The organism is Actinophytocola sp., from assembly GCF_036402745.1.
Lineage (GTDB): Bacteria > Actinomycetota > Actinomycetes > Mycobacteriales > Pseudonocardiaceae > Actinophytocola.
The window spans coordinates 1-54,722 of the sequence record NZ_DASWSJ010000378.1; the positions used below are offsets into that span (position 1 = coordinate 1).

Annotated in this window: 57 protein-coding genes (1 of these 57 running past the window's edge); 37 read left to right on the top strand and 20 right to left on the bottom strand. The window is 71.5% G+C overall.

The genetic code is table 11. The annotated features are described in order from the left end of the window. Positions 1–16 precede the first annotated feature (16 nt). Entirely contained in the window at positions 17–625 is a 609-nt protein-coding gene (locus tag VGD70_RS33190) for a PadR family transcriptional regulator (protein WP_331088440.1), read from the bottom strand. A 54-nt stretch (positions 626–679) separates the two neighbouring features. Between VGD70_RS33190 and VGD70_RS33195 the strand changes: the two genes are divergently transcribed. Beyond that, a complete protein-coding gene (locus VGD70_RS33195) occupies positions 680–1,867 on the top strand; it encodes an FAD-dependent oxidoreductase (RefSeq protein WP_331088442.1) in 1,188 nt (395 codons plus the stop codon). Between the two features lie 80 nt (positions 1,868–1,947). On the opposite strand, the gene VGD70_RS33200 is transcribed toward VGD70_RS33195, so the two are convergent. Both VGD70_RS33200 and VGD70_RS33205 read right to left on the bottom strand, forming a co-directional pair. After that, positions 1,948–2,142, bottom strand: coding sequence for a hypothetical protein (locus VGD70_RS33200; protein ID WP_331088444.1), 195 nt, complete (start codon positions 2,140–2,142; stop codon positions 1,948–1,950). Continuing rightward, on the bottom strand, positions 2,142–2,279 hold the full coding sequence (locus VGD70_RS33205; RefSeq protein WP_331088446.1) for a hypothetical protein: 138 nt from the start codon (positions 2,277–2,279) through the stop codon (positions 2,142–2,144). The genes VGD70_RS33200 and VGD70_RS33205 overlap by 1 nt, the downstream gene beginning before the upstream one ends. Before the next feature lie 155 nt (positions 2,280–2,434). On the opposite strand from VGD70_RS33205, the gene VGD70_RS33210 reads away from it, so the two are divergent. From VGD70_RS33210 to VGD70_RS33230, 5 genes are all read left to right on the top strand, one after another. Next, the gene (locus tag VGD70_RS33210) at positions 2,435–3,442 is read left to right on the top strand and encodes a methyltransferase (RefSeq protein ID WP_331088448.1); all 1,008 of its coding nucleotides are present in this window, start codon (positions 2,435–2,437) and stop codon (positions 3,440–3,442) included. 134 nt (positions 3,443–3,576) lie between these two features. Further along, positions 3,577–5,565: an AfsR/SARP family transcriptional regulator gene (locus VGD70_RS33215; RefSeq protein ID WP_331088450.1), complete on the top strand. Its 1,989-nt coding sequence runs from the start codon at positions 3,577–3,579 to the stop codon at positions 5,563–5,565. Positions 5,566–5,725: 160 nt separating this feature from the next. After that, positions 5,726–6,559, top strand: a complete 834-nt coding sequence (locus tag VGD70_RS33220) for a hypothetical protein (RefSeq protein ID WP_331088452.1) — start codon at positions 5,726–5,728, stop codon at positions 6,557–6,559. Positions 6,560–6,745: 186 nt separating this feature from the next. Beyond that, positions 6,746–7,372 carry a sensor histidine kinase gene (locus VGD70_RS33225; RefSeq protein ID WP_331088454.1) on the top strand — a complete coding sequence of 209 codons (627 nt, stop codon included), beginning with the start codon at positions 6,746–6,748 and terminating at the stop codon, positions 7,370–7,372. A gap of 22 nt (positions 7,373–7,394) precedes the next feature. After that, entirely contained in the window at positions 7,395–8,066 is a 672-nt protein-coding gene (locus tag VGD70_RS33230) for a response regulator transcription factor (protein WP_331088456.1), read from the top strand. 72 nt (positions 8,067–8,138) lie between these two features. Here the strand turns inward: VGD70_RS33230 and VGD70_RS33235 are convergent, their stop codons facing one another. From VGD70_RS33235 to VGD70_RS33250, 4 genes are all read right to left on the bottom strand, one after another. After that, complete coding sequence (locus VGD70_RS33235; protein ID WP_331088458.1) at positions 8,139–8,807, bottom strand: hypothetical protein; 669 nt, start codon at positions 8,805–8,807, stop codon at positions 8,139–8,141. 132 nt (positions 8,808–8,939) lie between these two features. Then, the gene (locus VGD70_RS33240) at positions 8,940–9,449 is read right to left on the bottom strand and encodes a hypothetical protein (RefSeq protein WP_331088460.1); all 510 of its coding nucleotides are present in this window, start codon (positions 9,447–9,449) and stop codon (positions 8,940–8,942) included. Then, positions 9,446–10,111, bottom strand: coding sequence for a response regulator transcription factor (locus tag VGD70_RS33245; RefSeq protein ID WP_331088461.1), 666 nt, complete (start codon positions 10,109–10,111; stop codon positions 9,446–9,448). The genes VGD70_RS33240 and VGD70_RS33245 overlap by 4 nt, the downstream gene beginning before the upstream one ends. Then, a complete protein-coding gene (locus tag VGD70_RS33250; RefSeq protein WP_331088463.1) occupies positions 10,108–11,301 on the bottom strand; it encodes a sensor histidine kinase in 1,194 nt (397 codons plus the stop codon). The genes VGD70_RS33245 and VGD70_RS33250 overlap by 4 nt, the downstream gene beginning before the upstream one ends. A gap of 161 nt (positions 11,302–11,462) precedes the next feature. Between VGD70_RS33250 and VGD70_RS33255 the strand changes: the two genes are divergently transcribed. The 4 genes from VGD70_RS33255 to VGD70_RS33270 are packed head-to-tail and all read left to right on the top strand — an operon-like array spanning position 11,463 to position 15,860. Next, on the top strand, positions 11,463–11,963 hold the full coding sequence (locus VGD70_RS33255; RefSeq protein WP_331088465.1) for a DUF1707 domain-containing protein: 501 nt from the start codon (positions 11,463–11,465) through the stop codon (positions 11,961–11,963). Then, entirely contained in the window at positions 11,960–12,496 is a 537-nt protein-coding gene (locus tag VGD70_RS33260) for a hypothetical protein (RefSeq protein ID WP_331088466.1), read from the top strand. The genes VGD70_RS33255 and VGD70_RS33260 overlap by 4 nt, the downstream gene beginning before the upstream one ends. After that, entirely contained in the window at positions 12,493–13,281 is a 789-nt protein-coding gene (locus VGD70_RS33265) for an ABC transporter ATP-binding protein (protein WP_331088468.1), read from the top strand. Before VGD70_RS33260 ends, VGD70_RS33265 begins: the two co-directional genes overlap by 4 nt. A gap of 2 nt (positions 13,282–13,283) precedes the next feature. Beyond that, positions 13,284–15,860 carry an ABC transporter permease gene (locus tag VGD70_RS33270; protein ID WP_331088470.1) on the top strand — a complete coding sequence of 859 codons (2,577 nt, stop codon included), beginning with the start codon at positions 13,284–13,286 and terminating at the stop codon, positions 15,858–15,860. A gap of 25 nt (positions 15,861–15,885) precedes the next feature. Here VGD70_RS33270 and VGD70_RS33275 read toward each other — a convergent pair whose 3' ends face one another. The 3 genes from VGD70_RS33275 to VGD70_RS33285 form a co-directional block, all read right to left on the bottom strand. Beyond that, complete coding sequence (locus VGD70_RS33275) at positions 15,886–17,469, bottom strand: hypothetical protein (protein ID WP_331088472.1); 1,584 nt, start codon at positions 17,467–17,469, stop codon at positions 15,886–15,888. 162 nt (positions 17,470–17,631) lie between these two features. After that, positions 17,632–18,543 (bottom strand): NAD(P)-dependent oxidoreductase, encoded by a 912-nt coding sequence (locus tag VGD70_RS33280; protein WP_331088474.1) that lies wholly within the window; start codon positions 18,541–18,543, stop codon positions 17,632–17,634. Beyond that, positions 18,543–19,019 carry an ester cyclase gene (locus VGD70_RS33285; RefSeq protein ID WP_331088476.1) on the bottom strand — a complete coding sequence of 159 codons (477 nt, stop codon included), beginning with the start codon at positions 19,017–19,019 and terminating at the stop codon, positions 18,543–18,545. The genes VGD70_RS33280 and VGD70_RS33285 overlap by 1 nt, the downstream gene beginning before the upstream one ends. Before the next feature lie 205 nt (positions 19,020–19,224). Here VGD70_RS33285 and VGD70_RS33290 point away from each other — a divergent pair, with 205 nt between their 5' ends. From VGD70_RS33290 to VGD70_RS33330, 9 genes are all read left to right on the top strand, one after another. Continuing rightward, positions 19,225–20,289: a medium chain dehydrogenase/reductase family protein gene (locus VGD70_RS33290; RefSeq protein ID WP_331088478.1), complete on the top strand. Its 1,065-nt coding sequence runs from the start codon at positions 19,225–19,227 to the stop codon at positions 20,287–20,289. Positions 20,290–20,480: 191 nt separating this feature from the next. Beyond that, the gene (locus tag VGD70_RS33295; protein ID WP_331088479.1) at positions 20,481–20,831 is read left to right on the top strand and encodes a TcmI family type II polyketide cyclase; all 351 of its coding nucleotides are present in this window, start codon (positions 20,481–20,483) and stop codon (positions 20,829–20,831) included. 13 nt (positions 20,832–20,844) lie between these two features. After that, a complete protein-coding gene (locus VGD70_RS33300) occupies positions 20,845–21,090 on the top strand; it encodes a phosphopantetheine-binding protein (RefSeq protein WP_331088481.1) in 246 nt (81 codons plus the stop codon). Positions 21,091–21,102: 12 nt separating this feature from the next. After that, the gene (locus VGD70_RS33305; RefSeq protein WP_331088483.1) at positions 21,103–21,993 is read left to right on the top strand and encodes a cupin domain-containing protein; all 891 of its coding nucleotides are present in this window, start codon (positions 21,103–21,105) and stop codon (positions 21,991–21,993) included. Continuing rightward, a complete protein-coding gene (locus tag VGD70_RS33310; protein WP_331088485.1) occupies positions 21,990–23,270 on the top strand; it encodes a beta-ketoacyl-[acyl-carrier-protein] synthase family protein in 1,281 nt (426 codons plus the stop codon). Before VGD70_RS33305 ends, VGD70_RS33310 begins: the two co-directional genes overlap by 4 nt. Further along, complete coding sequence (locus tag VGD70_RS33315) at positions 23,267–24,496, top strand: beta-ketoacyl synthase N-terminal-like domain-containing protein (protein WP_331088487.1); 1,230 nt, start codon at positions 23,267–23,269, stop codon at positions 24,494–24,496. Before VGD70_RS33310 ends, VGD70_RS33315 begins: the two co-directional genes overlap by 4 nt. Positions 24,497–24,504: 8 nt before the next feature. Further along, positions 24,505–24,855 (top strand): antibiotic biosynthesis monooxygenase family protein, encoded by a 351-nt coding sequence (locus VGD70_RS33320; protein ID WP_331088489.1) that lies wholly within the window; start codon positions 24,505–24,507, stop codon positions 24,853–24,855. 13 nt (positions 24,856–24,868) lie between these two features. Continuing rightward, a complete protein-coding gene (locus VGD70_RS33325; RefSeq protein WP_331088491.1) occupies positions 24,869–25,336 on the top strand; it encodes a hypothetical protein in 468 nt (155 codons plus the stop codon). A gap of 153 nt (positions 25,337–25,489) precedes the next feature. Next, a complete protein-coding gene (locus VGD70_RS33330; RefSeq protein ID WP_331088493.1) occupies positions 25,490–27,109 on the top strand; it encodes a PQQ-binding-like beta-propeller repeat protein in 1,620 nt (539 codons plus the stop codon). Between the two features lie 64 nt (positions 27,110–27,173). Here VGD70_RS33330 and VGD70_RS33335 read toward each other — a convergent pair whose 3' ends face one another. Beyond that, positions 27,174–27,395, bottom strand: coding sequence for a ferredoxin (locus tag VGD70_RS33335; protein ID WP_331088495.1), 222 nt, complete (start codon positions 27,393–27,395; stop codon positions 27,174–27,176). After that, positions 27,392–28,579: a cytochrome P450 gene (locus tag VGD70_RS33340; protein ID WP_331088497.1), complete on the bottom strand. Its 1,188-nt coding sequence runs from the start codon at positions 28,577–28,579 to the stop codon at positions 27,392–27,394. Before VGD70_RS33340 ends, VGD70_RS33335 begins: the two co-directional genes overlap by 4 nt. A gap of 212 nt (positions 28,580–28,791) precedes the next feature. Between VGD70_RS33340 and VGD70_RS33345 the strand changes: the two genes are divergently transcribed. The 6 genes from VGD70_RS33345 (at position 28,792) to VGD70_RS33370 (ending at position 34,398) form a co-directional block, all read left to right on the top strand. Further along, positions 28,792–29,961, top strand: coding sequence for a hypothetical protein (locus tag VGD70_RS33345; protein ID WP_331088499.1), 1,170 nt, complete (start codon positions 28,792–28,794; stop codon positions 29,959–29,961). A gap of 9 nt (positions 29,962–29,970) precedes the next feature. Continuing rightward, positions 29,971–30,996, top strand: a complete 1,026-nt coding sequence (locus tag VGD70_RS33350) for a methyltransferase (protein WP_331088501.1) — start codon at positions 29,971–29,973, stop codon at positions 30,994–30,996. 45 nt (positions 30,997–31,041) lie between these two features. Next, the gene (locus VGD70_RS33355; RefSeq protein WP_331088503.1) at positions 31,042–32,307 is read left to right on the top strand and encodes an erythromycin esterase family protein; all 1,266 of its coding nucleotides are present in this window, start codon (positions 31,042–31,044) and stop codon (positions 32,305–32,307) included. Positions 32,308–32,315: 8 nt separating this feature from the next. Further along, on the top strand, positions 32,316–33,161 hold the full coding sequence (locus tag VGD70_RS33360) for a hypothetical protein (RefSeq protein ID WP_331088504.1): 846 nt from the start codon (positions 32,316–32,318) through the stop codon (positions 33,159–33,161). Positions 33,162–33,172: 11 nt separating this feature from the next. Beyond that, on the top strand, positions 33,173–33,940 hold the full coding sequence (locus tag VGD70_RS33365; RefSeq protein WP_331088506.1) for an SDR family NAD(P)-dependent oxidoreductase: 768 nt from the start codon (positions 33,173–33,175) through the stop codon (positions 33,938–33,940). 98 nt (positions 33,941–34,038) lie between these two features. Further along, the gene (locus VGD70_RS33370; RefSeq protein ID WP_331088508.1) at positions 34,039–34,398 is read left to right on the top strand and encodes a hypothetical protein; all 360 of its coding nucleotides are present in this window, start codon (positions 34,039–34,041) and stop codon (positions 34,396–34,398) included. A 56-nt stretch (positions 34,399–34,454) separates the two neighbouring features. Here VGD70_RS33370 and VGD70_RS33375 read toward each other — a convergent pair whose 3' ends face one another. Both VGD70_RS33375 and VGD70_RS33380 read right to left on the bottom strand, forming a co-directional pair. Next, positions 34,455–35,474 (bottom strand): NAD-dependent epimerase/dehydratase family protein, encoded by a 1,020-nt coding sequence (locus tag VGD70_RS33375; protein WP_331088510.1) that lies wholly within the window; start codon positions 35,472–35,474, stop codon positions 34,455–34,457. After that, positions 35,471–36,817, bottom strand: coding sequence for a nucleotide sugar dehydrogenase (locus VGD70_RS33380; RefSeq protein WP_331088512.1), 1,347 nt, complete (start codon positions 36,815–36,817; stop codon positions 35,471–35,473). Before VGD70_RS33380 ends, VGD70_RS33375 begins: the two co-directional genes overlap by 4 nt. 277 nt (positions 36,818–37,094) lie before the next feature. Here VGD70_RS33380 and VGD70_RS33385 point away from each other — a divergent pair, with 277 nt between their 5' ends. Beyond that, entirely contained in the window at positions 37,095–37,658 is a 564-nt protein-coding gene (locus VGD70_RS33385) for a hypothetical protein (protein ID WP_331088514.1), read from the top strand. Between the two features lie 320 nt (positions 37,659–37,978). Here VGD70_RS33385 and VGD70_RS33390 read toward each other — a convergent pair whose 3' ends face one another. Both VGD70_RS33390 and VGD70_RS33395 read right to left on the bottom strand, forming a co-directional pair. Beyond that, a complete protein-coding gene (locus VGD70_RS33390; RefSeq protein WP_331088516.1) occupies positions 37,979–38,839 on the bottom strand; it encodes a hypothetical protein in 861 nt (286 codons plus the stop codon). 89 nt (positions 38,840–38,928) lie between these two features. After that, positions 38,929–40,107 (bottom strand): glycosyltransferase, encoded by a 1,179-nt coding sequence (locus VGD70_RS33395; protein WP_331088517.1) that lies wholly within the window; start codon positions 40,105–40,107, stop codon positions 38,929–38,931. A 168-nt stretch (positions 40,108–40,275) separates the two neighbouring features. Here VGD70_RS33395 and VGD70_RS33400 point away from each other — a divergent pair, with 168 nt between their 5' ends. Genes VGD70_RS33400 through VGD70_RS33410 form a run of 3 tightly spaced genes read left to right on the top strand, consistent with a single transcriptional unit; the run spans position 40,276 to position 43,170 of the window. Then, a complete protein-coding gene (locus tag VGD70_RS33400) occupies positions 40,276–40,716 on the top strand; it encodes an FdtA/QdtA family cupin domain-containing protein (RefSeq protein WP_331088519.1) in 441 nt (146 codons plus the stop codon). Beyond that, a complete protein-coding gene (locus VGD70_RS33405; protein WP_331088521.1) occupies positions 40,713–41,828 on the top strand; it encodes a DegT/DnrJ/EryC1/StrS family aminotransferase in 1,116 nt (371 codons plus the stop codon). The genes VGD70_RS33400 and VGD70_RS33405 overlap by 4 nt, the downstream gene beginning before the upstream one ends. A 34-nt stretch (positions 41,829–41,862) precedes the next feature. Next, entirely contained in the window at positions 41,863–43,170 is a 1,308-nt protein-coding gene (locus VGD70_RS33410) for a glycosyltransferase 87 family protein (protein WP_331088522.1), read from the top strand. Between the two features lie 67 nt (positions 43,171–43,237). Here VGD70_RS33410 and VGD70_RS33415 read toward each other — a convergent pair whose 3' ends face one another. Genes VGD70_RS33415 through VGD70_RS33425 form a run of 3 tightly spaced genes read right to left on the bottom strand, consistent with a single transcriptional unit; the run spans position 43,238 to position 46,820 of the window. Beyond that, entirely contained in the window at positions 43,238–43,807 is a 570-nt protein-coding gene (locus VGD70_RS33415) for an NUDIX hydrolase (protein ID WP_331088524.1), read from the bottom strand. Then, a complete protein-coding gene (locus VGD70_RS33420) occupies positions 43,807–45,258 on the bottom strand; it encodes a DHA2 family efflux MFS transporter permease subunit (RefSeq protein WP_331088526.1) in 1,452 nt (483 codons plus the stop codon). The genes VGD70_RS33415 and VGD70_RS33420 overlap by 1 nt, the downstream gene beginning before the upstream one ends. Further along, positions 45,255–46,820 carry an MDR family MFS transporter gene (locus tag VGD70_RS33425; protein ID WP_331088528.1) on the bottom strand — a complete coding sequence of 522 codons (1,566 nt, stop codon included), beginning with the start codon at positions 46,818–46,820 and terminating at the stop codon, positions 45,255–45,257. The genes VGD70_RS33420 and VGD70_RS33425 overlap by 4 nt, the downstream gene beginning before the upstream one ends. Before the next feature lie 223 nt (positions 46,821–47,043). On the opposite strand from VGD70_RS33425, the gene VGD70_RS33430 reads away from it, so the two are divergent. From VGD70_RS33430 to VGD70_RS33465, 8 genes are all read left to right on the top strand, one after another. Then, complete coding sequence (locus VGD70_RS33430) at positions 47,044–48,300, top strand: MFS transporter (RefSeq protein ID WP_331088530.1); 1,257 nt, start codon at positions 47,044–47,046, stop codon at positions 48,298–48,300. A 142-nt stretch (positions 48,301–48,442) separates the two neighbouring features. Then, the gene (locus VGD70_RS33435; RefSeq protein WP_331088532.1) at positions 48,443–49,621 is read left to right on the top strand and encodes an acyltransferase; all 1,179 of its coding nucleotides are present in this window, start codon (positions 48,443–48,445) and stop codon (positions 49,619–49,621) included. A gap of 88 nt (positions 49,622–49,709) precedes the next feature. Further along, positions 49,710–50,939 carry a cytochrome P450 gene (locus VGD70_RS33440; RefSeq protein ID WP_331088534.1) on the top strand — a complete coding sequence of 410 codons (1,230 nt, stop codon included), beginning with the start codon at positions 49,710–49,712 and terminating at the stop codon, positions 50,937–50,939. 96 nt (positions 50,940–51,035) lie between these two features. Continuing rightward, on the top strand, positions 51,036–51,521 hold the full coding sequence (locus VGD70_RS33445) for a cupin domain-containing protein (RefSeq protein ID WP_331088536.1): 486 nt from the start codon (positions 51,036–51,038) through the stop codon (positions 51,519–51,521). Between the two features lie 40 nt (positions 51,522–51,561). After that, positions 51,562–52,497 carry an amidohydrolase family protein gene (locus VGD70_RS33450; protein ID WP_331088538.1) on the top strand — a complete coding sequence of 312 codons (936 nt, stop codon included), beginning with the start codon at positions 51,562–51,564 and terminating at the stop codon, positions 52,495–52,497. Then, positions 52,494–53,279 (top strand): SDR family NAD(P)-dependent oxidoreductase, encoded by a 786-nt coding sequence (locus VGD70_RS33455; RefSeq protein WP_331088540.1) that lies wholly within the window; start codon positions 52,494–52,496, stop codon positions 53,277–53,279. Before VGD70_RS33450 ends, VGD70_RS33455 begins: the two co-directional genes overlap by 4 nt. Before the next feature lie 25 nt (positions 53,280–53,304). Continuing rightward, positions 53,305–53,685, top strand: coding sequence for a SchA/CurD-like domain-containing protein (locus VGD70_RS33460; RefSeq protein WP_331088542.1), 381 nt, complete (start codon positions 53,305–53,307; stop codon positions 53,683–53,685). Continuing rightward, positions 53,685–54,545 carry an LLM class flavin-dependent oxidoreductase gene (locus tag VGD70_RS33465; RefSeq protein ID WP_331088544.1) on the top strand — a complete coding sequence of 287 codons (861 nt, stop codon included), beginning with the start codon at positions 53,685–53,687 and terminating at the stop codon, positions 54,543–54,545. The genes VGD70_RS33460 and VGD70_RS33465 overlap by 1 nt, the downstream gene beginning before the upstream one ends. A 49-nt stretch (positions 54,546–54,594) precedes the next feature. On the opposite strand, the gene VGD70_RS33470 is transcribed toward VGD70_RS33465, so the two are convergent. Continuing rightward, positions 54,595–54,722, bottom strand: the end of a protein-coding gene (locus VGD70_RS33470; RefSeq protein WP_331088546.1) for a hypothetical protein. The gene runs 931 nt beyond the window's last position; 128 of the gene's 1,059 nt are visible here — the last part of the coding sequence; its start codon lies off the right edge, out of view — the gene reads right to left on this strand; the stop codon is at positions 54,595–54,597.

Here is a 54,722-nt window from a genome sequence, read left to right on the forward strand (position 1 = left end):
ATCCCGGGGAGGCGGACTAGCCGCCCTCCAGCTTCTCGGCGATCGCGCGGATCCACTCCTCGGACCACGTGAGCTCGCCGGAGCGGAGGGCGGCGACGACACCGTCGATCCACCGCAGCTCGGCGCGCCGCACGGCCAGCAGGTACTCGTCGTCCAGGGTGAACAGGCGCGGGAGGTCGGGCACGGACGCGACCTCGGCCTCCTGCGTCGCGATCTCCGCCTCCAGCGCGGCCGCGCGCTGCGTCAGCTCGGCCAGCACGTCCTCGGGGGCCAGCACCATCAGCGACGCCAGCGCGGCCGGGAACTCGGGGAACTCCCGCGCCGGCGCGCCGAGCATCCCGCGGGTCCAGGAGCGCAGCGCGTCCCAGCCCGCCTCCGTGATCTCGTAGACCGTCCGCTCCGGGCGCCGCTCGTCCCGCGAGGTCTCGCGCACCGCGATGAGCGACGTGCGCAGCAGCCGGTCGATCGTCTGGTAGACGCTGTTGCGCGCGGCCACGTTGGCGATCTTGTCCTTGCCGCGCTCCTTGATCATCTGCTGCATCCGGTACGGGTGCATCGGCTCCTCGGCGAGCAGTGAGAGCAGCACCAGCGCGAGCGGGGAACGTCGATCGGAACTCCTGGCCACGGCCGCCACCCTAACCACCCTTGCGCGAGCAGTCATTTTATGTATAGTCATACTATGACTATCAAGGCACTCATCATCGGCGGCGGCGTGGCCGGGCCGGTCACCGCGATGGCGCTGAAGCAGGCGGGCATCGACTCGACCGTCTACGAGGCGTACGACCGGAGCGCGGACGGCGTGGGCGCGTTCCTCACGCTCGCGGTCAACGGGCTGGCCGCCCTGCGCACGCTCGGCCTCAGCAACCTGGTGCGGGACAAGGGCTTCGACACCCCGTCGATGGCCGCCGAGATGGACGGCAGGCGGCTGGCCGAGTTCTCCTTCGGCCAGCCGTTACCGGACGGCACGCGGAACCAGACCATCACCCGCGCCGACCTCTACGGCGCGCTGCGCGACGAGGCGGTGCGCCGCGGCGTGCCGGTCGAGTACGGCAAGCGGCTCGTCGCCGCGGAGTCCACTTCGGACGGTGTGCTGGCGCGGTTCGCGGACGGCAGCACCGCTCGCGGCGACCTGCTGATCGGCGCGGACGGCCTGCGCTCGGTCACCCGGGGAATCATCGACCCGAACGCACCGGCGCCGCGCTACGTGCCGCTGCTCAACGCGGGCGGCTACGCGCGGGGCGTCGCGCTGGCCGGCGAGCCGGGCGTGATGCACATGTTCTTCGGCCGGCGCTGCTTCTTCAGCTACGTCACCCGCCCGGACGGCGAGGTGTGGTGGTTCGCGAACCCGCCGCAGCCCACCGAGCTGGCCCCGAAGGACCTGGCCGCGATCACCCCCGAGCAGTGGCGGACGAAGCTGCGCGACCTGTTCGCCGGCGACGACTTCCCCGCGCTCGAGGTCATCGACGCGACCGGGCACATCTTCTCCGGCTGGAACACCTACGACTTCCCGAAGGTGCCGGTCTGGCACCGCGACCGCATGATCATCATCGGCGACGCGGCACACGCCACCTCGCCCGCGTCCGGCCAGGGCGCGTCGATGGCCATGGAGGACGCGGTGACGCTCGCGAAGTGCCTGCGCGACCTGCCGGAGGTCCCCCGGGCGTTCGCCGCGTACGAGAGCCTGCGGCGCAGGCGGGTCGAACGCGTGGTGGCGCAGGGCAAGCGCAACGGCGACGGCAAGGCGGTGGGCCGGCTCGGCCGGATGATGCTGCCGCTGATCTTCCGGTTCGTCGCGAAGGCCGCGCCGAAGCAGGGCTGGCTCTACGACCACCGCATCGACTGGGACGAGCCCGTCGCGGTGGGCTGAGCCGGTGGCGCGGGCGGACGCCGTTGGCCGCCCGCGTCACCCGAGAACCGCGGACACCCGGGAAGGGGCCACGGAGCCGGTCAGCGAGAGCCGGTCAGCGACAACCGGTCGGTGGAACCCGTCAGCGGCGGGCGGTCACCCGCGGAGCCCGTCGTGCAGGACTCGCACCGGGTCAGCTGCGGCCAGCCCTCGGGGCGGCCGCCCCACATCTGCCAGGCGACGCCGGCCAGCGTGCCCAGCACGCAGTTGTGGCACAGTCGGATCCTGCGGGCCATCAGTTGTACCCCCGGATGAGGTGATCGTCCGACGCGAGGTCGGCGGTGGTCGACGTCTGCTGCTGACCGGCCTCCCGCGCCGGCGCCCCGCTGCCGGCGGGCCGAACCTCGCGGCCACCTTGCGGCTGGTTGCTCATGCCTGCTCCCGTCTCTCAATGCCGCAAAGGTGAGATCCACCACTCGAGGACGGCTCAAGGGTGGGTCGGAACGGCCGGCCCGGACGGATCCTCGAGCGGGTCTCGAGGCGGCCCCCGCACCCTCGTCACCCCAGGGGAGGCGAGAGGAGCCCGCGGTGGTCACCGATCCGGTGGGACCGGCAGACCTCTACGAGGTGGCGACCGCGTTCTGGCAGTCGCGCATGGTCGCGGTCGCCGTGGAGCTCGACCTGTTCTCCGTGCTCGCCCCCGAGCCCGCCACGCTCGCCGGGCTGTGCGACCGGCTCCGGCTGCACCCGCAGCCCACCGAGGCGCTGCTGAACGGCCTGTGCGCCATGGGCATCCTCACCCTCGACGGCGACCGGTACCGCAACGGCACCACCGCTGACAGCTGGCTCGACCGCGCCAAGCCCGGCTACGCGGGCGGGATGTTCGCCCTCGCCGGCTGGCAGTTTCCACTGTGGACCCGGCTGCGCGCGCTGCTGGAGACCGGCGAGCCGCAGGGCGCCGACGCCGGGCTCGACTTCTGCCCGGACACCGTGGCGCTGCGCCGGTTCGTCGAGGCGGCCGACGCCCGGTCGGCCCGCTGCGGCCCCGCGCTGGCCGGCGCGCTCGACTGGACGGACGTGACCCACGTCGTCGACCTCGGTGGCGCGCGGGGCAACGTCCTCGCGGGCGTTCTCACGGCCCACCCGCACCTGACCGGCACCGCGTTCGACCTGCACGCCATGCGCCCGCTGTTCGACGAGCACGCGGCCCGCCTCGGCCTCACCGGCCGGCTGCGCTTCCGCGGCGGCGACTTCTTCGCCGACGACCTACCGCCGGCCGACGTCTACCTGCTCGGCCACCTGCTGTCCGACTGGGACGACGACCGGTGCGCGCACCTCGTGACCCGCGCCGCCGAGGCACTGCGGCCCGGCGGCCGGCTGCTCGTCTACGACACGCTGATCGACCCGGATCGCCCGCACACCAACGGAAACTGGGTGCACAGCCTCAACATCCAGCTCATCGGCCCGGCCGGGACACTGAACTCCACCGGCGACTGCACGGGCTGGCTGAGCGCGGCCGGACTCACCGGCGTCCAGGTGCGCACCCTGGTCGACACGGAGTCGCTGGTGATCGGCACCAAGCCGGACCGCGCCTGACAGCCCGGGCCACAACTCCGGTCGAACCGTGGTCAAAGAACGCTGACGACCTCCGATCCGCGACGCACCCGGTGTCACCATGTGTTGTCGGGAGAAGGCCACCAAGAATGTCGGGATCCGGGTCTGGAGTTTCCATGCAGAATCGTCACACTGGAGCAGAGGCCCCATCACTGTTACCCCTCCAGCTCGCCGGCGGACCGTCGGCCGAGACGACCCGCATCGAGCAGTCCCGCACCGAGTCCGCCAGCGCGATCACGCTCGGCCTGCTCGGCCCGCTGCTGCTCGCGCGCGGTGGCAGGGTGGTCACCCCGTCGGCACCGAAGCTGCGCCAGGTGCTGTCGCTGCTCGCGGTGCAGGCCAACTCGGTGACCCGGGTCGACCAGCTCGTCGAGGAGCTGTGGGAGGAGAGCCCGCCGCAGAGCGCGCTCACCACCGTGCAGACCTACATCTACCAGCTGCGCAAGCTGCTCAAGCTCGACGACAAGCCTGCCGACGGTCGCGCGATACCGACGCTGCTCAGCCACCCCGGCGGGTACATCCTGCAGCTGCCCGACCTCGACGACATCGACGCGAACCGGTTCGAGGCAATGGCCCGGCGCGGCCGCGCGGAGCTGCTCGCGCAGCGGACCGAGGCGGCGTCGGAGACGTTCCGCGAGGGGCTTTCCCTGTGGCGCGGCGGTTTCCTCGAAGGCGTGTCGACCGGGCCGCTGCTCTACTCGCACGCCACCCGGCTCGACGAGCTGCGCCGCACGGTCCTCGCCCTGCGCATCGAGGCGGACCTGCAACTGGGCCGGCACCAGGAGATCATCGGCGAGCTGACGAGCCTGGTCAGCGCCGAGCCGACCCGGGAGGACTTCTCCGCCAAGCTGATGATCGCGCTGTACCGCAGCGGCCGGCGGGCCGACGCGCTCGGCGTGTACCAGCGGATCCGCACCGCGCTGGTCGACGAGCTCGGCCTCGACCCGGCCCAGGAGCTGCAGCGGCTGCACCAGCTGATGCTCGAGGCCGACCCGGAGCTGGACCTGCCGGGCCTGCCCGCCGCGCCACCGCAGCAGCCGCTCCCGACCGTCCACATCGCACTCCCGGCACCCGCGCAGCTGCCGGCGGAGATCCCGGACTTCGTCGGCCGCCACCACGAGCTGGACGGGTTCAACCGGCTGCTCACCGGCCCGGACGCGCAGGGCCTGCGGGTCATCAACGTCGTCGGCAGGCCCGGCATCGGCAAGAGCACCTTCGTCGCCCGCGCCGCGCGGGCGGTGCGCGGGCACTTCCCGGACGGCCAGCTCTACGTCGACCTCACCGGCGGCGACGGCCGGCCGATGCCCACCCGGCACGTGCTGATCGGCATGCTCAAGGCGATCGGCGCGGACGAGGCCGACGTGCCGCACAGCGTGGCCGAGGCGGCGCTGATGTTCCGCAGCTGGACCGCGGACCGGCGGCTGCTCGTGGTGCTGGACAAGGCCAGCTCCACCGACACGCTGCGCCACCTGTTCCCCAGCGGCTCCGGCTGCGGGCTCGTCGTGGTCAGCCGGGTGCCGATGGACGCGCTGTCCGGCGCGGTCCGGCTGCGGCTGCCGCCGCTGTCGGTGGCCGAGTCGGTGCAGCTGCTGGCCAACACGGCCGGGGAGAACCGGGTGAGCCAGGAGCTCGACGCGGCCGAGCGGCTCGCGGAGCTGTCCGACCGGCTGCCGCTGGCGCTGCGGGCGATCGGCGCGAAGCTCGCCGGCCGGCCGGGCTGGCACCTGTCCCGGATGGTCGCCCGGATGACCGACGAGCGGAACCGGATGAACGAGCTGAGCTACGCCGGGTTCGACGTGTTCGGCCGGCTCGCCGAGGCGTACCAGACGCTCTCCGCCCGGCAGCGCTGGGTGTTCCGCCGGCTGGCCGCGGCCGACGGCGAGCTGCTCAGCACCGAGGAGATCGCCGAGCGGGTGAGCATGAGCGTGCCCGCGGCGCAGACCGTGCTGGACGAGCTGGTCGACGCCGACCTCGTCGAGGAGCGCGAAGGGGACGAGCCGGAGCCGCGCCACCACGTGCCGGCGCTGATCCGGCTGGTGGGCCTGTCCGGGATGCTCGGCAGTTCCTGGTGGCGCAACACCACTGGCCAGCAGTCCCCCGGCTGACCGGTTGGTCGTCTTTGCCTCTAGCTCGCGTCGAGCGGGTTTCATGTTCGGCTGCCTACCTTGGCCTACAGCGGGCCACTGTGGGTCGGCTGGCACGAGAAGAGGAACCGCTGTGCAGTCCGAGATGCGCGCGCCTGACGAGTGGCCAACCGGTCCAGCGGTGGACGCTGGCACGGACATCTCCGTGCTGGCGAGCGCGTTACCCGACCGGGACGGCCCGGCGCTGCGGCTGGGCGCGCGGGTGTTCCCGCTGCGGCGCTGGATGGCGCGGCGGCACGCGGTCGTCGGCGCCGAGGTGGCGGTGACCGCGAGCCTGCTCGACCAGCTGCCGACGGGCCCGACCGTGGTGATCGTGGTCGCGCCCGAGGTCGCCGCGGACACCGTCGTCGACCAGCTCCTGCCGGCCGCGCACGGGATGCTCGACGGTGCGCCGGGTGGCGCGCTGACCCTCGGTGTCGCGAGTCCCGAGGCGGTGCGGACGGGAAAGACCGCGGGGAAGCTCGCGATGTACAACCAGCACCTCGACGCGCTGCCCGAGGCGCTCGTCGAGGCTGTCGTCGCGGGCCGGCGGTGCGGTCTCGTCACCGCGCACGGCAACTGCGTCCTGCTGCTGCAGCACTTCGTCCCCGCGACCGCGTCGGCGGTCGTGCACGTGAGCCCGACCCGGCAGCGGCCGGTGCGCATCGACGGGCGCTGGGGGCTCACCGAGGCAAGCTCGCCCGCCGACACCTTCGAGGTCCCCGCGGACGGCACGACGATCAGCGAGAAGCTGGCGTGGAAGCCGACCGCGCACGTGGTCGCGCACGGCGGCACGCACACGGTGAGCCTGCCGGTCAGCTGGCGCTACCGGTACTCGCTCGGCCGTGGCACGGTCCGCCAGCTCGCGACGCTGTCCCGCAACGCCGCCGCGATCGCCGGCCGGCCGCTGTCGCTGGACGTGGCGCTGGGGACGCAGGGGCCGGTCGTGCTGCGCTGCCGGCCGACGACCGGCTGACGGCGCACTCGAAAACGCCCTGCTCCCGCTTCGAGGTGACCTCCAGGGTCGCGGCCAATCATCGGAGGGTAAGCGAACACCCGTGTCCAGTCGTCGGAGGTCACCGTGCCCCGCGCGCTCACCGTGGCAGAACATCGGCATCTCACCGGTTGCGAGACCGGTGTGTGCGAGCACTACCAGGAAATGGTGCGGCTGCGCCGTAACCTGCACGACGGCCTCGGGCCGGGGCTCGCCGGGATCATGATGCGGGCGGACATCCTGGGCCAGCTGATGACCGCCAACCAGGGTGCCGCCGAGGAGATGCTGCTCGAGCTGCGCCGCGAGGCGGCCGCGTTCATGACCGAGTTCCGCAGGGTGCTGGCCGACCAGAGCCCGGCTGAGCTGGACGGCAAGGACCTCGACGACGCGTTGCGGACGCTGGGCCGGCGGATGAGCCGGGCCACCGGCGGCACGCTGACCATAACGACCGACGTCGACCCGGCCGCCGCGGCGGTGGACCGGACGACGCAGGTCGCCGCGTTCTGGATCGCCAAGGAGGCGCTGACCAACGTCGTCAAGCACGCGAAGGCCAGCACGTGCACGATCCGCGTCCGCGTGGACGCCGGCCTGTGTCTGTCCATTGTGGACGACGGGGTCGGCGGCGCCGGGCTCGGTCACCAGGGCGTCGGCCTGACGTCCATGGGCAGCCGGGCCGCGGAGCTGGGCGGCTGGTGCGAGGTCAGTGACGTCGGACCGGACAACGGTCCCGGCGTGTCGGTCACCGCGCACCTGCCGGCGGCCCCGTGCCCCGCGCCGCGGCGGCCTGCCCGATGAGGCCTGCTGAGGAGGCCCTGCTGTGACAGCGAACATGGAGCTCACCCAGACGCGCGAGACCATCCGCGTCGTCATCGCCGACGACCACCCGGTGTACCTGTCCGGGCTGCGCATGCTGCTGGATCTCATCGGCGAGGTCGAGGTGGTCGGCGAGGCGCGGACGGGGACCGAGGCGCTGTCGGAGATCTACCGGTTACGCCCGCACCTGGCGCTGATGGACGTGAACATGCCGGGCACCAGCGGGATCGAGGTGACGAAGACGATCGCCACCCGCTGCCCCGACACGTCGGTGATCATGCTGTCGATGCTGGAGGACCGGGACACGTTCCTCGCCGCGATGCGGGCCGGTGCCCGCGGGTACCTGGTGAAGGGCGCGAGCTCGGAGGACATCGGCCAGGCCATCGGGACGGTGCGGCGCGGTGGGGTGGTGTTCGGGTCCGAGGTCGCGAACTGGGCGCTGGACTACCTGAACAAGCCGCGTGAGTCGTCGAAGCCGTTCCCCGAGCTGACCGACCGGGAACGGGCGGTGCTCGAGCTGGTGGCCGACGGGCTGGGCAACGCGTCGATCGCCCGGCGGCTGGGGTTGTCCATCAAGACGGTGCGCAACTACCTGTCGCGGATCTTCGCGAAGCTGCAGATCGCGGACCGCACCGAGGCGGCCGTGCAGGCGCGCCGGGCGGGTCTCGGCAACTGATCGCACGAACTCGCACGAACTCGCAGCGAAGGAGCCCGGGCCTGCGCGGCCCGGGCTCCTTCGCTGTCTGTCTCAGACCCGCACGGGCTCCGCGGTGTCCACCTCGGCCGGGCGCCGGGCGGCGATCATGATGGTGGCCACCAGGATCCAGAAGAAGCCGAGGAACCGGCCGATCGGGGTGAACAGCGTCATCTGGGAGACCAGCGCGGAGAACGAGGCGAGCATGCCGAGCCCGCCGATCACGATGCCGGGAACGGTCACCCACTTCGGCAGCCCGCTAGCCAGCGCGCCGGCGGCGATCATCGTGCCGAGCGCGGCGACGTGGATCGGGCCGCCGGTCCAGAAGGACAGCTGGTAGAGAAGTTGCGCGGACACGGCGTTGGTGGCGAGGTCCGTGCCCATGGCGACGTTGCCGGCGGCGCTGAACAGCAGCGTCGCGGCCGCGGTGACGCCGCCGGCGAGCACGAGCTCGGCGTTGGCGCCCCGGCGGCGCAGGTACCCGGCGAACGTGGCGGCGAACCACAGGAGGGCGATCCCGGCGAGGATCTGGAGCCCGGCGCCCTTCTCCAAAGTGGACGCCGACGCCTCGATGGACCTGCGGACGGTCTCCATGTCGTCGGTCGGTCTGGGGAACGCCACGTCGGACGCGCCGGGCACGAACGTTCCCGCCAACCAGAGGAGGACGAACACCACTCCGGTCAGCACCCCCAGCTCCCTGCGGGCGGGTTGCGTGGCAGTCATCGGAACTCCCTTTCAGCGACATGACCGTGGCCGGTCTCAGCCTGGCACCACGGCCTGACGACCGCCTCAACCCGCGGGAGGCTTCGGGGATACCGCCTCCGGCGTACCGCGGGGGTCCATGGGAGTAGGGAGCTAACGCCGCACGACGACGCGGCGGTCGGCGAGTGGGGCGTGGAGGGCGATCACCGCGTGCGGACCGTCGCCTATGGACACACCCGCGCAGCTGTAGCCGCCGTCGGGCGCGATGGAGACGCCCGGCGGTGGCGGCTTGGCGACGGTCCGGATCTCCACGTCGACGTGGTCCGGGTACTCGCCGAGCAGCCGGGCCTCGTCGCGCGAGCACGCCATGTCCACCACCGGGACGAACAGCGTCCCGCCGGTGCGGTCGGTGCGGAACGTGCCGGGGCGGCCGTGCCCGCCCGCGTCGACGCGCTCGGCCGGCACCTTCGGATACGCCTCCGGCGCATCCGCCCCGCCGGCGGACTGGGGCGCCCAGCGCAGCGTGGTGGTCGGGGCGGGGCCGTCGGCGGCCGCCGGGCGGGCGGGGGCGGCCGGGTCCGTGCCGCGCAGCAGCCAGGCGCCGAGCAGGACCGCCGCGACCGCCACCACGGCGGCGCCGACCGCCAGCCGGCGGCGGGTCATTCCGCCCAGCCGGGGCGGACGAGGCCGGACTCGTAGGCAAGGACCACCAGCTGCGCGCGGTCGCGGACGGCGAGCTTGATCATGGCGCGGGAGACGTGCGTCTTCGCCGTCGCCGGGCTGACCACCAGGCGGGCGGCTATCTCGTCGTTCGTCAGGCCCTCGCCCACCAGGGAGACGACCTCGCGCTCGCGTTCGGTCAGTACGTCCAAAGTGGACGACTCGGGGGCCTTCTTCGCGCGGGTGGCGAACTCGCCGATCAGGCGGCGGGTCACGCCCGGCGAGAGGAGCGCGTCGCCGCCGGCCACCACGTGGACCGCGCGCACCAGCTCGACCGGCTCGGTGTCCTTCACCAGGAACCCCGACGCCCCGACGCGGATCGCCTCGAAGACGTACTCGTCCTCCTCGAACGTCGTCAGTATCAGGATGTGCACATCGGACAGCGACGGGTCCGACGAGATCGTCCGGGTCGCCTCCAGGCCGTCCAGGCCCGGCATCCGGATGTCCATCAGCATCACGTCCGGCCGGTGCTCGCGCGCCGCCGCGATCGCGTCGTTGCCGTCGGCCGCCTCGCCGACCACCTCGACGTCCGCCTGCGCGTTCAGCAGCGCGCGGAACCCCGCCCGCACCAACGCCTGGTCGTCGGCCAGCACGACTCGGATCACGCCATCTCCCCCTCGGTCTTGCGCCCGGAACCACGCGTCGGCAGCGCCGCCGCCACCCGGAAGCCACCGCCGGGCCGCGGCCCGGCCGTCAGTGTGCCGCCCAGCGCCTCGGTCCGCTGCCGCATCCCGGTCAGCCCGGCGCCCGACCCCATCGTGTTGGTCGACCCGCCGCCGCGGCCATTGTCGTCGACCTGGATCCGCAGCTCCTCGGGCAGGTAGCTCAGCACGACCGTGGCCTGCGTCGGGCCCGCGTGCCGGTAGGTGTTGGTGAGCGACTCCTGCACGATCCGCAGCGCCGCCGCGTCGACCCCGCTCGGCAGCGGCCGCTCCTCGCCCTCGACGTCGAGGTTCACCGGCAGCCCGGCCTCGCGCATCCGCTCCAGCAGCCGGTCGAGCTGGCCCAGGCTCGCGACCGGCTGGCGGGGCGCGTCGCCGTTGCCGTCGACGTCGCGGAGCACGCCGAGGATGTTGCGCAGCTCGACCAGCACCTCCTTCGACGACTGCTTGATCGCCGACAGCGCCTGGCGGGCCTGCTCGGGCTGCTCGTCGATGAGGTGCAGCGCCACCCCGGACTGGACGTTGATCAGCGACACGTGGTGGGCGAGCACGTCGTGCACCTCGCGCGCGATGCGCAGCCGCTCCTCGCTCGCCTGCCGCTTGGTGACCTCGGCCTGCGCCGCCTCGGCCTGCGCCGCCCGCTCGTTGCGGGCCTTCACGATCTCCGCGATCACCAGGACCAGCGTGAGCCACGCGGCGGCGAACAGCCCCTGCGCGATGCCGAGGGTGTACTTGGCGGAGACGATGTCCATCACGACGAGGATCACCGCGACGCCCCACACCGAGCTCAGCCACGCGAGCAGCCGGGGCCCGTGCAGCACCGCGTTGAACACCGCCACCACCACGCTCAGGTACACCGGCCCGAAGACGGGGAACCGCAGCAGCAGGTAGGCGACGGTCACGACGACGACCGCGGCCAGCGTCGACAGCGGGTGGCTGCGCCTGCGCAGCAGGCAGAGCGGGCCGAGCAGGGTGAGCAGCACGGTGAGCGCGTCGAGGTGGCCGGTCTGGTCCTGGAAGTACGCGGCCGGGAAGGTCGCGCCCACCTGGACGATCGCGAGCGGGATCACGACCGCGTACGGCGGAAGTGTCGCCAGGAGCATCGGGCCCCTGGGCACGCGTGGTGCTGCCATGAGACGAACGGTAGATGACCCCACCTCGGGCCGGCAGCCAACGGGGCTCGAAATACTCCCCGGGGCGCAGGCGCGGCCTCCCGGGTCCGCCGTGCACGGTAGGCCGGTTCACCTCGCCTGTGCGACGACGAAACCCCCTGCTGAGGCGCACATTGGTCACCATGAACGAGAACCGGGAGTCGAAGTCCGTGACCCCCGCCCTGCGCGCCTCCGACGCCGAGCGGGAGCACGTCGCGAAGCTGGTCAGCGAGGCCGCCGGGGAGGGTCGGCTGACCCTCGCCGAGGCGGAGGAGCGGCTGGAGCAGATCTACGTCGTCAAGTACCGCGGTGAGCTGGAGAGGTTCACCGCCGACCTGCCCGCCGGGCGCGCCGCCGCGGCTGCCGGGCCACGGGCCTCGCTCGCCACGCGGGCCGCCGCGATGCCGAGCAGGCTGCGGGTGCACGCGGTCGTCGCCGTCGTGCTGTCGCTGTTCCTGATCATGCGGTTCGTCGCGTCCGGCGCCGAGTTCTTCTGGCCCGCCGGCCCGATGTTCCTGCTGTGGGGCAGCCTCGCCGTGCACGCATCGGTCGTGGCCCGCTCGAGCCGGGCCGGAGATCGATGGGTTCGTCAGCGCAGGACGCCACCATGGACGGGCAACGACGGCAGCGAGGGGCGGACATGAGCACGTTGACGAGCATCCGGATCAAGCCACTGCACGGAACGGTCCGCAACGTCTGGCAGATCCTGCACATCATGAGCGCGGTCGGCTGGCTCGGCATCCTGCTGAGCACGCTCGCGCTGTGCATGACGGGTCTCTTCACCACCAGCCAGGCCAGGGCCCACACGGCCTACGACGCCGCGGTGCTGATCGCCGACACGTTCTTCGCGCCGGCCACGCTGCTCACGCTGCTCAGCGGGCTCGTGCTCGCACTGGGCACCAAGTGGGGGCTGTTCCGCTTCTACTGGGTGGTCGTGAAGCTGGTGATCGGCCTCGCGCTGGTGGTCGCCGGCACGATGACGCTCGGCTCGACCATCGCCGAGAGCGCGGCCGCCGCCGGGTCCTGGCCGATGGAGTACGGCGCCAAGATCGGCCCGGTCGGCATGATCGCGGTCCTCGCCGCGCTGACCCTCGTCGCGCTCGTGCTGTCGGTGGCGAAGCCGTGGGGCCGGATCAAGAGCCGCACGCAAACCGCTCGAGCCCGGGAGTCGGCATGACCAGCACGACAAAGGACGCCGCGCAGGACACCATCACCGGCCTGGCCGCCCGCGCCGTCGGCGTCACCAAGGCCTACGGCACCGGCGCCACCGCGGTCACCGCGCTGGACGACATCTCCGCCGACATCCGGCGCGGCCAGTTCACCGCGATCATGGGCCCCTCCGGATCCGGCAAGTCCACGCTCATGCACTGCCTCGCCGGTCTGGACACAGTGGACTCCGGCGAGGTGTGGATCGGTGAGGTGCAGCTGGGCGGGCTGAACGACCGCGGCCTCGCGGACCTGCGCCGCAACCGGGTCGGGTTCGTGTTCCAGCAGTTCAACCTGCTCCCCACGCTCACCGCCGAGGAGAACATCACGCTGCCGCTGGCGATCGCCGGGCGCAAGCCCGAGCAGGCGTGGTTCGACACGGTGGTCGAGGCGGTCGGCCTGGCCGACCGGCTCACCCACCGGCCGAGCGAGCTGTCCGGCGGCCAGCAGCAGCGGGTCGCGTGCGCGCGGGCGCTGCTGCCCAAGCCGGACGTGATCTTCGCCGACGAGCCCACCGGCAACCTGGACTCGCGCTCGGGCACCGAGATCCTGCGCTTCCTGCGCCGGTCGGTGCAGGAGTTCGGCCAGACGATCGTGATGGTCACCCACGACGCGAACGCGGCGGCCTACGCCGACCGGGTCGTGTTCCTGCTCGACGGCCGGCTGGTGCACGAGCTGAACGACCCGACCGCGGACGAGGTCCTCGACACGATGAAGGCACTGGACTCGTTGGGGTCCGAACCCGGGACGAGGTAGTCATGTTGAAGGCGACCCTGAAGGGTTTGCTGGCGAGGAAGCTGCGGCTGATGCTCGCCGGGCTCGCCGTGGTGCTCGGGGTCATGGCGGTCTCCGCCGCCGTGGTCACCACCACGACGATCGGCAACGGGTTCGACGCGATCTTCCAGACCACGACCTCGAACGTGGACGTGTCGGTCAGCGGTCGCTCCAATGTGGACTCCGAGGCCGGCGGGCGGGCGTTCACCCCGCCGGTGCCGGCCTCGCTCGTCGCCCGGCTGCGGGACGTGCCGGGGGCGGCGTCGGTGGTCGGCGAGGTGTCGACCGACGGCGCGCGGCCGGTCGGGCCGGACGGCAAGGTCATCAGCCTCACCGGGCCGCCGCGGCTGGGCCGGGCCTGGCCGGGCGAGACCGGGCTCGTCAAGCTCCGGGAGGGCCGCGGGCCGGCCGCGGCCGGCGAGGTGGCGATCAACGCGGGACTGGCCGAGCGGGGCGGGTTCACGGTCGGCGGCACGATCGACGTGCTCACCCTCCAACCGCGACAGTCCTTCAGGATCGTGGGCATCTACGGGTTCACGAACGGGCTGGGCACGCTGGGCGGCAGCACCGAGGTGGCGTTCACCGAGCCGGTGGCGCAGCGGCTGATGCTCGGCGAGACCGGGGTGTTCAGCTCGATCACGCTCACCGCCGACGCCGGGGTGTCCCCGGCCGACCTGAAGAAGGCGGTCGCCGACGTGGTCGGCGCGGACTACGTGGTCCGCACCGGCGACGAGCTCGCCCAGCAGACCGCCGCGGACGGCCTGGCGTTCCTGGACATCGTGCGGATCGTGCTGCTGGCGTTCTCCGGGCTGTCGCTGCTGGTCGGCATCTTCCTCATCCTCAACACGTTCTCGATCCTCATCGCACAGCGCACGGGTGAGCTGGCGCTGGTGGCCGCGCTCGGCGCGCGAAGGCGGCAGATCATCGGCTCGGTGCTGGTGGAGGCCCTGCTGGTGGGCATCGTCGCGTCCGCGGTCGGCGTCGGCCTCGGCATCGCGGTGTCGACCGGGCTGCAGGCGATCATGGAGGCGCAGAGCGGGGCGCAGTTCCCGGTCGGGCTCTCCGTCCCGGTGCCGCAGCTGCTGCTGGCGTTCGGGCTCGGCATCGTCGTCACGCTGATCGCGGCGCTCGTGCCGGCGTTCCGGGCGTCGCGGGTGCCGCCGGTGGCGGCGATGCGTGCCTCGGCCGCGGAGCAGCGCTCGCTGAAGCGGATCACGATCGTCGGCGCGGTGCCGGCGGTGCTCGGCGTCGGCGGGATCGTCACGGCCGTCGTCGGCGGCGGCCCGCTGCCCGTGCTGGCCGTGGGCATCGTGCTGGGCCTGGCCGGGGTGGCGCTGCTGACCCCGATCGCGAGCCGGACCCTGCTGCCGGCGGTCGGGCGGCTGCTGAGCTGGTCGATGCCGGGCAAGCTGGGCCGGCTGAACGCGGCCCGCAACCCGCGCCGGACCGCGATCACCGTGGCGACGCTGGTGGTCACGCTGGGCCTGGTCGGCGGCGTCGGCGTGGTGGCGGAGTCGCTGCGCGCGGACGTGTCGTCGGTGGTGTCCTCGGACCTCACCGCGGACCTGGTGATCTCCGGCGACGGGGTGAGCGCGCGGGCCGGCGGCCAGCAGGGCGGCCCGCCCACCGCCGCGGACGGGCGGATCATGCCGACGTTCTCCCCCGACGTGATCACCAAGGCGCGTGCCGTGCCCGGCGTCGCCGAGGCGACCGACCAGTTCACCGACACCGTGCAGGTCAACGGCACCCCCAGTCCGGCCAACGCCGGCGACCTCCCCGCGCTCACCGACGTGCTGGGGCTCAAGAAGGCAGCGGGCTCGCTGGGCACGCTCGCCGACGACGAGGTGGCGCTGGACACCGACACGCTGTCGACGCTGAAGCTGGCCGTCGGCGACTCCGTAAAGATCGCCACCCAGCGCGGCGGGACCAAGTCCTACCGGATCGTCGGCAGCTACGAGCCGAACTTCCTGCTGCGCGGCCCGGTCCTGTCCCCGGCCGCGGCGTCGCGGACGTTCGTGTCGGCCATGCCGGCGGTCGGCTACGTGCTGATGGCGCCGGGCGCGGACCGGGCGGCGGTCCGGCAGGCGGTGACCGACCTCGTGGCGGACAACCCCGAGGTCACGGTGGCCGACCAGACCCAGCTGGCGTCGGACGCGTCGAGCCGGGTCGACATCGCCGAGACGATGCTCTATGTCCTGCTGGGACTGTCCGTGGTGATCGGCATCCTGGGCATCATCAACACGATGGCACTGTCCATCTTGGAGCGGACGCGTGAGCTGGGCCTGCTGCGGGCCATCGGCATGCGGCGCTCGCACATGGTGCACATGGTCGTGGCGGAGTCCCTCGTGATGTCGGTGTTCGGCGGGCTGCTGGGCCTGGCCTTCGGCGGCCTGGCCGGCGCGGCGTTCGTGTCGGTGGCCGACCTCGCGGTGCTGGCCGTGCCGTGGACGTCGCTGGCGGTGTTCCTGGGGCTGGCCGTGGTGGCCGGGCTGGTCGCGGCCCTGGCGCCGTCCGCCAGGGCCGCGCGGGTGAACGTGCTGTCGGCCATTGCCTACGAGTGAGCCTCCGAGTGAGCCGTCACGGGTGTCACGGGTCGATCACCGGCTTGTAGGCCGCGACGATGTCGGACGTGGACGAGGTGACGTACACGTCCGACGGCGGGCCGAGGTCGGCGACGTAGTACTCGTAGTTCAGGACGTTGGGGCAGCTGGCGCCGCCGATCTGCACGCTGGTGTTGGCCACGAGCCGGCCGGTGCGCACCTCGTAGACGCGCACGGGGATCTTCCGCTTGTGGAACGTGACGCTGATGGGGAAGCCGAGCGAGGTGCCCGACTGCGGCTCGTAGGGGCAGGTCTGCACCCCGTCGCCCAGCACGCTCTCGCCGGCGCAGATCACCAGCACCGCGTCGGCGGCGTCCTTGGCGCGCCACGGCGCGGGCAGGCTGCGGCGCTGGAAGTCCTGGCCGTAGATCAGGGCGCGGTGCGGCCCGCGGCCCCGGTAGGGCTTGGCCGCGCTGTAGGGCCCCGTCTTGTCGCAGTAGTGCGGCAGCGTGTCGGGCGCCGTCGTGGCGAGCCGGGCACGCACGTCGGCCAGCTCGATCGCCTGGGTGGCCAGCACGACGCCCTTCTTGGCGCGGGCCAGGAGGGCGTGCCGGGGGTACTCGGTGACCAGCTGCTGGTAGCGCGGGCGGGCCTGCGCCGGGTTCTTCTTCGCCATGAAGGCGTCGGCGCATCCGACGATCGCGGCGGGCGCGACCCGCGGCAGGACCTCCGCGGCCCGGTCCAGCTCGGCGCCGCGGGGCTTGTGCCCGGCGATCCAGTCGGTGATCTCGGCGGTGACACAGGGGTCCTCGACCGGCAGGCCGGCGAGGAAGTCGTCCAGCACGCCGCCGGCGTCGGTCCCGCGGCCGGGGAGCTCGCGGCGGACCTTCGCCAGGAGGGTGAAGCCGTCGGTCAGCGCGCCGGTGTCGGCGGCGAGGCCCGTGTGCAGGTCGGCGGCGGCCTGGTCGAGCAGCAGGTCCCCGCGGTACCCGGTCGCGCCCGCCCACCGCGCCGCCCGGTGGTCCTGGTACCTCTCCAGGGTCCGCACGGCCAGCAGCCGGTCGTCCTTGGCCTGCCGGCGCGCACGCACCACGAGCGCGCACGCGTCGGCGCCGTCCTTCGCCCTGTCGACCAGCGGCGCGTCGGCCAGCCGGTGCCCCGGCCCCAGTCCGTCCACCATGGACAGAACCCGCTCGCACTCGCCCGCGCGGTGGGCCTCCTCGGCGGCATTCTCGACGCGTGCGGCGTCGACCCGCACCACCACGAACGTCGCCAGCACCGGAACCGCCACCGCGGCCGCGACGAGCCGCTGCCCGCGTACCCCGCTGGGCCGGGCCCGCGACCGGCTCGCGAGAGAGAACCCGTGCACGACGAGCGCCGCCCACCAGGCGAACACCACACCCTGGAACCAGCCGGCGCCGTCGGCCGAGGCGAGGACGACGAGCAGCGCCGCGGACACCAGCACGGAGACCACGGCGAGGCCACGCCGCCCCAGCAGCACATACCCGATGCCGAGCAAGGACGCGTTCCCGAGCGCGACGGCGAACGGGTCGCGCGGCCCGACCCGGGACGCCCCGTAGGCACCGGGCTCGCCGGGCTCCTGCGGAGCGAGGTCGGGGGGTTCGGGCATCAGATCCATCGTGGTCCTTCACTCGGGAACCTGGTCGAGACAAGCAGGTCCTCATTGTTGTGGACCGGCACCGGGAGGGGTCCCCGATCGACAACTTGTTGCCACGACGGGAACGGCCGCCCTCCCCCGCGAGGGGGAGAGCGGCCGTCCGGACCCGAGGGGTCAGGCTGCCTCGCCGGGCCAGAGGTACTGGTTGAGGCCCGACACGATCTCCATGTAGGCCAGCAGGCTCGCCACGTCGTGCTCGCCCAGGCCGCGGTTCATCGCGGCGGTCAGCCAGTCGTGGCTCGCGGCCGTGGTCGGCATCGGGACGCCCAGGCGCTGGGTCTCGGTGAGCACCAGGCCCAGGTCCTTGCGCATCAGCTTCAGGCGGAAGTCCGGCTTCTCGAACGCCCGCCGCGCCATCACGCCGGCCTTGAACTTCATCATCGGGCTGCTGTAGCCACCGGCCGCGATCAGCTTGATCAGCGCCTTGCGGTCCAGGCCCGCGCGCTCGCCGAACACGATCGCCTCGGCCAGCGCCTGCATCTGGACGCCCATCAGCAGGTTCAGCGCGAGCTTGGCCGTCGCGCCCATGCCGCCGGGTCCCAGGTGGACGATCTCCTTGGCCAGCGGCTCGAGGACCGGCGAGAGCGCCTCGACGTCCTCCGCGGCGCCGCCGATCATGAAGCGGAGCTCGCCGTCCTTGGCGTGCTGGGCGTTGCCGAGCACGCACGCGTCCAGGCCGCGGTGGCCGGACTCGGCGAGCCGGGCCTGCAGCGAGGTCGCGAACTCCGGTGCCACCGTGGACATGTCCGCCACGATCGCGCCCTTCGGCAGCCCCTCGACCGCGCCGTCGGGGCCGAACAGCAGCGCCTCGACGACCTCGCTGGTGGCCAGCGACAGGAACACGACGTCGGCCCCGGAGGCCGCGGCCGCCGGGGTGTCGGCGAGCACCGCGCCCTCCGCGGCCAGCGCCTCGCCCCGCGACCGGGTCCGGTTGTAGACCGTCACGTTCGCGCCCGACGCGAGCAGGCGCGACACCATGCCGCCACCCATCGCGCCCAGGCCGATGAAGGCGATCTTGTGCGCCATCAGCTCGCCTTGGCTTCGGGGATCGCGACACCCGCGGGCGGGGCGGCGCCGGCCGGCGGGGCGGGCTCCTCGACGATCCCGAGCTCGAACAGGATCCGCGGGAAGTCGTCGCTGATCCACGACTCGACGACCTTGCCGTCCCGCACCCGGTGCAGGTCGACGCCCTCGACGACGAACGAGCGGCCGGTGGGCGGCATCCACATCAGCGGCCCGGTGTGCGTGCCGGTGGTGCGGAACCGCAGGCCCACCAGCTCACCGGAGGCGAACATGTCCTGGATGCCACAGGTGAAGTCCGGGAACGCGCGCTTCCAGAACTCGACCGCCATCTTGAAGGCGGCCGGGCCCTTCGGCAGCGCGAGCCCGGCGGTGTGCACCTCGTAGTCGGCCGAGAAGACGTCGTCGATGAATCCGAGGTTCCCCTTGTTCAGCCCTTCTTCGGTCGCGAAACGGACCAGTTCGATGTTCTCTTCGGACATCTGCGACCTCCGCGCGCTTTATCTGACGAGTACACAGTCCAGCCCACGGTTTCACCCGGCGATCCCGGCGTCTTCCCACGAATGTCCCAGCGGTGCGATGAACTGTTCCCGGACCACCCGGGAACAAGACACGGATTCCTTGTAGCCGGTGACCGGGACAAATTACGCTCCGAAGTGACCTGAATTGTATGTGACGGAGGCGGAGATGCAGACGACCCAGGTTTACGCCGTCAACCGGGAACAGGCCAACTGCTTGGAAGTCCGCGCGACGGAGCTGCCGGCACCCCCGGCAGGGCACGCGCGGGTCCGGGTCGAGGCGGCCGGCGTCTCCTACGGCGACCTGCTGTTCCAGCGTGGCGTGATCCCCGGTGGCCCCAAGCCACCATTCGTTCCCGGCTGCGACATCGTCGGCGTGGTCGAGTCGGTCGGCGACGGCGTGACGACCCTGCGACCGGGCGACCGGGTGGCGGCGCTCGTCGTGTCGGGCGGCTACACGACCGGTATCACCCTGCCGGCCGAGCGGCTGGTGCCGGTGCCCGAGGGCGTCGACCCGGCCGCCGTGGCCGCGGTGGCGCTCAACTACTTCATCGCCTACCAGATGCTGCACCGGGTCGCGAAGGTCCGGTCCGGCCAGCGCATCCTCGTGCACGGCGCGTCCGGCGGCGTCGGCCTCGCGTTCCTGCAGCTGGCCGAGCACATCGGGGGCGTCACGGTGTTCGGCACCGCGTCCGCGGCCAACCTCGACGTCGTCCGCCGGCACGGCGCGATCGCCATCGACTACAACAACCAGGACTTCGCCAACGTCGTGCGTGCCACCGTCGACCCGGCCGGCGAGATCAACGCGGCCACCGCGTATGACGAGTACGGCACCGTCGACGCCGCGTTCGACCCGATCGGCGGCCCGCACTTCTGGCGCTCCTACAGCGTGCTGCGCAAGGGCGGCGGCCGGCTCGTCGCCTACGGCCAGAGCGAGGCGCTGCGCGGCGGCAAGCGGAACATGGCGATCGGCGCGCTGGGCTTCCTCGGCGGCATCATCCTGCCGAACCTGAAGCCGGACGGGCGCCGGACCGGCTTCTACAACGCGTGGGCGCTGGAGAAGAAGCAGCCGCAGGCCTACCGCGAGGACCTCGCCCAGGTGCTGGACCTGCTGTCCGCGGACAAGATCGCGCCCCGCTCGACCACGACGCTCCCGCTGACCGAGGCCACGGAGGCCTTCGCCCAGCTCGAGCGCGGGGTCACCGGAAAGCTCGTGCTGACCAGCACGGAATAACGACGGCCCGGAAAGCCGGCCCGGTCACCTGATCGGGCCGGCTTTTTCGTGCCCGGCTCGAATTTCGCTCGAACCGGGCCCCCTGCCCAGCGAGCCGGGACATCCGACTCATGACCCGGGGACGCGGCGCACCGCATCCTCGATGGGACGAAAACCATCCGAAATGTGCCGCTCGACCATATGGCGAGACCATGCCGCGAGCGCTGTCGAAGCTGGAGACAAGCGTGCACCGATCATTGATTGTCGCTCGAATGATGCCTGACTCACAGGAGAAGGTCGCCCAGATCTGGGCGGAGTCCGACGCGACGGAGCTGCCCCGCATCGCCGGGGTCGAGCACCGTTCCCTGTGGACACTCGGTGACGTCTACATCCAGCTCCTGGAGACGGCCGACCCCGGCCAGGAGACCATCAACCGGATCAAGGGCCACCCCGAGTTCGTGAACATCTCCGACCGGCTCAGCGCCTTCATCTCGCCCTACCTGTCGACCTGGCGTTCGCCGAAGGATGCCCAGGCTCAGTGCTTCTACACCTACGAGAAATAAGGAGCCCGCGAAAATGGCGAACGTGTCGTTCGACGACATCGAGTCGATCCTGGTGAAGAAGGTCGGCCTGGCCCCGCAGACGCTGGCCGACACCCCGGAGAACTCGCTGGAGGACCTGGGCCTCGACTCGCTGGCCGTGCTCGAGCTCCAGATCGTGATCACCAAGCAGTACGGGGTGGAGATCCCCGACGAGTCCGGCGCGCTCAACGTCGGCGAGATCGTCGAGCTCATCAACAAGGCCGCCGAGCAGGCAGCGTAAAGGGGAACCGACATGGCTGGGCACACCGACAACCAGATCCGCATCGAGGCGCCGTTCCAGCTCGTCTGGGACATCACGAACGACGTGCCGAACTGGCCGAACCTGTTCACCGAGTACGCCGCCACCGAGGTGGTGAGCGAGGAGGGCGACACGATCACCTTCCGGCTCACCATGTACCCGGACGACAACGGCGTCTCCTGGAGCTGGGTCAGCGAGCGCACCCGCTACCTCGACGAGAAGCGCACGCACTCGCACCGCATCGAGACCGGGCCGTTCGAGTACATGAACCTCGACTGGTACTACGAGGAGGTCGAGGGCGGCATCATCCTGCGCTGGGTGCAGGACTTCCACATGAAGGACACCGCACCGGTGGACGACGAGTGGATGGTCAACAACATCAACAAGAACTCCAAGGTCCAGCTGCAGATCATCAAGGACAAGATCGAGAAGGCGTACCACTCGCGCCGGGCCTCGGAGAACAAGACCGTCTCGATCCACGACTGCCCGCAGGACCACCGCCGCGGCGGCACGATCCAGACCCTGCTCTCCCCGCGCACGGTCGGCTCCACCTCGGGCTTCATGGGCGGCGCCACGTTGGCGCCCGGCGAGGCCATCGCCGAGCACTACCACCCCTACAGCGAGGAGTTCGTCTTCTGCATCCGCGGTGAGCTCGAGGCCGACGTCGACGACAAGGTCGTCCCCGTCCCCGCCGGCACCGCGATCCTCGTGCCCAAGGAGACCCGCCACCGGCTGCGCAACGTCGGCACCGAGGAGGTCTTCGCGGTCTTCCACCTCGGCCCGCTGGCGCCGCGCCCCGAGCTCGGCCACGTGGACACCGAGACCCGCGAGGAGGCCGCCGCGGTGACCGCGAAGATCCTGGCCGCCCGGGAGAAGCAGTCATGAGCCCAGACCATGGGTTACGGCGAGTGGTCGTCACCGGGGTCGGCGTTGTCGCCCCCGGTGGCGTCACCCGGGACCAGTTCTGGTCCACCCTGACCGCCGGCCGCACGGCGACCAGGAAGATCTCGTTCTTCGACGCCACCAAGTTCCGCTCCAAAGTGGCCGCCGAGGCCGACTTCGACCCGGTCGCCGCGGGCCTGTCCGCCCAGGAGATCCGGCGCGCGGACCGCTACGTCCAGTTCGGGCTCGCGTGCGCCGCCGAGGCGCTCGCCGACTCCGGCCTGGAGCTCGACGAGCAGACGCTGGACAACACCGGCGTCGTCATGGGCTCGGCGGTCGGCGGCACGATGGCGCTGGAGGACGACTACGTCGCGGTCAGCAACTCCGGCGAGCACTGGCTGGTGGACCACACCTACGGCGGCCCGTTCCTCTACCAGGCGCTGGTCCCCTCCAGCCTGGCCGCGGACATCGCGCACCGGTACGGCACGCACGGCCCGGCGCAGGTGATCTCCACCGGCTGCACGTCCGGCATCGACGCCATCGGCTATGCGTGGCACCTCGTGCAGGACGGCGAGGCCGACGTGATCATCACGGGGGCGTCGGACAGCCCGATCTCCCCGGTGACGGTCTCCTCGTTCGACGCGATCAAGGCGACCACGCCGGAGAACGACGACCCGGAGCACGCCTCCCGCCCGTTCGACGCGACCCGCAAGGGCTTCGTCATGGGTGAGGGCGGCGCGGTGCTGATCCTCGAGGAGCTCGGCCACGCGCTGCGCCGCGGCGCGAAGATCTACTGCGAGGTCACCGGGTACGCCAGCCGCTCCAACGGGTTCCACATGACCGGGCTGCGTCCGGACGGGCTGGAGATGTCCGAGGCGATCCGGGTGTCGCTGGACCAGGGCCGGACCGACCCGACGGACGTCGGCTACATCTGCGCGCACGGCTCGGGCACCAAGCAGAACGACCGGCACGAGACGGCGGCGTTCAAGCGGGCGCTCGGGCAGCACGCGTACAAGACGCCGGTCAGCTCGATCAAGTCGATGATCGGCCACTCGCTGGGCGCGATCGGCGCGATCGAGATGGCCGCGTGCGCGCTGACGATCGACACGAACACGATCGCGCCCACCGCCAACTGGTCCGCGCGGGACCCGGAGTGCGACCTGGACTACACGCCGAACACCGCCCGCGAGGCGAAGGTCGACGTGGCGCTCTCGGTCGGCAGCGGGTTCGGCGGGTTCCAGTCGGCGATGGTGTTCAGCCGGCTGAAGGAGGCCTCATGACACGGGCTCGCGCGGTGGTCACCGGTATGGGGGTGGTCGCGCCGTCCGGGATCGGTGCCGACGCGCACTGGAAGTCCATTCTGGACGGTACGACGCGGCTCGGCCGGATCTCCCGGTTCGACCCGTCGTCCTACCCGGTCACCCTCGCCGGCGAGGTGCCCGAGTTCAATGTGGACGACTACATCACCGCCCGGCTGAAGGTGGCCACCGACCGGTGGACCTGGCACGGCTTCGCGGCCACCCAGGAGGCACTGACCGACTCCGGCATCGACCTGTCCACGATGGACCCGTACGACACCGCGGTGGCGCTCGCGTCCTCCTCCGGTGGCAACGAGTTCGGCCAGGGCGAGCTGCAGGCGCTGTGGTGCGAGCCGGACGGCCAGGTGAGCGTCTACCAGTCGATCGCCTGGTTCTACGCGGCGAGCGTCGGGCAGATCTCGATCCTGCACCAGATGAAGGGCCAGTGCAGCGTGCTGGTCGCGGAGAGCGCGGGCGGGCTGGACAGCTTCGCGCAGGCCACCCGGACCATCCGGCGCGGCACCAAGGTCGTGCTCGCCGGCGGCACCGAGGGCCCGCTCTCGCCGTACGCGCTGACCTGCCAGCTGTCCACCAAGCGGCTCTCGACCGGCACCGACCCGGAGACCGCGTACCTGCCGTTCGAGCCGGGCGCGGCCGGGTACGTGGCCGCCGAGGGCGGGGCCGTGCTGCTCGTCGAGGACCTCGACCACGCCCGCGAGCGGGGCGCGGACATCTACGGCGAGGTGCTCGGCTGGGGTGCCACGCACGACGGCCGGGCGACCCGCCCGGGCGACGGCGGCGACACCGGGCAGGTCGCGCGGGCCATGCGGGTGGCGCTGGAGCGGGCCGGGCGCGACGCGGCCGAGGTCGACGTCGTGTTCCCGGACGCGGTCGGCGTGCCCGAGGCCGACCGGGCCGAGGCCGACGCGATCCGCGCGGTGTTCGGCGACGAGGTGCCGGTGACCACGCAGAAGGGCCGCATCGGCCGGATGTACCAGGGCGGGGCGGCGGTCGACGTGGCCACCGCGCTGCAGGCGATGCGCTACGACATGCTGCCGGCCACCCACGGCATGACCGAGCCGGCACCGGGCTGCGAGCTCAACTTCGTCCGGACGCCGACGGCCCAGCGGACCTCGCTGGCGTTGATCAACGCACGGGGCTACGACGGGTACAACACCGCGCTCGTCGTCGGCCGGTACGAGGGGTAGGAGGCGACATGGCGGCAACATCAGCACAGACACCGGCGCGGGCGCGGATCGTGTTCCTGGTCCGGGTGCCCGAGGAGGACGTCGAGCGCTTCCTCACCGCGTACGAGCGGATCCGCTACCAGGTGGCCGGCGGGGTGGCCGGGCACGTCCTGGACCAGGTGTGCCAGTCCACGACGGACCCGGAGCAGTGGCTCATCACGAGCGAGTGGGAGTCGCTGGACCACTTCGTCGCCTGGGAGCAGAGCCCCGGGCACCGCGAGCTGGCCGGGCCGATGCGGGCGTGCATGACCGAGGCCAGGTCGATCAAGTTCGAGATCCGCGAAGAGACCAGCAAGACCACCGACCGGCTGGCCGGCTGACACAGGAGAAGAAATGGACACGACTCTCACCATCTTGAGTGTCTGGGTGCTTGCCGCGTCCGGCATCCAGCTCGGCACCTTGTGGATCATGAAGCTGTCGATCCTGCCGCTGCTCAACGGCCTGCCCTACGACCGGTACGTGAGCACCTGCCAGCGCATCGACATGCACGTGTTCCACCCGATCGCCGTGTGGAACGGGGTCATCGCGGCCGGGATCGGCGTGATCGCCGCGATCGCCACGCCCGGGGCCGGCACGGCTGCGCTGTTCGTCATCGGCTCGGTGGGCATGCTGATCGTCGGCCTGACGTCCGAGGGCGTCAACCGGCCGATCTGGCGCCAGGTCGAGAAGTGGAGCATCGACAACGTCGACGACGACCGGTGGGCGCAGAAGCGGCACACCTGGCACCTCGCCCACCAGGTGCGCACCTACGGCGCGATCCTCGCGGTGGTCGCCTACATCGCCGCGATCCTGACTGTCTAAACCAGACTCGAGGATCGCTGACAACCCAGACCGCGGTGCGGTCGAGAGATCCCCGTCCGGGCCTCCCGGGCGGGGATCATGTCTTACTGGACCACTTTGGACATGTGCCGTGTCCACCTCTCCCGGACACGGCTCCAAGCACCGGGAGGTGCCGTGCAGTTCTCTCCGACCGTGCGGCGGAAGGCACTGGCGTTAGCCGCCGGCCTGGCCGCGCTCACCATAGCCTCGTGCGGGGTCGCCTCGTCCGAGCCCGAGGCGGCCGCCGACCGCGGTCACCGCTCGAGCGACTGGCCGACCTGGCAGCTCGACACCGTCGGCTCGCGCTACAACGCGAACGAGCGGGAGATCACCCCGCGCAACGCGGGCGAGCTCGAGCTGAAGTACGCCTACACCTTCGGCAAGGTGCCCTACGCCCGGGTCGGCAGCCAGCCTGCCGTGTCCGGCGGGGTGCTCTACGTCGGCGGCCCGGACGGCAGGTTCGTGGCCCTCGACGCCAAGTCCGGCGAGACGAAGTGGACCTACGACGCCAACGCCCTCACCGGCCCGCTGCCCGGCGGCGCGCCGAACGGCATCCGCGACGGCGCCGCGGTGGCCGGCGACACCGTGTACTTCGGCGACTCGACCGGCCGGATCTTCGCGCTGGACAAGCGCACCGGCAAGCTGAAGTGGGCCAAGGAGGTCAGCACCCAGGACCTGTCCGCGATGACCAGCTCGCCGCTGGTCGTCGGCGACCGCCTGTTCGTCGGCGTGTCCACCTTGGAGGCCGGGCTCGCGGCGAACCACGACTACCCCTGCTGCCGCCACCGCGGCCAGGTCGTCGCGCTGGACACCGACACCGGCGACAAGATCTGGGAGTACTTCACGATGCGCCCGGCCGAGGAGGTCGGCACGTGGCCCAGCGGGGCGAAGAAGTACGCGCCCGCCGGCGCCAGCGTGTGGTCGAGCCCGGTCGCGGACCTCAGGAGCCGCACCGTCTTCGTGGGCACCGGGCAGAACACCACCGGGTCCGAGGGTGACATCAACAGCGTGATCGCGCTGTCCATGGACACCGGCAAGGTGCGCTGGAAGAACCGGATGACGTTCCCGGACACCTACACCACCGCCTGCGAGCAGCCCAACCCCGGCGACTACTGCCCCGGCCTCGGCACCACCGCACTCGACGCCGACTTCGGCGCGTCCGCCAACGTGATCACGGTCGACGGCCGGACGCTGGTGACGATCGGCCAGAAGAACGGCATGTTCTACGCGTTCGACGCGCGCAGCGGCCGGGTCGTGTGGCGCAACGAGCTCGCGCCCGGCCCGCACGGCGGGGTGGGCGTGCAGTGGGGCAGCGTGTTCGACGGCAGGTACCTGTACGCGGCGACGTGGTACGAGCAGCCCAGCACGCTCTACAAGATCGACGCGGCCACCGGGAAGATCGTGTGGGAGAAGGCGCACCCGGGCGACGGCTGCACCACCGGCGGCGCGGCGGCGTTCCAGGAGATGTGCATGCCGATCTTCACGCCCGCGCCGACCGGGTCCCCGGGCCTGGTCTACGAGGGCAGCGCGGACGGCAAGTTCCGCATCTTCTCCTCGCGGACCGGCGAGGTGCTGTTCACCTTCGACGCGATCCAGGACTTCCCCGGCGTCAACGGCGTGGCCGGCCGGGGCAGCGCGCTGTCCGGCAACGGCGGCGCGATCGTGGCGGACGGCATGGTCTACGTGATGGCCGGCTACTACCCGTTCTACCCGTCCGACAAGGGCACCGTGATGCTCGCCTTCGGTCTCAAGTAGACGGATCGGCGAAAGGACCGGCCCGGCGGCCGAAAGGCTGCCGGGCCGGTCCTTTCGTGCGTTCCTACGCGGCGGACTCCTCGGCCTTGTGGACCGTGATGGCCCGCGACGGGCAGGCGAACTCGGCCTCCGCCACGTCGGCCAGGAGGTCCGCGCCCGGGGCCGGGTCCAGCAGGACCACCACGCCCTCGTCGTCCTGGTCGAAGACCGTCGGGAGCGCGTCGGCGCACAGGCCGGCACCGCAGCAGCGGTCGCGGTCCACGCTCACCCGGTACCCGGCCGTCACCACTGCACCGGCAGCGCGAAGAGCCCGTAGACGAACATGTCCTCGCGGTAGCGCAGCTCCTCCACCGGCGTCGTCGCGCGCAGCGTGGGGAACTCCTTGAACAGCTCGCGCAGCACCACCCGGACCTCGACCCTGGCCAGGCTCTGGCCGGCGCACTGGTGCACGCCGTAGCCGAACGTCAGGTGCGGCGCGTTCGCGGCCGACGGGTCCACCGCGTGCGGGCAGCCGTACCGGGACTCGTCCCGGTTGGCCGAGGCCAGCGAGGACACGACCCAGTCGCCCTCGGCGATGTGCACGCCGTCGATGTCGATGTCGGCCACCGCGCGGCGGACGATGCCGTACTGGATGATCGCCTGCATCCGCAGGATCTCCTCCACCAGCGCGGCGGCCCGCTCGGTGTCGGGCAGGTCGTCGACGAGCGCCCGGTTGGCCAGCAGCGTGGCGGTGCCGAGGCCGATCATGTTCGCCGTCGTGTCGTGCCCGGCGATCAGCAGCAGCATCGCCTGGCCCACCACGATGTCGTGCGGCGCCGGCTTGCCGTCGATCTCGGCCCGGGCGAGGCGGCCGAGCAGGTCGTCGGCGCCGGCCTTGCGCTTCTCGGTGACCAGGTCGTCCAAATAGGAGTACAGCGCGCCGGTGGCCGCGTCGACCCGCTCGGGTGCCGCGCCGACCTCGCTGCGGATGCCGGCCTGCTCCTGGAAGAACGCGTGGTCGGCGTCCGGCACGCCCAGCAGGTCGCAGATCACCTTGGAGGGCACGGGAAAGTTCAGCGCCGGCACCAGGTCGGCCGGCGGGCCGGACTCGCGGATCTGCTCGAGGTAGCCCCGGGTGATCTCGGTGATCCGGGGTTCCATCGACCGGGCCCAGCGCGGGGTCATCTCGCGGATGATCAGCCGGCGCCACGGCGTGTGCTCCGGCGGGTCCATGGCCACCAGCGACTTCGGCAGCATCACCGACGGCTTGCGGCCCGCGGACAGGTTCGGCGGCGGCGCGTTGAACCGGTTGATCGACAGCCGGGGGTCGGCCAGCAGCGCGCGCACGTCGTTGTACCGGGTCACCAGCCAACCCTCGACGCCGTTCGGCCAGACGAACCGGGAGATCGGGGACTCCTTGCGCAGCAAGGTGTACTCCGGCGGCGGGTCGAACGGGTTGGTGCGCGCCCGCGGGAGCTGGGGCAAGGACATGGAGACCTCCAGACACATTTGCCTACCGTCAACAGTGCCAACCGCCGCTGACCGCGGACTTGAACCCGGTTCAAGGCACGCCTGAGGATCCGCCGCGAAATCCGACATTTCTCGCACGATAGGGAGGTTCCCGGAGTCGGCGTGATTGCGGACCCACGACGACGGGACCTGTCCCGGTGAGTCTTGAGACACCGCGAAACGAGAGGGAAACCATGAGCGAGATCGTCAGCGCGTGGGGTGACAACTCCAACGGCAACCTCGGCATCGGCAGCGAGGACGCCAGGAACACTCCCACCCCGATCGCCGGCCTGGAGGGCATTCGCACCGTCGAGGCGGGCAGTGGTCACGTCATCGCGGTGCTCGAGGACGGCACCGCCTTCGGCTGGGGCCGCAACGCGTTCGGCCAGGTCGGCAACGCCTCCACGGACAACGCCACCGCCCCGCAGCGGGTGAAGCTCGACGGCATCAAGCAGGTCGCCCCCGGCGGCGGGCACACCCTGTTCCTCCGCGAGGACGGCACGGTGTGGGGCTGCGGCGCGGGCTTCTTCGGCATGCTCGGCCCGAACAACATGCGCGTGCACCCGGTGCCCGTGCCGGTCGAGGCACCAGAGGGCATCGTCGCGCTCGTCTCCGGCGGCAGCCACGCGCTGGCCCTGCTCGAGGACGGCACCGTGTGGAGCTGGGGCCGTGACGACCGCGGGCAGCTCGGCGACGGCGACGAGGCCGGCACCCGGCCCGGCCATCTCGTGCAGGCCCACGCCGGCGTCGAGTTCACCGTGCGCAACGTCCCCGCGCAGGTCAAGGGCCTCGCCGACGTCACGTTCATCGCGGTCGGCGGCGGGCACAGCCTCACCGTGCACGCCGACGGCACGCTGTCCGGCTGGGGCTTCAACGACTGCGGCCAGCTCGGCGACGGCACGACCGACAACACCGACCGGCCGGCCAAGCTCGCCGTCGAGGGCGTCCGCGAGGTCGCCGGCGCCTACCACCACACGCTGGTCCTGCTCGAGGACGGCACGGTGCAGGCCTTCGGGCTCAACGACTGCGGCCAGCTCGGCAACGGCGAGACCACGTCCACGACCGCCCCGGTCGAGGTCAAGGGCCTGCAGAACGTCAAGCAGATCGCCGCGACCGGCGGCGGTGGCGACACCAGCCCCGGCGGCTTCGGCCACAGCGTCGCCGTGCTCGAGGACGGCACCCTGTGGGCCTGGGGCTGCAACAACAGCGGTGAGCTGGGCCTGGGCAGCAACGAGGGCCAGATCGTGCCCGCGCAGGTGCCCGGCATCGCCGGCGTCCGCTACGTGACGGTCGGCGGCGACGTGCCGTTCGTCCGGGAGAACCCGGGTGGCGGCAGCGCCACGGCCATCCACGCGCAGGCCTGAGGAGCTGACGTGACCGACCAACCATCCATCGAGGACATCACCGCCGTCCAGGAGCTGATGTTCCCCTCGGCCGCGCAGTCCATCCGGGTCGTCGCCGAGCTCGGCATCGCCGACCTGCTCGTCGACGGGCCGCTGCCGATCGGTGAGCTCGCGGCCAAGGCCGGGGCCGCGGCGCGGCCGCTGTCCGGCGCGTTGCGGGTGCTCACCGTGGAGGGCGTGTTCGCCGAGCCGACGCCCGGCGTGTTCGCCAACACCACCCGCTCGCACCTGCTGCGCCAGGGCGTGCCGGACTCGCAGTTCGTCATGTCGGGCCTGGGCGCGTCGGACTGGCTGTGGGCCAGCTACGGCGCGCTCGGGCACAGCGTGCGCACCGGCGCGCCCGCGTTCCCCAAGGTGTACGACACGCACCTGTGGGCCTGGCTCGGCCAGCACCCGGAGCAGGCGCGGCAGTTCAACGACGCGATGAACGAGTTCTCCAACACCCTCGGCCCGCGGATCGTGGCCTCCTACACCGAGTTCGCGAAGGCGGGTGTCGTCGCCGACCTCGGCGGCGGGATCGGGACGTACCTGACCAACATCCTGCAGGCGTACCCGTCGGTGGAGCGGGGTGTGCTGGTGGACCAGCCGTCGGTGATCGAGCAGGCCAAGGCCCGCACGGACATCGCCCCGCTGGTCCGCGATGGCCGGCTGGGCTTCTTCCCCGGCGACTTCTTCGCCGACGTGCCCACCGGCATCGACCTGTACGTCACCAAGCAGATCACCCACTCGTGGAGCGACGAGAAGCTCGTGTCGCTGCTCAAGCGCTGCCGGGACGCCTCGCCGACGGCGGGCATCGCGGCCGCGGAGCTGGTGCAGACCAAGGACGCGCCGCGGTTCGTCCGGCACTTCGACGTGATGATGTACGTGACGATGGCGGGCTTCCTGCGCACCGCCGAGGAGTACGCCGAGCTGTTCGGCCAGGCCGGCTACGAGCTGACCCGCGTGGTGCCGACCGACACCGCGTTCTCGATCATCGAGGCAGTCCCCGCCGACTAGCAGGAGTGAGCGGGAGCGACGGTTAGCGGAGGAGCGGAGCGAACCATGAACACAGAGTCCGATGTCGCGGAGTGGGTCCGCCAGCGTGGCATCCCACTGTCCACAGCGGACCCGGCAGCACCCGCCGACAAGCTCGTCAAGCTCGGCGAGTGGGTCGGCGACGCGACCGTGGTGGGCATCGGCCCGTCGACCTACGGCGGGCACGAGCAGTTCACCATGACCCACCGGATCATCCGGCTGCTCGTGGAGGAGCACGGCTTCCGGGCCGTCGCCACCGAGGACGACTGGGACGTCGTGCTCGACCTCGACCGCTACGTGCGGACCGGGGAGGGCGACCTCGAGGCGCTGCTGAAGGGCGCCGGGGTGCCGTGGCGGGCGCGTGAGCTCGCCGACGCCGTCGAGTGGATCCGGGAGTACAACACGACCCACGACGAGCAGGTGCGCCTCGTCGGCGCCGGGGTCATCGACACCCGCGCGGCGGTCTACGAGGAGGTGACGCGGTACGTCGAGCGGGTGGCCCCCGACCGGCGTGCCGCGTTGCGCTCCCACTTCGACGTGATCGAGCCGCGGACCGAGCAGCCGGTGCCGCACTTCATCATGCAGGTCACCGACAAGGACGCGTGGGTCGAGCACGCCCGGTCCGCGCTGGCCCTGGTCGAGGCGCTGCCGCACGCGGAGGGCGACGGTGCCGACGCCAGGGAGCACGCGCTCGTCGTCCAGCACGTGCGGCAGATCGTCGCCTTCTACGAGCACTACGCCTACCACCTGGTCGACGACGGCTATCGTGACCTCAAGATGGCCGAGAACCTGCGCTGGTGGCACGAGCACACCGGCGACAAGATCGTCTACTGGTCCACCAACGCGCACAGCGTGCGGTCGGCCGAGCTGACGATCTCGGTCCCGCCGCGCGGCGTGCTCACGTTCCGGCCCACCGGCGACCACCTGCGCGAGTGGTTCGGCGACGGCTACTTCTCCCTCGGCGTCACGTTCGAGTCCGGAGACGTGAACTCCGGCTGGGGCCTGCCGCCGTTCGCCAGCCGCGCGATGCCGGTGCCCAAGCAGGCCCCGGAGTTCGTCGAGCGGCACTTCGCCAACAACGGCACCCCTCGGTACCTGCTGAGCCTGCGCCACAACGTGCCGGAAGCCGTGCGCGAGTGGCTGGCCACCCCGCTGGAGAAGGCGCGGGTCATCGGGTCCATCTGCGACCCCGGCCAGGACCCGGACGGTTACTGGATGACCGGCGGCTCGCTCGCCGGGTGGTACGACGCGCTCATCCACGTCAAGGAACTCACCCCCACGACCATCCTGTGAGGCCCGCGATGGACGTTTCGACCACCCCGGATCCCGCGGTGTTCGCGGCGCGGGCCGGCGAGTGGCTGGCCCGCAAGCCGGTGGAGAACAACCTGTTCCTGGTGCACGCGCTCGACCCGGCCGGCAACCCGCCCGGGGAGAAGGAGCCGGTGTTCGCGACCGTGACCGACGGCGGCGACGTCGTCGGCGCGGCGTGGGCCAAGGCGCCGTACCGGATGACGTTGTCCGGGATGCCCGACGAGGCCGCGCACGTGCTCGCCGAGCACCTGGTGAAGGCCGGCGAGTCGCTGCCCGGGGTGAACGGCCCGACCGCCGCGGCGGCCGGGTTCGCCCACCGTTGGGCCGAGCTGACCGGCCTGTCCACGCACGTCGAGCGCGAGCAGTGGATCATGGAGTGCCGGACCACGACGAGGCCGGACGCGCCGACCGGCCGGCCGCGCCTGGCCACCGAGGACGACCTGGACACGGTCGCCGAGTGGTTCACCGCCAGCATGCGCGACATCGGCCTGCCGCCCGAGGAGATCCAGAAGCGCAGCCAGCACATGGTCGGCGGGCAGATCGCCAACCAGCGGCTCATCGTGTGGGAGGCGCCGGACGGCTCGCGGGCGGCGGCGGCCGGCTGGAACCCGCCGCTCGCCGGCGTCGTCCGGCCCTCCGGCGTGTTCGTCTCGCCGGACCACCGCGACGGCGGCTACGCCCGGCTGGTGCTCGGCGAGGTGGTCGCGCGTGCCCTGGAGGACGGCGCCGACGCCTGCGTGTGCACGCTCGACCTGACCTACGTGCCGATGCGGTCGGTGGTCGAGAAGGTCGGCTTCACCAAGCTGATCGACGTCACCGAGTACCGGTTCGACTGAGAGGCAAGCGAATGAGTGTTCCCACCTACCCCGACCTCGCCGGCAAGGTCGCCGTGGTGACCGGCGGGTCGCGCGGCATCGGCGCCGTCACCTGCCGGTTCTTCGCGGCCAACGGGATGAAGGTCATGGTGAGCGGCCGCGACAAGGACGCCATCCAGTCCGTTGTGGACGGTATCCGGGGCGACGGCGGCACGGCCGTCGGCGCGGTCGCCGACGTCACCGACGCCGCCGCGGTGGCGGAGCTGCGTGAGGCCACCGAGCGCGAGCTGGGCCCGGCCGACGTGCTGGCCGCGTTCGCCGGCTTCGACCTCGGCCAGGGCGCCCTCGACGAGGTGACCGAGGACAACTGGCACGCGGTGCTCGACGGCAACCTGACCTCGACGTTCCTGACCGTGCAGGCGTTCCTGCCGGGCATGCAGGAACGCGCGGGCGGCTCGATCATCACGATGGCCTCGACCGCGGGCCGGGCCCCGGGCCGCTCGTCGATCCCCTACGCCACCGCGAAGGCGGCGGTGCTGATGTTCACCAAGCGGGTGGCGCTCGACGCGGGCCCGCACAACGTGCGGATCAACTCGATCGCACCGTCGGCCATCCTCACCGAGCGCCAGGAGCAGCGGATTCCCGCCGAGGTGCGCGAGCAGGTGGCCAAGCAGTTCCCGATCGCCCGCTGGGGCACGCCCGAGGACTGCGCGAACTCCGCGCTGTTCCTGGCATCGAATGCTTCGGGGTGGGTAACCGGCCAGACGATCGACGTGGCCGGCGGCCGCATCATGCTGTAGCTCCGCGTTACGTCTCTCGAGTTGTTCTCGAGTCGATGCCGAGTTCGCCGTGCCCCGAATTAGTACAATTTCGGTAAATCCTGCAGAGGAGCAAGGAAATGTCGAACTACCCCACCCTCCGCAACGCGACGGTGGCCGGCCTGATCGGGATCGTCCTCGGCATCGTGGTGCTGCGCCTCGCCGGCGTGAGTATGCCCGCGGTGCCGCCGGGCGCCGTGGTCTGCCTGGTCGCGGCCGCGTTCCTCGCCTTCGCCCCGTGGCGCTGGGTGCCGATCCTGGCCATCGTCGCCGCGCTGTTCGAGGCGGTCCCGGCCACCACCGGCCTCGGCAGCTTCATCGGTGACGGTGCTCTCGACGCGGCCGGCGCGATCATCCGTTTCGTCGGCATGGCCGTCGCGCTCATCGGCGGCATCCTGGCGACCATCGCCTCGTTCAAGCGTGCGAAGACCAACGCCTGAAATTTCTCGCACGAAAATGGCGCTCCCACCCCGGGAGCGCCATTTTCGTGTGCCGGTCAGCTGGCGCCGCTGTCCGGCATGGCCAGCCACCAGTCGCTCTGCCTGGCCCACTCGATGGTCTTGGCGAGCCCGTCCTCCAGGGTGGTGCCTGGCGACCAGCCGAGCAGCCGGCCGGCCTTGCTGTTGTCCGGGACGCGCCGCGCGAGGTCCTCGTAGGACTTGCCGAGCGCCTTGCCGGTGTCCACATCGGACAGCTCGACGTCCGGGCCGGCCAGCTTGGCGATGAGCCGGGCCGCGTCGCCGATCGTGGTCTCGACCATGCTGCCGATGTTGAACGCCTCGCCGTTGGCCACCGTGCTGTCCGCGGCCTTGATGGTGCCCTCGATCGCGTCCTCGATGAACGTGAAGCACCGGGTCTGCCGGCCCTCGTCGTACACCACGACCGGCTTCCCGTTGAGCGCGCGGTGGATCGAGCGGCTCACGACGAAGCCCGGGCGCTGGCGCGGGCCGTAGGCGTTGAAGTAGCGCACGATCGTGGCCTCGAGGCCGCGCTGGCGCACGAAGGCGAACGTGAGGTGCTCGGCGAGCGCCTTGCTGGAGGAGTAGGTCCACCGGTCGGCGGACGTCGCGCCCAGCACCCGGTCGCCGTCCTCGGCCCACGGCACCGCGGGGTTCTTGCCGAACACCTCGCTGGTGCTCGCCAGCACGACCTTGGCGCCGGCGGCCGCGGCGAGGTCGAGCACGTTGCGGGTGCCGGAGAAGTTGACGTCGATGACGTCCAGCGGCCGGGCCAGGTACTGGTCGACGCCGACGACGGCGGCCAGGTGGTAGACGACGTCGACGCCCTTCGTGATGGCCTTGGCCAGCGACGCGCGGTCCAGGACGTCGCCCGCCACGTACTCGGCGTGCTCGCGGGCCACGGTCTGGTAGGCGGGCGGCGGGGCGCCGTCGAAGATGACGACCTCGTCGCCCCGCGCGACCAGCCGCTCGACCAGGTGGCTGCCGATGAACCCGCAGCCACCCGTGATGACGACCCGGCGCCCCGTGTTCGTCGGTCCGCTCGCGAGCTCGCTCATCGGCCGACCCCCCGGTACGCGAAGCCCAGCTCCCGCAGGGCGGCGATCTTCTCCCGGGAGAAGTACGCGCGGCCGTCGAGGATGAGGCAGTCGTCGGCGACCGGCAGGTCACCGAAGTCGAGGTCGGCGAACTCCCGGTGCAGCGCGAAGATCGCGATGCAGTCGGCGCCGTGCACCGCGGTCCGCAGGTCGGTCTCGAGGCTTCGGCCGAACATTTCCTCCGCCTCCGCGACGTCGACCAGCGGGTCGTAGATCGTCACCTCGCCGCAGCCGCCCACGAGCGCGGTGACCGCGTCGAGCGTCGGCGTGGCCCGCAGGTCGCCGGTGTTGTTCTTGAACGCCAGGCCCAGCACGGCAACCTTCGACGCCGCCGGGTCCTTGCCCAGCTTGGTCAGCTCGTCGATCGCGAGCTGCGCGGTGTACTCGGGCATGCCCGCGTTCACCGCGCGGCCGGCCGGCGCGGTCAGGATCTCCAGGCCCCGCTCGCGGGCGGAGTGCCACACCATCCACGGGTCCTTGGTGAGGCAGGAGCCGCCGACACCGACGCTGGGCAGCAGGATGTTGACGTTGCCGTTGCCCTTGGGGATCGAGTTCGCGGCGCGGATGACGTCGAGCGCGTCCACCCCGTACAGGGCGGAGAACTTCGCGAGCTCGTTGCCCAGCGCGATGTTCAGGTCGATCCACCAGTTGTCGGCGAGCTTGACGATCTCCGCCGCCTCGAGCGTGTCCAGCGGGATCACGTCGACGTCGAGCGACGAGCGCCAGAACTCGGCGGCGTCCTCGGCGCTGTCCTGGTCCAGCCCGCCCGCGACGATCGGGAACGTGTTGAGCTCGTGCAGCGCGGTGCCCTCGGCGAGCCGCTCGGGGGTGAACGCGAGGCCGAAGTCCTCGCCCCCCACCAGGCCGCTGCGCTGCAGGAGCGGCAGGACGAAGTTGCGGGTGGAGCCGGGCGGCACGGTCGACTTGAGGACGAACAGCTGGCCGCGGCGGATGTGCCTGGACAGCTCCAGGCACGCGCTCTGCAGCTGCTCGTCGGCGAGCGAGCCGTCCTCGCGGACGGGCGTGCCGACGGTGATCAGGACGACGTCGGCCGCGCTCACCGCCGACGCGTCGGTGGTGGCGCGCAGCTTGCCGGCCGCGACACCGGACGCGACGAGCTCGGGGAGGCCTTTCTCGGCGAATCGGCAGAAGCCGTCATTGAGCTCCTCGATGAGCTTGGTGTTGGTGTCCACACCCACGACATCCAGGCCACGGTCGGCCAGCGTGGCGGCAATGCACGAGCCGACGTACCCCAGACCAATGACCGCGACCCGGAGGTCGTGGTCGCCGGAAATGAATCGCATATGTGCTCCTCAACAGGAAAAGCCACCCGCACTTCTCGGGATATCTGCGCACAATCGTCCATTTAGGTGATCCCCGCGTCGTGAGCCGACCATCCCGGCGGCGATGGGAATTCGTCCCGGTCGCGAGTCGTCCGCGACTTTCTCGAGAGCCGCTCGAGAGCGACTCGAGGGACCCCTCCGGGACCGGTCGCGGAAACCCGGTCGAATCGGACTTCGTCAGTGGCGCAGGGTTTAATGGCAGTGACGAACGGTGGCCGATACCAGGGTGGAGAGACGCATGAGCGACACGGCGGTGCGCGCGCCGGACAAGGCCGGCCGGCGGTTCCCGAAGATGCCGCCACCGGTGCGCAAGGCGGTGCTGGTCCTGCACGTGCTGTCGGCGGTCTCCTGGCTGGGGCTCACGATCGGCAACATGACGCTGTCGGTCACGGCGACGGCCACGACGAACCCGGCGGTGCAGGTGGGCCTGTTCCACGCGCTGGACGTGTTCGGCGAGGTCCTGATGATCCCGGTGGCGTGGACGGCGTTCGCCACGGGCCTGCTGGTCTCGCTGGGCACGCACTGGGGCCTGGTGCGGCACAAGTGGGTGCTGACGAAGTTCCTCATCACGTCGGTCACGGTGCTGCTCACGACGTTCCTGCTCACGCCGGGCTTCAAGGAGCTGGGCGACATCGCCGACCGCACGCCGCCGGGCCAGCTGGTCGACCAGGCGGTCGGCGACACGATGGGCCTGATCGCGCCCGGCATCGTGTCCGGCACGTGCTACCTCACCTGCCTGGTGCTGTCGATCTACAAGCCGTGGGGCCGCACCCGGTGGGGCAAGCGCGCCGGCAACCGCTGACGGGCAGGGAGGTGCCCCCGGCCGCCAAGGGGCCGGGGGCACCTCCGATGCTCAGGGGCAGGTGAGGGTGAACGTCCCCCATCCGGGTGCGCGGGACGCCGATGCTCGGGTCCGAGTAGTACGGCGAGTTCCGCGTCCCCTCGAAGTGCCCGACCCACTCGGCGGCCGTCGTGCCGCAGGCGGCCGGAACGACCACCGCCGCCGCGCAGGCCACCGCCAAGGCTCTGAACCTCGTCTGTCCTCCCGGGTTTCCGGCCCGCCGGGGCGCGGGCCGGGTACGGGTGGCCCGGGGCCGGGGCCGGCCCCGGGCCAACGGAGGGTCAGGCGGTGCGGGTCAGGACGAAGTGGCCGTACCAGTTGCCGGGGCTGCCGCAGCATCGCGAGGTCGTGTCGCCGCTGAACTGGGTCACCGTGCCGGTGCTGCCGCACGTCACGCTCGTCGAGCCGAACTCGGTGACGAGGAAGATGACGTCGTTGACGGTGTCGATCGACCGCCACCAGATGTTGCCGCCGGCGAGCTGGACGGCGCCGCTGAGGTAGTAGACGTTGTTGGGACCGCCCTGGGTCACCACGACGTCCAGGGCGCCGGGCATCGTGAACGAGGCGGTCACCGGGGTCTGGCCGCCACCGACGGTCTCGACGATCGTGCCGGTGAACTCGCCCACCCACTGGCCCGCCGTCGTGCCGCAGGCCGCTCCCGTCGAAGCCGGGGCGGCGGCCGGGGCCGCGGCCCCGATGCGGGTCGCCGTGAACGTGCCGGGAGTGGTCGAGCCGCCGTAGTGCTCGTCGGCGGTGCCGCTGAACGCGGTGACCCGGCCGTCCGCGCCGCAGGTGACGCTCGTCGAGGTGAACGCGACGCCGAGGATGTGCCCGAGGGCGATCTGGCGGACGCTGAGCCAGTCGATGTTGCCGGCGTTGAGCACGGTGTTCCCGCTCTGGCCGTAGCGACTCGTGCCGATCGTGGTCAGGACGTTGAACGCGCTGTCGATCTCCACGGTCAGCGCGGGCGACCCGTACTGGTTGGTTTTGGTCCCGCCGAACTGGCCCGTCCATTGGGCTGCCGTCGTGCCGCAGGCCGCCGGAGCGGCAGCGTCGGCGGTGGCGGTGGCCACTGCGGTGGCCGGTGCGACGACGGCCGCCGCAGTGGCCGCGAATGCCACGGCGAGCGCTCTGAACTTCATGTGTCCTCCCAGTTTCCCGGCCCGGCGGATGCGGGCCGCGCACGTGTGGGCGCCGGGCCAGCGAGGGCCGGGCGCCTCTGCGGTGGTGCTCAGGCCAGGGCCGGCAGCTGCCGGGCCACCTCCGCGGGGGACGGCATCGCCGCGATGTCGTCGGCTATCCGGCGGGCGGCGTCCCTGCGCTCGGTGTCGACGAGGAGGCTCTTGGCCGCGGTGGCGACGGCCTCCGCGCTGACCTCGTCCAGCAGCATCTTCTCGCCGGCGCCCGCGGCGCAGACCATGTCGGCGTTCAGCAGCTGGTCCGGGCCCGGCAGGTTCTGGATGAACAGCTGCGGCACCCCGGTGGCCATCGTCGCGAAGGTGGTGCCGTTGCCGCCGTGCTGGACCACCAGGTCCACGTGCGGCAGCAGCTCGGCCTGCGCCACCCACCGCTCGACCACGACGTTGTCCGGCACCACGCGGAACTCGTCGGCCAGCTTCGGCGTCGCCACGAGGATCTGCGCGTCCAAAGTAGACAGGCCGGCGATGACCTGACGCATCGTGTTGATCACCCGGCCGTCGGACTCGGTGCCCAGCGTCATGTAGACCAGCGGCCGCTCGTCGGTCCGCGACCGCACCCACGCGGGCAGCTCACCCGGCGGCGCGAACGGCACCGGCCGCAGCTCGACGCGCTTCGTCGGCCCGGCCAGGAAACCCGGGTCCTGCAGCGAGGCCGGGGTGATGTCCAGGTACGGGTGGCCGAGGTAGGTCGTGTGCACCTCGGGCAGCTCGACCCCGAGCTCGGCGCCGTACTCGCGCAGCACCACCTCGGACATCGCGATCAGCTGGTCGTCTGCCGGCCGCGCGCGCCCGGTCCCGTGGCACAGCACCGGCACCCCGGCGACCCGCGCGGCCAGGCCCGCACCCGGGTTGTACGCGCCGTGGATCACCAGGTCCACGGCACCGCCCGCGAGCACCGGCGCCAGGTCCTCGACGAAGTTCTGCGGCATCAGCCGGCAGAACCCCATCGAGATGGCCTCCATGGCCTCCTTGTTCGGCCGCGTGTCCTCGCTCGGCACCGGCACCCCGGCCGCGTGCGCGGCCTGCGCGACGACCTCCTCGGTCGACCGCCCGGCGGCGACGACCTCGAGCCCCAGCCCGGTCAGCATCTTGTGCCGGACCTCGCCCGTCGCGAACACCACCTGATGGCCCTCGTCGCGCGCGGCCAGCGCGAGCGGCAGCAACTGGAAGAAATGCCCGTAGGCGGAAAGGCTGGAGAAAAGTACGCGCATGGATTCATGCTAGGTCCGGAAATGTCCCCGGTATTGCGGGAACTGTTCCCGGGCCACGGGGAAAAACCCACCGGTCAATATGAGCAAACCGCTGTCATCGTTGACAACCGTGCTGCGAACCATCGACCAGTGGAGTGGTTGTCAGTGACTAACCCGATGACTAACGCGATGACTAACCCGATTCCGGGGAGCGTCGGTCGGGTCAGCCCGTGCCGGCTGGTCGACCTGCCCGAGCACAGCGACCCGCGGGGCAGGCTCACCGTGGTCCAGCCGGGCACGGGCATCGACTTCGAGATCCACCGCGCCTACTACATCCACCACATCCCGGACGGCGCCGAGCGCGGCGCGCACGGCCACCGCCGGCTCCGGCAGATCATCATCGCCGTCCACGGCAGCTTCGACGTCGTCGTCGACGACGGCTTCGCCCAGGACAAGTTCACCCTCGACAACCCCAGCCGCGGTCTCTACGTCGGCCCGATGGTCTGGCGGGACATGATCAACTTCTCGCCCGGCACGGTCGGCCTGTGGCTCGTCTCCGAGCCCTACGACGAGACCGAGTACTACCGCGACTACGAGACGTTCCTGCGCGACGCGAAGGCCCTCTCATGACCGTTCCGTTCCTGGATCTGACCGCGCCCTACACCGAGCTGAAGGCCGAGCTCGACGCCGCCACCCAGCGGGTGCTGGCCTCCGGGCGCTACCTGCTCGGCCCGGAGAACGAGGCGTTCGAGGCCGAGTTCGCGGCCTACTGCGGCGCCCGCGAGTGCGTGTCGGTCGGCTCCGGCCTCGACGCGATCGTGCTCGTGCTGCGCGCCCTCGGCATCGGCGCGGGCGACGAGGTGATCGTCCCGTCGCACACGTTCATCGCCACCTGGCTCGCGGTCGCGGCCACCGGCGCCACCCCGGTGCCGGTCGAGCCGGACCCGCTGACCTACAACGTCGACCCGGCCGCCCTCGAGGCCGCGGTCACCCCGCGCACCCGGGCGATCGTGCCGGTGCACCTCTACGGCCAGCCCGCCGACCTCGACGCCATCGGCGCGGTCGCGGCCCGGCACGGGCTCGCGGTCGTCGAGGACGCCGCCCAGGCCCACGGCGCCACCTACAAGGGCGAGCGGATCGGCGCCCGGCACGTGGCGGCGTTCTCCTTCTACCCCGGCAAGAACCTCGGCGCGCTCGGCGACGGCGGCGCGGTCGTCACCGGCGACGCCGACCTCGCCGCGAAGGTCCGGCTGCTGCGCAACTACGGGTCCACGGTGAAGTACCACCACGAGGTCAAGGGCACCAACTCGCGCCTCGACGAGCTGCAGGCCGCCCTGCTGCGGGCCAAGCTCGCCCACCTCGACGAGTGGAACGCGCGCCGGTCGGCGGTCGCCGGGCGCTACGCGAAGGAGCTGGCCGGGCTCGACGATCTCGTCCTGCCGGCCACCAGCGCGTGGGCCGAGCACGTGTGGCACCTCTACGTCGTGCGCACCCCGGACCGCGCCGGCCTGCAGGACCGGCTCACCGCCGCGGGCGTGCACACGCTGGTCCACTACCCGATCGCGCCGCACCGGTCCGCGGCGTTCGGCGAGCTCGGCCTGGCCACCGGCACCCTGCCGCTGGCCGAGCGGTTCGCCACCGAGGTGCTGAGCCTGCCGATGGGCCCGCACCTCACGACCGAGCAGGTCGACGACGTCGTCACGGCCGTCCACTCAGCACTAGCCGGGAGAGCGGCTGCCTGACGCAGGACACAACTGGAGAGAGAGGCGGGAGCGCATGACAACGCTGGACGAAGCGCCCGAGACGACCACCCAGGCCAGGCCCCGGCGAGGGCTGACCAACCTGCTGCTCTTATCCGCCGGTATCGCGTTAGCCGCGCTGATCGTGCTCCTCGCCTACACGCTGCGCCATCAGGATTCGTGGTGGCAGGTGGACTTCGGCGTGTACTGGTTCGCCGGCGACACCGTGCTCAAGGGCGTCGACCTGTACCAGCTGACCACGCCGGACACGCACCTGTACTTCATCTACACCCCGTTCGCGGCGCTGTTCTTCGCGCCGCTGTCGATCTTCCCGACCGTCGTGGCGGGCTACCTCTGGGCGGGCCTCGAGGCGCTGTTCCTCACGGCGACGATCTGGATCGTGCTGGACGCGGTGGGCCTGAAGAAGCGGGCACAGCGGGCGGTGCTCACGGTCGTGCTGACGGCGGGCGCGCTGCTGCTCGGCCCGGTCGACTGGAACCTCTCCCTCGGCCAGGTGAACATCCTGCTGATGCTGCTCGTGCTCGTGGACCTGTTGCGCGGCAACGGGAAGCGCTGGCAGGGCGTGGGCATCGGGCTCGCGGCGGGCATCAAGCTGATCCCGCTGATCTACATCGCCTACCTCGCGTTCACCGGCCGCGTGCGGGCCGCGGCGACCGCGTTCGGGGTGTTCGCCGGCACCGTGCTGCTCGGGTTCCTCATGGCGCCCGCGGCCTCGGCCGGCTACTGGTTCGGCCCCGGCATGGCCGCGGACCGGATCGGCGCCCCGCAGGGTCCGTTCAACGGCTCGCTGCGTGGCGTGTTCGCCCGGCTGCTCGGCAGCCCGGACATCATCAACCTCACCTGGCTGGCCATCGCCGCCGTCGTGGGCCTGGCCGGCCTCGTCGCGGCGATCGCGCTGCACCGCAGTGGGTACACGCTGCGCGGGGTCCTGGTGTGCGCGCTGACCGCGTTGCTGGTCTCGCCGATCTCCTGGATCCCGCACTGGGTCTGGATCGTGCCGGTGCTGATCGTCATCGGCAGCTTCGCGGTCCAGAAGCGCTCGGTGTCGTGGGGCCTCGCGTTCGTGGCGACCGCGGTGGTGTTCGGGCTGCGGCTGTGGTTCTGGATCGTGCCGCTGGAGGCGTTCTTCCCGTTCAGCCCGTACAACCTGAACATGCCGGCGGCCACCCAGCTGGCCGTGGACGGCTTCCCGATCGTCGCCCTCGTGCTGATCCTCGCCCTGTCCGTCCCGCTGCTGCGGCGCCGCGGCGGGCCGTCGCCCGCGGCGGTGGCACCGCACGAGCGCATCGACGAGCCGGCCCCGGCCCTGGCCGGCCGCTCGTAACGGCGAACCGAAGCAGCGCCGCACCGGTGGAGGTGCGGCGCTGCTTCGTGCCTGGGGACCGGCCGGCTCAGGCCGCCGACCGGGGCGCCCGGGTGGTGCCCGAGGCGCCGGTGTCGCGGCCGTGCAGGATCTGGAGCAGGGCGACCACCGACACGCCGCCCACGATCTCGCGGCGGCTCAGCATGTCGGGCACGTCGGCGAGGGGCACCCAGGCGACCCGGTCGGACTCGAAGCCGTCGACGGGCGGGCCGATGTGCCGGGCCTCCTCGGTGACGTAGATGAACTGCTCGGCGTCGGAGATGCCGGCGATCGGCTGGATGTAGGCGAGCTCGCGCAGGCCGCGGGGCCGCCAGCCGGTCTCCTCCTCGACCTCGCGGGCGGCCGCGTGGGCCGGGGTCTCGCCAGGGTCGACCCAGCCGCCCGGCAGCTCCCAGTTCCACGTGTCGGTGGTGAACCGGTGCCGCCAGACCATGAGGACCTGGTCGGCGCCGTCGAGCACGGCGGCGCCCACCGACTGGGGCACGCGGACCAGGTGGTGCTCGTAGCGGGCGCCGTTCGGCAGCTCCACGTCGGACAGGCACAGGTCGAGCCAGGGACTTCCGTAGATCCGCCGCTCGCCGTGCACGGTCCAGCGCATCAGGAGTCGACCTCGGCGAGCTCGCGCTCGGGCGGGACCGCGGCCCGCGGCCGGGTCGACCGCCAGGCCACCACCGCGGGGATCAGGCACAGCAGGACCAGGGCCAGCGGCAGCCAGAACACCGACCGGAACGCGGCGGCCGGGTCTGCCCCGTTCGCGGCGAGCTGTGCCTCCAGCACGACGATGAACACCGCGACCGCGCTGGACGCGCCGAGCTCCTGCAGGATCGAGAACGTCGCGGTGACGTGCGGGATCCGCTGCGGCGACAGCGCCCGGTAGGCGGTGGTGAGCGCCGGCATGATCGTGCAGCCCGCGCCGACCCCGATGACCCACAGCGAGAGTCCCAGCCGCAGGTAGCTGCCGTCCGCGCCGGCCATCGTGAACGACACGAAACCCAGCGCCAGCAACGGGATCCCGCACAGCACGAGCAGGCTCGGCCGGCCCCGGTCGACGATCCGGCCGGCGATCGGCATGGTCATCGCCACGCCGAGGCCCTGCGGCACCAGCAGGAGCCCCGCGATCAGCGGCGACTCGCCCCGGGCCAGCTGGTAGTACAGCGGGAAGATCATCATCGCGCCGCTGAGCGTGGCGTTCATCAGGAACTGGATGGCCCCGGCCGAGGAGACCGTGACGTTGCCCAGCACCCGCAGGTCGAGCAGGGGCTTGTCGACGGCCAGCGCGTGCCGGACGAACACCGCCAGCAGCACGATCCCCGTGACCCCCGGCAGCAGGAACGCCGCCGAGGTCAGCGCGCCGACCGAGGTGACGTTGACCAGCCCGTAGACCAGCAGCGTCACGCCCGGGCAGAGCAGCAGGAAGCCACGCACGTCGATGCGGCCGCGGCTCGTCCCGGTGTCGGCCTTGTCGTCTCTGTCGAACACGACCCAGGACAGCGCGAACGCGACGGCCCCGATCGGCAGGTTGATCAGGAAGATCCACCGCCAGGACACGAGGTCGAGCAGGATCCCGCCGATCACCGGCGCGATGACCGGCCCGAGCACCAGCGGCACGCCGACCACGCTCATCGCTCGGCCCATCCGCTTCGGCCCGGCCGCGCGCGCCACGATGGCGGTGCCGACCGGGCCCAGCAGACCCGCGCCGATGCCCTGGACCAGCCGGAAGGCGATGAGGCTGCCGATCGACCAGGACAGCGCGCACAGCAGCGAGCCGGCCGTGAAGATCGTGAGCGCGGCGAGCCAGAGCCTGCGGCCGCCGAACGCCTCGGTGGCCCAGCCGGTGAGCGGCACGACCATGGCCGTGGTCAGGATGTAGCCGGTGATCACCCACTGGACGGTGGACAGTCCGGTGTCGAAGGAGTCGGACAGCGTGCGCAGCGCGACGCCGATGATCGTCATGTCGACGATCGGGGTCACCGCGCCGATCGCCACGACCAGCGCGACCGCGAGGAGCCTCCGGTCCAGCGGGGCCGCCTTCTCGGTGCCGGGGCTCATGAGCGCGCGCCGCCCTCGTGCTTGTCCCGCAGGACGGTGTTCGGCAGGAACCAGGTGAGCACGAAGGCCAGCACCATCAGGCCGGCGGCGACCAGGAAGACGTCCTGCAGCGCGCTCGCGAAGGCGTCGATGACGGCCGGGTAGACCTCCGGCGCGGTGTCGGCCAGCGCCTTGATCGACGCCGGGTCCTCGTAGAGCACGGCCGAGCCGCCGGGGACCTGCGCGGCGACCGCGCTGTGCGTCCACGCCGAGCCGAGCCGGGCGGCGAGCACGGCGCCGAAGACGGCCGCGCCGATCGCCGAGCCGACCACCCGGACGAAGTTGGCCTGCGCGGTGATGGCGCCCAGCTCGCGGCGGCCGACCAGGTTCTGCACGGCGATGATCAGCTTGGAGATCACCATGCCGATGCCGATCCCGAGGATCACCTGGTAGGCCCACAGCTGCCAGGCCGGCGTCGCGGCGTCCAGCAGCGACAGCAGGAACAGGCCCACGGTCATCGCGGCCACGCCGGCGACCACCACGACCTTGGCCCGGCCGAGCACGGCCGCGATCAGCCAGCCGCTCGCGCCGGAGCCGAGCATCACCGCGATCATCAGCGGCAGCAGGTTCAGCCCGGCCGTGGTCGGGTCGTCGCCGCGGACGACCTGCAGGTAGATGGGCACGAAGAAGTAGGCGCCGATGGTCGCCACGCCGATGATGAACGTGATCGCCATGGCCACGCTGATCTCCCGCAGGCGGAACAGCGACAGCGGCAGGATCGGCTCCTTGGCCCGCCGCTCCCACGCCAGGAACAGGGCGGCGAGCACGACCGCGGCGGCGATCAGGCCGAGGATCGGCGCGGACAGCCACGGGTACTCGGTGCCGCCCCAGATGCTGATGAGCACGAGCACCGAGGTGGCCGCGACCAGCAGGACCGCGCCGAGGTAGTCCACCGAGGCCTTGCGGCCCGAGGCGGGCAGCTTGAGCATCGTGGCCAGCACGATCAGCCCGGCCACCCCGATCGGCACGTTCAGCCAGAAGCACCAGCGCCACGACACGTACTCGGTCAACGCGCCCCCGACCAGCGGCCCGACCAGCGAGGCCAGCGCGTACATGGCGCCGACCAGGCCCTGGATGCGGCCGAGCTGGCGGGGTGGCACGACGGTGGCCGAGATCGTGAACGCCATGACCACGAGCCCGCCGGCGCCGATGCCCTGCACCGCGCGGAAACAGACCAGCTGGGTCATGTCCTGGGCGAGCCCGACCAGCAGCGAGCCGGCCGTGAAGATCCCGATCGCGACCATGTAGACGCGCTTGGGCCCGTAGAGGTCGCCGAGCTTGCCGTAGAGCGCCATCGAGGCGGTCGTGGCCAGCAGGTAGGACGTCACGACCAGGGAGAAGCTGTCCATCCGGCCGAACTCGCCGACCATCGTGGGCAGCGCGGTGCCGACGATCGTCTGGTCGAGCGCGGAGAGCAATTGCCCGGTCAGCAGCACGAGCAGCACGGTCCGCAGCTGCCAGGGCGCGAGGCCGGCGGGCGTTCGTACCTCGGCCGGGCTCCCTGTGGGGTTCACTGCGACCATCGGGGCTCCTTCGGCTGGACGCTCGTCGGAGTCAAGGGTTTCGTGCCGGATGTCCCAATGGCATCAATCGTCGGTCCATCGAGGACCGGGAAATGTCCCGAATGGGCTGTGACATTTCGCGCGAATGAGGGATCATCCTTCGAGTGGGTCTTGAGCGGGGTTCCAGCGGGTCACTAGAACGTCACCAGCGGCGAGTTCACCCTGACGAGATTGCTGGTGGCCGATGAACGACAAGCGAGCGCTGTACAAGATCTTCATTCCGCTCTACATGAGCCAATTCCTGGCCATCGGCTTCCTGTTCACCGCGCTGGTGGCCATCTCCCGCGACCGCGGCGGGTCGCTCGAGGACATCAGCGTCATCTTCGTGCTCGGCATGGTCTGGGCGCTCAAGTTCCTGTGGGCCCCGCTCGTCGACAGGTTCGGCTCCAAGCGGCTCGGCCACTACCGCTCCTGGCTGCTCATCACCCAGCCCGCCGCCGCGCTCGCCATCGTCGCCATCGCCCCGTTCGACGTGATCGAGAACATCTGGATCATCCTCGGGCTGCTCGCCCTCGTCGCGATCCTGTCGTCCACCCAGGACATCGCCACCGACGCGCTCGCCGTGCGGGAGATGACCGGCCGCAGCCGCGGTCCGATCAACGGGCTGCAGGTCGGGGCCGGTTTCGTCGGCGACATCATCGGCGGCGGGCTGGTCCTGGTGCTCTACGACGCCTTCGGCTGGGTGCCCGCCGTCCTGTCCCTCGCCGCGCTGACCGCCCTGCCGATCTACTTCATCCTCCGCCACCGCGAGCGGCCGGCCGACGAGCCGGCCCCGGCCGAGCGGGTGCGCCGCCCGTCGGTGTGGGCCCTCTTCCACCAGAAGGGCGCCGCGCGCTGGGCGTTCGTGCTCACGCCGCTGCTCACCCTGGCCATGCCGGGCGCCTACGGCCTGCTGGTCCCGATCATGATCGACGGCGGCGTCTCGGTCGGCGCGGTCGGCCTGCTGTCCAACGGCCTGGGCGGCGTGGTCAGCATGATCACGGCCGTCGCGGCCGGCCTGCTGGTCGACCGGATGGGCCGCAAGCGCGCGCTGATCCTCTACAGCGTCGGCCAGCTCGTGGCGATCGCCGCGGTGCTGCCGGTGGTCACGGTCGGCGGCCTCACCTGGGCACTCATCGCCATCGTGCTGGTCAACGTGTTCAACGCGGGCGTGTGGACGATCATGTACACGATCAACATGGACTACGCCCGGGACACCAACGCGGGCTCGGACTTCACCCTCCAGGTCTCGATCTCGATGGCCTTCCGGTTCGCGATCGCCGGGGTCATCGCCAACATCGCCGCGGCGATGGGCTACGCGGTCGCGCTCTACGTCTGCCTCGGCCTCGGTGTCGTCGGCGTCGTGGGTGTGGCCATCTGGTACGTCGAGAAGCGCACGGACACCTCGCGCGACGAGGTCGTGCCCGCCACGGCAGAGCCGCTGAGCCTGTCCGTCTCATAGCGCGGGTCCTGCTCGGCCCGTATTCCTGATCCGAGATTCCCAGCGCCGTCGAGACTCGTTCCCCACGACGCTGGGAAGGCTCGAGTTCAGTCTTACCCATATGTGAGTCTCCCGGATTCCCGGGATTTCGAAAGGTGCCTCCATGTCCGCATCCGAGACCTCGGGAGCTCTGCAGCCGAGCGTGAAATGGCTGCATGGCTTAACCGGTTTCCGGTTCCCCATCGCATTAGGAATCTTCTTCATCCACTCCAGCCACGCGGTGAACCCCATCGACTACGAGAAGCCCGTGAGCTTCTTCGCCGACCGGGGCTTCGCCGAGGGGATGTCGAACTTCCTGATCCCCATCGGCCTGCCGTTCCTGTCGCTGTTCTTCATGCTGAGCGGCTTCGTCCTCACCTGGTCGGCCCGGCCCACCGACACCGCGCGGTCGTTCTGGCGGCGCCGGTTCTTCCGGGTCTTCCCCAACCACGTCGTGACGTTCGTCGTCGCGCTGTTCCTCATCGCCGGCGCGACCACGAACTGGCTGCCGAACCTGCTGCTGGTGAACACGTGGAACCCGCACGAGCCCGAGGGCGGCACCAACTACATCGTCTGGTCGCTGTGCGCGGAGCTGCTGTTCTACGCCTCGTTCCCGCTGGTGCTCAACCTGGTCCGGCGGATCAGGGCCACCCACCTGTGGGCCTGGGCGGCCGGGATGGCCGGCGGCATCGTCGCCATCAACCTGGTCACCGTCCTGTTCGTCGGCGGCTTCGTCTACCCGGGCAACCTGCTGCAGCTGTCCAACGAGCAGATGTGGCTCGCCTCGCTGTTCCCGCCGGCACGCATCTTCGAGTTCGTGCTCGGTGTGCTGCTGGCCCGCATCGTGATGGCCGGCAAGTTCCCGCGGCTCAACTTCCTCACGGTGATCCTCACCTGGCTCGCCTCCTGCGTCGCCGCCCAGTACGTGCCGGCGCCGTGGACCTACGCCGCCGTGGCGCTGATCCCGAACGTGATGATGCTGGGCGCGGTCGCCACCGCTGACATCCGCGGCTCGAAGAACATCCTCACGAGCAAGTTCATGGTGTGGGGCGGCAACATCTCCTACGCCTTCTTCATGGTGCAGACGATCCTCGTCTACTGGCTGCGCACGGAGTTCAGCACGACCTACGACCCGTTGACCGCGGTCGCGCTGTGGCTCGGCCTCCTCGGCGTGTGCCTGCTCACCGCGCACCTGATGTTCACCTACGTCGAGGACCCGATCATGCGCAGGTTCGGCCGGCCCCGCCGCAAGGCCACCCCGGCGCCACTCGAGCCGGCCCCGGCCCTGTCCCACCCGGCCTGACATGTCCGACCACCGAACGACGCGTTCGACGCGCGCACCGCATCGAGCGCGTCGTTCGGTGCACGTCTCCCCACACACGAGGTGTGCCATGACCGACGAGCCGAAGCTGCTCGACCTGCTGTTCGACCAGGAGGCCTACGGCCGGCTCCGGGACCAGGGGATCACCCGGGTCCGCCACTTCAACGGAACCCCGACCTGGGTCGTCTCCCGCTACGACGACGTCATGGCGGTGGTGAACCACCCGGGGGTGAGCAACAGCCCCAGGTACCAGAACCGGCTCGACACCGTCGCCGCGCCGGGTATCCCCGCCGAGTACGTGCGCTACCTCGGCAAGTCGGTGTCCATGATGGACGCCCCGCAGCACACCGCCGTGCGGCGCCAGGTGTCGAAGGTCTTCACCGCCCGCCGGGTGCAGGCGCTGCGGCCGCGGGTCCAGCAGATCACCGACGAGCTGCTCGACGGCCTCGCGCCGCTGGGCGAGGTGGACCTGCTGGAGCGCTTCGCCTACCCGCTGCCGTTCGACGTCATCAGCGAGCTGCTCGGGGTGCCGCGGGAGTTCCGCGGGCCGTGGCGCGAGGCGCTCGAGGGGATGATGTGGGGCACCCGCGAGCAGGTCGCCCCCGGCGCGCAGGCGATGCTGGACTACGCGACGCGGCTGGTGCGGCTGCGCCGCGAGGAGCCGGGCGAGGACCTCCTCTCCGCGCTCGCCAACACCGACGACGAGGACCGGCTCGACGACGACGCGCTGATCTCCATGGTCATCACGATCCTCAACGCCGGCCACGAGACCAGCGCGCAGCTGATCGCGAACGGCATGTACGCGCTGATCACCCACCCCGGCCAGCTCGCCGCGCTGCGCGCGAACCCCGCGCTGCTGCCCTCGGCGGTAGAGGAGATGCTGCGCTTCACCGGGCCGGCCGAGCTCTCCGCGCTGCGGTTCACCAAGGAGGACATCGAGGTCGGCGGCGTCTCGATCCCCGCGGGCGAGGTCATCCAGATCATCTGGGCGGCCGCCAACAAGGACGGCGGCCAGTTCGCCGGGCCGGCCGGGTTCGACATCACCCGCAAGAACAACGCGCACTTCGGCTTCGGCCACGGCATCCACTACTGCCTCGGCGCGCCGCTGGCCCGCATCGAGGGGCAGGTCGCGTTCGGCACGATCCTGCGCCGGTTCCCCGACCTCGCCTTCTCCGTACCCGAGGCGGAGGTCACCTGGCGGCGCGGCTTCCCGCGCGGCATCAACAGGCTGGACGCCCTGCCGGTCCGGCTGGGGGCCGAGGCGGACACGGGCACTGACAGCTCGCGTACGGCCGCCTGACACCGGGGTCGAGGCCCGACCGCGCTTTCGGCGGGTCTCGAGTTCCCTTGAGTACAAACGATTTCGAGGACATCGCCATCTGTTGAAGGAGCCTCCATGTCGGACCCTAAACCGTTCCTGTGCGGACCCTCGCAGGGCAAGGCCATCTGGCACTTCGGCTCGCTCGTCGTCTTCCGGGCGACCGGCGAGGACACCGGCGGGCAGTACTGGCTGGCCGAGATGTCGTGCAACCGCGGCTACGGCTCGCCGGTGCACGTGCACAGCCTGGAGGACGAGCTCTTCCACATCCTCGAGGGTGAGATGAGCATCGAGGTCGGCGGCCAGCTGTTCAACGCCACCGCCGGCGACTCGGTCTTCCTGCCGCGCAACATCCCGCACTCCTACAAGGTCGAGTCGGACACCGTGCGCACGCTGGTGCTGGGCACCCCGGCCGGCTACGAGAACTGGTTCTTCGAGACCGGCACGCCGGCCGAGAGGCTCGAGGTCCCCGCGTTCGACCCGGCCACCTTCCCCGACTTCGGCGCGGTGATCGCCTCCACGCAGAAGTACGGCGGCCAGGTGCTCGGCCCGCCGCGCGACTGACCCTCGCCCGAGCCACCGCAACCGCGCAGAAGGGCCGAGCATGACCATCGACGTGCACGGGCATGTCACCCCGCCGGAGCTGCTCAAGCGTTTCCCCATGCCGCCGAGCCTCGGCGACATCGACGGCATGGTGGAACGCAAGGCCGCACTCGGCATCACCACCACCGTGGTCGGGAGCCCGGTCGGCGCGGGCACGATGCTGCCGGTGCCGGGCATCGACAACTACGCCCAGTCGGCCGACTCGCTCGCGAGCTTCCACGAGTGGGTCGCCGAGACCGTGCGCGAGCGGCCCGGGGTGCTCATCGGCTACGTCTACGTCAACCCGCTCGAGGGTGGGGCGAGCGTGGCCCGGGCCGCGGAGCTGTTGGGCCAGGAGGAGTTCGCGGGCCTCATCGTGAACACCAGCGTGCGCGGCGAGTTCCTCGACGACGCGCGCAGCGACGAGTTCTTCGCGATGGCGGCGGAGGCCGGCGCGCCGGTGCTGCTGCACCCGCCGGCCGTGCCGGTCGCCGCGTCGAGCATGAAGAAGGTCGGCGCGATCGAGCACGTCGTGCGCCCCTGCGACATCACGATGGGCGTCGCCGCGATCCTGCTGGCCGGGCGGCTGCAGGCCTTCCCTGGCCTCAAGCTCGTCGCGCCGAACGCCGGGGGCGCGCTGGCGCTGCTGCGCGAGAAGCTCGACATGGCCCAGCGGCGCGACCAGGTCGAGGGCCCGCCGCTGTCGGCGCAGCTGCGCCAGATCTACGTGGACACCGCCACGCCGTCGCTGCCCGCGCTGCGGGCCGCCGTCGAGGTGTTCGGGCCGGACCGGATGCTGTTCGGCACCGACTCGCCTCCGCTGGCCACGCCGCTGGACGCCGCGCTGGCCGCCGTCGACGCGCTGGGTCTGTCCGATGAGGACCGGGCGAAGGTGCTGGGCGGCAACGCCGCCGAGCTGTTCGGGCTGGGTTCCGTGGAGTTGAGGAGGGCGTCATGACGGAGTCGGTGGTTCGACCCTCCGCGGAGGACTCACGACCGCAACGGGTGCTGGTCGTCGGCGGGTACGGCGGGCTGGGCGCGGTGATCTGCGAGCAGTTCGCGGCCGACGGCGCGGCGGTCGCGATCGCCGGCCGGTCGCTGGACAAGGCGACCGAGCTGGCGGAGAAGCTCACCGCGAACGGCGCCACCGCGCTGCCGCTCACCCTCGACGTCACCGACCCGGCGTCGATCGACGCGGCGGTCGCCGAGGTGGACGCGGCGTGGGGCGGGATCGACGTGCTGGTCAACTCGGCCAGCAAGCTGATCACCGTGCCGGCCGAGCACTTCGACGCGACCCAGTGGGCCGACGTGGTCAACGCCAACCTCGTGGGCGCGTTCCTGCTCTCCCAGTCGGTCGGCCGGCACATGCTGGCCCGCGGCGGCGGGCGGATCATCCACCTCTCGTCGGTGCGCGGGGACGCCGGCGGCCGCATGGGGTTCTCGGCATACGGCGCGAGCAAGGCCGGCGTCAACCTGCTGGTCAAGCAGCTCGCCACGGAGTGGGGCGGGCGCGGGGTCACCGTCAACGCGGTGGCGCCGGGCTTCATGCGCACGGACTTCGTCGAGGCGGCGCAGCAGAACCAGCAGTTCGTCGCGCGGCTGCAGCAGCGCATCCCGATCGGCCGGTTCGCGGAGCCGGAGGAGGTCGCGAGCGCGGTGCTCTACCTGGCGACGCCGCTCGCCCGGTTCGTCAACGGCCAGGTCATCTACGTCGACGGCGGCGTGACCGCCAGCCACTAGTTGTTCCCTGTAAACGGAGGTAAGGATGTCCACCTGGCACGCGCTGCAGTACCCGATCAAGGCGGGTAGCGAGGAGGCGGTCAAGGAGCTGTTCCGCAACAGCGGCCGGCCCCAGTTCGAGATCACCGGCCCGGACGGCGAGGTCGTCGGGCAGCTGCTGGCCACCATGACGTTCGTCGGCACCGAGCTCGCGATCCGGGTGATCGAGGTCGAGGGGCCGCTGCCGATCGTGGCCGCGCACATGAGCCGCCAGCCCGAGGTCAAGGAGTTCGAGCGGCAGCTCGAGGAGCACCTGGCCGAGCCGCGCGACATGGTCACGCCGCAGGGTGCGCGGGCGTTCTTCCAGAAGGCGGGCATGGAGAACGTGCTCAACCGGCGCGCGCCGGGTCACGAAGCGGCCGCCTGATGGACATCGGGGTCGGTCTGCCGAGCGTGATCCGCGCGGTGGCGGGCGAGACGGTGCTGGAGTGGGCGCGCGAGGCCGACCGCGCGGGCTTCTCGAGCCTGGCGACGCTCGACCGCCTGGTCTACGACAACTACGACAGCCTCACCACGCTCGCCGCCGCGGCCGCGGTGACCGAGCGGGCCCGGCTGCTGACGTCGATCCTGATCTCGCCGCTGTACTCGAACACCGCGCTGTTCGCCAAGCAGGCGGCCACGATCGACCGGCTCTCCGGCGGCCGGCTGGTGCTCGGCGTCGCCGCCGGGTCCCGGCCCGACGACTTCCGCGCCAGCAAGGTGGAGATGCCGGGGCGGGGCAAGCGGATCGAGGCCCAGATCACCGAGGCCCGCGCGATCTGGGCGGGCGAGCGGCGCGGGTTCGCCGGCGGGATCGGGCCGGCGCTGCCCGCGGCGCCGCCGATCCTGATGGGAGGCCACTCGCCGGCCGCGATCAACCGGGCGGCCCGGCTGGCCGACGGGTGGATCTCCGGCGGTGGCGGTGTCGAGATGTTCAAGCACGGCGTCGCGGCCTTCCGCGCGGCCTGGCAGGCCGCCGGCCGCACCGGGGAGCCGAAGATCGTGTCGCTCACGTACTACGCGCTGGGCTCGCGGGCCGAGGAGCTGGCCGACCAGTACCTCAGCGACTACTACGGCTTCGCGCCGCCGTATGCACAGCTGGTGCTGCGCAACGCGGCGGTCGGCGAGGCGAAGCTGCGCGCCACCGTCGACGCGCTCACCGAGATCGGCTGCTCCGAGGTGATCCTCGCACCCTGCGGGGCGGACCTGGAGCAGCTGAAGGAGCTGCGCACGCTCGTCGGCAAGTAGCTCCGGCGCGGAGGTCACCGTCCCATATGGAGGGTGACCTCCGCGTTCGTCACCGGGGCCGGCCGGGGTCGTAGAGGAGCACACCCGCCTCGGCCTCGCGCCGGAGAACCGCCGCCGGACGCATCGGCCCGTCCGCCGGCATGCCCTTGAGGTCCGCCCGCCGGTTCAGCTCCGCCA

Excerpts from the sequence above, each read along its gene's own strand:
- VGD70_RS33240 (WP_331088460.1), bottom strand. The coding sequence starts at position 9,449 with ATGACCCGCCGCCGGCTGGCGGTCGGCGCCGCCGTGGTGGCGGTCGCG.
- VGD70_RS33360 (WP_331088504.1), top strand. The coding sequence starts at position 32,316 with ATGGACGTTTCGACCACCCCGGATCCCGCGGTGTTCGCGGCGCGGGCC.
- VGD70_RS33365 (WP_331088506.1), top strand. The coding sequence starts at position 33,173 with ATGAGTGTTCCCACCTACCCCGACCTCGCCGGCAAGGTCGCCGTGGTG.
- VGD70_RS33425 (WP_331088528.1), bottom strand. The coding sequence starts at position 46,820 with ATGGTCGCAGTGAACCCCACAGGGAGCCCGGCCGAGGTACGAACGCCC.
- VGD70_RS33195 (WP_331088442.1), top strand. The coding sequence starts at position 680 with ATGACTATCAAGGCACTCATCATCGGCGGCGGCGTGGCCGGGCCGGTC.
- VGD70_RS33390 (WP_331088516.1), bottom strand. The coding sequence starts at position 38,839 with ATGAAGTTCAGAGCGCTCGCCGTGGCATTCGCGGCCACTGCGGCGGCC.
- VGD70_RS33345 (WP_331088499.1), top strand. The coding sequence starts at position 28,792 with ATGAGCGAGATCGTCAGCGCGTGGGGTGACAACTCCAACGGCAACCTC.
- VGD70_RS33310 (WP_331088485.1), top strand. The coding sequence starts at position 21,990 with ATGAGCCCAGACCATGGGTTACGGCGAGTGGTCGTCACCGGGGTCGGC.
- VGD70_RS33420 (WP_331088526.1), bottom strand. The coding sequence starts at position 45,258 with ATGAGCCCCGGCACCGAGAAGGCGGCCCCGCTGGACCGGAGGCTCCTC.
- VGD70_RS33325 (WP_331088491.1), top strand. The coding sequence starts at position 24,869 with ATGGACACGACTCTCACCATCTTGAGTGTCTGGGTGCTTGCCGCGTCC.
- VGD70_RS33370 (WP_331088508.1), top strand. The coding sequence starts at position 34,039 with ATGTCGAACTACCCCACCCTCCGCAACGCGACGGTGGCCGGCCTGATC.
- VGD70_RS33355 (WP_331088503.1), top strand. The coding sequence starts at position 31,042 with ATGAACACAGAGTCCGATGTCGCGGAGTGGGTCCGCCAGCGTGGCATC.
- VGD70_RS33380 (WP_331088512.1), bottom strand. The coding sequence starts at position 36,817 with ATGCGATTCATTTCCGGCGACCACGACCTCCGGGTCGCGGTCATTGGT.
- VGD70_RS33385 (WP_331088514.1), top strand. The coding sequence starts at position 37,095 with ATGAGCGACACGGCGGTGCGCGCGCCGGACAAGGCCGGCCGGCGGTTC.
- VGD70_RS33270 (WP_331088470.1), top strand. The coding sequence starts at position 13,284 with ATGTTGAAGGCGACCCTGAAGGGTTTGCTGGCGAGGAAGCTGCGGCTG.
- VGD70_RS33395 (WP_331088517.1), bottom strand. The coding sequence starts at position 40,107 with ATGCGCGTACTTTTCTCCAGCCTTTCCGCCTACGGGCATTTCTTCCAG.
- VGD70_RS33315 (WP_331088487.1), top strand. The coding sequence starts at position 23,267 with ATGACACGGGCTCGCGCGGTGGTCACCGGTATGGGGGTGGTCGCGCCG.
- VGD70_RS33465 (WP_331088544.1), top strand. The coding sequence starts at position 53,685 with ATGGACATCGGGGTCGGTCTGCCGAGCGTGATCCGCGCGGTGGCGGGC.
- VGD70_RS33235 (WP_331088458.1), bottom strand. The coding sequence starts at position 8,807 with ATGACTGCCACGCAACCCGCCCGCAGGGAGCTGGGGGTGCTGACCGGA.
- VGD70_RS33200 (WP_331088444.1), bottom strand. The coding sequence starts at position 2,142 with ATGGCCCGCAGGATCCGACTGTGCCACAACTGCGTGCTGGGCACGCTG.
- VGD70_RS33455 (WP_331088540.1), top strand. The coding sequence starts at position 52,494 with ATGACGGAGTCGGTGGTTCGACCCTCCGCGGAGGACTCACGACCGCAA.
- VGD70_RS33340 (WP_331088497.1), bottom strand. The coding sequence starts at position 28,579 with ATGTCCTTGCCCCAGCTCCCGCGGGCGCGCACCAACCCGTTCGACCCG.
- VGD70_RS33250 (WP_331088463.1), bottom strand. The coding sequence starts at position 11,301 with ATGGCAGCACCACGCGTGCCCAGGGGCCCGATGCTCCTGGCGACACTT.
- VGD70_RS33290 (WP_331088478.1), top strand. The coding sequence starts at position 19,225 with ATGCAGACGACCCAGGTTTACGCCGTCAACCGGGAACAGGCCAACTGC.
- VGD70_RS33405 (WP_331088521.1), top strand. The coding sequence starts at position 40,713 with ATGACCGTTCCGTTCCTGGATCTGACCGCGCCCTACACCGAGCTGAAG.
- VGD70_RS33400 (WP_331088519.1), top strand. The coding sequence starts at position 40,276 with ATGACTAACCCGATTCCGGGGAGCGTCGGTCGGGTCAGCCCGTGCCGG.
- VGD70_RS33285 (WP_331088476.1), bottom strand. The coding sequence starts at position 19,019 with ATGTCCGAAGAGAACATCGAACTGGTCCGTTTCGCGACCGAAGAAGGG.
- VGD70_RS33215 (WP_331088450.1), top strand. The coding sequence starts at position 3,577 with ATGCAGAATCGTCACACTGGAGCAGAGGCCCCATCACTGTTACCCCTC.
- VGD70_RS33430 (WP_331088530.1), top strand. The coding sequence starts at position 47,044 with ATGAACGACAAGCGAGCGCTGTACAAGATCTTCATTCCGCTCTACATG.
- VGD70_RS33295 (WP_331088479.1), top strand. The coding sequence starts at position 20,481 with ATGCCGCGAGCGCTGTCGAAGCTGGAGACAAGCGTGCACCGATCATTG.
- VGD70_RS33445 (WP_331088536.1), top strand. The coding sequence starts at position 51,036 with ATGTCGGACCCTAAACCGTTCCTGTGCGGACCCTCGCAGGGCAAGGCC.
- VGD70_RS33440 (WP_331088534.1), top strand. The coding sequence starts at position 49,710 with ATGACCGACGAGCCGAAGCTGCTCGACCTGCTGTTCGACCAGGAGGCC.
- VGD70_RS33460 (WP_331088542.1), top strand. The coding sequence starts at position 53,305 with ATGTCCACCTGGCACGCGCTGCAGTACCCGATCAAGGCGGGTAGCGAG.
- VGD70_RS33265 (WP_331088468.1), top strand. The coding sequence starts at position 12,493 with ATGACCAGCACGACAAAGGACGCCGCGCAGGACACCATCACCGGCCTG.
- VGD70_RS33300 (WP_331088481.1), top strand. The coding sequence starts at position 20,845 with ATGGCGAACGTGTCGTTCGACGACATCGAGTCGATCCTGGTGAAGAAG.
- VGD70_RS33415 (WP_331088524.1), bottom strand. The coding sequence starts at position 43,807 with ATGCGCTGGACCGTGCACGGCGAGCGGCGGATCTACGGAAGTCCCTGG.
- VGD70_RS33305 (WP_331088483.1), top strand. The coding sequence starts at position 21,103 with ATGGCTGGGCACACCGACAACCAGATCCGCATCGAGGCGCCGTTCCAG.
- VGD70_RS33260 (WP_331088466.1), top strand. The coding sequence starts at position 11,960 with ATGAGCACGTTGACGAGCATCCGGATCAAGCCACTGCACGGAACGGTC.
- VGD70_RS33255 (WP_331088465.1), top strand. The coding sequence starts at position 11,463 with ATGAACGAGAACCGGGAGTCGAAGTCCGTGACCCCCGCCCTGCGCGCC.
- VGD70_RS33205 (WP_331088446.1), bottom strand. The coding sequence starts at position 2,279 with ATGAGCAACCAGCCGCAAGGTGGCCGCGAGGTTCGGCCCGCCGGCAGC.
- VGD70_RS33435 (WP_331088532.1), top strand. The coding sequence starts at position 48,443 with ATGTCCGCATCCGAGACCTCGGGAGCTCTGCAGCCGAGCGTGAAATGG.
- VGD70_RS33410 (WP_331088522.1), top strand. The coding sequence starts at position 41,863 with ATGACAACGCTGGACGAAGCGCCCGAGACGACCACCCAGGCCAGGCCC.
- VGD70_RS33375 (WP_331088510.1), bottom strand. The coding sequence starts at position 35,474 with ATGAGCGAGCTCGCGAGCGGACCGACGAACACGGGGCGCCGGGTCGTC.
- VGD70_RS33450 (WP_331088538.1), top strand. The coding sequence starts at position 51,562 with ATGACCATCGACGTGCACGGGCATGTCACCCCGCCGGAGCTGCTCAAG.
- VGD70_RS33320 (WP_331088489.1), top strand. The coding sequence starts at position 24,505 with ATGGCGGCAACATCAGCACAGACACCGGCGCGGGCGCGGATCGTGTTC.
- VGD70_RS33275 (WP_331088472.1), bottom strand. The coding sequence starts at position 17,469 with ATGCCCGAACCCCCCGACCTCGCTCCGCAGGAGCCCGGCGAGCCCGGT.
- VGD70_RS33280 (WP_331088474.1), bottom strand. The coding sequence starts at position 18,543 with ATGGCGCACAAGATCGCCTTCATCGGCCTGGGCGCGATGGGTGGCGGC.